The 44,088-nt window shown below is 40.2% G+C and carries 35 protein-coding genes (1 of these 35 cut by a window edge); 9 read left to right on the top strand and 26 right to left on the bottom strand.

The features are described from left to right. Positions 1-304: 304 nt before the first annotated feature. From B3E00_RS03000 to spt, 5 genes are read right to left on the bottom strand one after another with little or no spacing between them, the layout of a single operon-like run. Complete coding sequence (locus tag B3E00_RS03000) at positions 305-703, bottom strand: GtrA family protein (RefSeq protein WP_209580620.1); 399 nt, start codon at positions 701-703, stop codon at positions 305-307. Positions 704-705: 2 nt separating this feature from the next. Then, positions 706-1,398 carry a CDP-alcohol phosphatidyltransferase family protein gene (locus tag B3E00_RS02995; protein WP_209580619.1) on the bottom strand — a complete coding sequence of 231 codons (693 nt, stop codon included), beginning with the start codon at positions 1,396-1,398 and terminating at the stop codon, positions 706-708. A 9-nt stretch (positions 1,399-1,407) separates the two neighbouring features. Next, entirely contained in the window at positions 1,408-2,400 is a 993-nt protein-coding gene (locus B3E00_RS02990) for an NAD-dependent epimerase/dehydratase family protein (RefSeq protein ID WP_293883861.1), read from the bottom strand. Next, positions 2,397-3,518, bottom strand: coding sequence for a hypothetical protein (locus B3E00_RS02985; RefSeq protein ID WP_293883859.1), 1,122 nt, complete (start codon positions 3,516-3,518; stop codon positions 2,397-2,399). The genes B3E00_RS02990 and B3E00_RS02985 overlap by 4 nt, the downstream gene beginning before the upstream one ends. A gap of 13 nt (positions 3,519-3,531) precedes the next feature. Then, entirely contained in the window at positions 3,532-4,731 is a 1,200-nt protein-coding gene (gene spt / locus B3E00_RS02980) for a serine palmitoyltransferase (RefSeq protein ID WP_293883857.1), read from the bottom strand. Between the two features lie 411 nt (positions 4,732-5,142). On the opposite strand from spt, the gene smpB reads away from it, so the two are divergent. Next, positions 5,143-5,598 carry an SsrA-binding protein SmpB gene (gene smpB, locus B3E00_RS02975; protein ID WP_209580610.1) on the top strand — a complete coding sequence of 152 codons (456 nt, stop codon included), beginning with the start codon at positions 5,143-5,145 and terminating at the stop codon, positions 5,596-5,598. 1 nt (position 5,599) lies between these two features. On the opposite strand, the gene B3E00_RS02970 is transcribed toward smpB, so the two are convergent. After that, positions 5,600-6,502 carry an AraC family transcriptional regulator gene (locus B3E00_RS02970; RefSeq protein ID WP_293883852.1) on the bottom strand — a complete coding sequence of 301 codons (903 nt, stop codon included), beginning with the start codon at positions 6,500-6,502 and terminating at the stop codon, positions 5,600-5,602. A 174-nt stretch (positions 6,503-6,676) separates the two neighbouring features. Here B3E00_RS02970 and B3E00_RS02965 point away from each other — a divergent pair, with 174 nt between their 5' ends. After that, on the top strand, positions 6,677-8,179 hold the full coding sequence (locus B3E00_RS02965; RefSeq protein WP_293883850.1) for an aldehyde dehydrogenase family protein: 1,503 nt from the start codon (positions 6,677-6,679) through the stop codon (positions 8,177-8,179). Positions 8,180-8,317: 138 nt separating this feature from the next. Then, on the top strand, positions 8,318-8,695 hold the full coding sequence (locus B3E00_RS02960) for a DUF779 domain-containing protein (RefSeq protein WP_293883848.1): 378 nt from the start codon (positions 8,318-8,320) through the stop codon (positions 8,693-8,695). Positions 8,696-8,854: 159 nt separating this feature from the next. Here B3E00_RS02960 and B3E00_RS02955 read toward each other — a convergent pair whose 3' ends face one another. The 5 genes from B3E00_RS02955 to B3E00_RS02935 all read right to left on the bottom strand — a co-directional run bounded on the left by B3E00_RS02955 (position 8,855) and on the right by B3E00_RS02935 (position 15,277). Further along, the gene (locus B3E00_RS02955; protein ID WP_209580604.1) at positions 8,855-9,256 is read right to left on the bottom strand and encodes an acyl-CoA thioesterase; all 402 of its coding nucleotides are present in this window, start codon (positions 9,254-9,256) and stop codon (positions 8,855-8,857) included. Positions 9,257-9,324: 68 nt separating this feature from the next. Then, the gene (locus tag B3E00_RS02950) at positions 9,325-11,148 is read right to left on the bottom strand and encodes a MutS-related protein (protein ID WP_293883846.1); all 1,824 of its coding nucleotides are present in this window, start codon (positions 11,146-11,148) and stop codon (positions 9,325-9,327) included. A 125-nt stretch (positions 11,149-11,273) separates the two neighbouring features. Beyond that, positions 11,274-11,930, bottom strand: a complete 657-nt coding sequence (locus B3E00_RS02945; RefSeq protein WP_293936790.1) for a protein-L-isoaspartate(D-aspartate) O-methyltransferase — start codon at positions 11,928-11,930, stop codon at positions 11,274-11,276. Between the two features lie 232 nt (positions 11,931-12,162). After that, positions 12,163-14,646 (bottom strand): replication restart helicase PriA, encoded by a 2,484-nt coding sequence (gene priA, locus B3E00_RS02940; protein WP_293889623.1) that lies wholly within the window; start codon positions 14,644-14,646, stop codon positions 12,163-12,165. 241 nt (positions 14,647-14,887) lie between these two features. Then, entirely contained in the window at positions 14,888-15,277 is a 390-nt protein-coding gene (locus tag B3E00_RS02935) for a DUF423 domain-containing protein (RefSeq protein WP_293883841.1), read from the bottom strand. A 407-nt stretch (positions 15,278-15,684) separates the two neighbouring features. Between B3E00_RS02935 and B3E00_RS02930 the strand changes: the two genes are divergently transcribed. The 3 genes from B3E00_RS02930 (at position 15,685) to B3E00_RS02920 (ending at position 20,484) form a co-directional block, all read left to right on the top strand. Then, positions 15,685-18,324 carry a hypothetical protein gene (locus B3E00_RS02930; RefSeq protein WP_293936788.1) on the top strand — a complete coding sequence of 880 codons (2,640 nt, stop codon included), beginning with the start codon at positions 15,685-15,687 and terminating at the stop codon, positions 18,322-18,324. Positions 18,325-18,442: 118 nt separating this feature from the next. Further along, entirely contained in the window at positions 18,443-19,453 is a 1,011-nt protein-coding gene (locus B3E00_RS02925) for a DHH family phosphoesterase (RefSeq protein WP_293889621.1), read from the top strand. Positions 19,454-19,476: 23 nt separating this feature from the next. After that, positions 19,477-20,484 carry an FKBP-type peptidyl-prolyl cis-trans isomerase gene (locus B3E00_RS02920; RefSeq protein ID WP_293883835.1) on the top strand — a complete coding sequence of 336 codons (1,008 nt, stop codon included), beginning with the start codon at positions 19,477-19,479 and terminating at the stop codon, positions 20,482-20,484. Positions 20,485-20,560: 76 nt separating this feature from the next. Here B3E00_RS02920 and B3E00_RS02915 read toward each other — a convergent pair whose 3' ends face one another. From B3E00_RS02915 to B3E00_RS02900, 4 genes are all read right to left on the bottom strand, one after another. Next, positions 20,561-21,724 carry an ABC transporter permease gene (locus B3E00_RS02915; protein WP_293883833.1) on the bottom strand — a complete coding sequence of 388 codons (1,164 nt, stop codon included), beginning with the start codon at positions 21,722-21,724 and terminating at the stop codon, positions 20,561-20,563. Positions 21,725-21,735: 11 nt separating this feature from the next. After that, positions 21,736-22,692 (bottom strand): HlyD family secretion protein, encoded by a 957-nt coding sequence (locus B3E00_RS02910; protein WP_293936786.1) that lies wholly within the window; start codon positions 22,690-22,692, stop codon positions 21,736-21,738. Between the two features lies 1 nt (position 22,693). Next, a complete protein-coding gene (locus B3E00_RS02905) occupies positions 22,694-24,088 on the bottom strand; it encodes a TolC family protein (protein WP_293936784.1) in 1,395 nt (464 codons plus the stop codon). Between the two features lie 109 nt (positions 24,089-24,197). Next, entirely contained in the window at positions 24,198-24,323 is a 126-nt protein-coding gene (locus B3E00_RS02900; RefSeq protein WP_293883827.1) for a hypothetical protein, read from the bottom strand. Between the two features lie 123 nt (positions 24,324-24,446). Between B3E00_RS02900 and B3E00_RS02895 the strand changes: the two genes are divergently transcribed. Both B3E00_RS02895 and B3E00_RS02890 read left to right on the top strand, forming a co-directional pair. After that, the gene (locus B3E00_RS02895; protein ID WP_293883825.1) at positions 24,447-25,214 is read left to right on the top strand and encodes a TatD family hydrolase; all 768 of its coding nucleotides are present in this window, start codon (positions 24,447-24,449) and stop codon (positions 25,212-25,214) included. Positions 25,215-25,226: 12 nt separating this feature from the next. Next, complete coding sequence (locus B3E00_RS02890) at positions 25,227-26,246, top strand: asparaginase (protein ID WP_209580582.1); 1,020 nt, start codon at positions 25,227-25,229, stop codon at positions 26,244-26,246. Positions 26,247-26,340: 94 nt separating this feature from the next. Here B3E00_RS02890 and B3E00_RS02885 read toward each other — a convergent pair whose 3' ends face one another. The 11 genes from B3E00_RS02885 to B3E00_RS02835 form a co-directional block, all read right to left on the bottom strand. Further along, complete coding sequence (locus B3E00_RS02885) at positions 26,341-27,648, bottom strand: bifunctional folylpolyglutamate synthase/dihydrofolate synthase (protein ID WP_293936782.1); 1,308 nt, start codon at positions 27,646-27,648, stop codon at positions 26,341-26,343. Between the two features lie 11 nt (positions 27,649-27,659). After that, entirely contained in the window at positions 27,660-28,487 is an 828-nt protein-coding gene (locus tag B3E00_RS02880; RefSeq protein WP_209580580.1) for an energy transducer TonB, read from the bottom strand. A 58-nt stretch (positions 28,488-28,545) separates the two neighbouring features. Next, entirely contained in the window at positions 28,546-28,956 is a 411-nt protein-coding gene (locus tag B3E00_RS02875; RefSeq protein ID WP_209580579.1) for an ExbD/TolR family protein, read from the bottom strand. Further along, positions 28,956-29,663 (bottom strand): MotA/TolQ/ExbB proton channel family protein, encoded by a 708-nt coding sequence (locus B3E00_RS02870; protein WP_209580578.1) that lies wholly within the window; start codon positions 29,661-29,663, stop codon positions 28,956-28,958. Before B3E00_RS02870 ends, B3E00_RS02875 begins: the two co-directional genes overlap by 1 nt. A gap of 25 nt (positions 29,664-29,688) precedes the next feature. Further along, positions 29,689-31,116 (bottom strand): SPOR domain-containing protein, encoded by a 1,428-nt coding sequence (locus B3E00_RS02865; RefSeq protein ID WP_293936780.1) that lies wholly within the window; start codon positions 31,114-31,116, stop codon positions 29,689-29,691. Positions 31,117-31,156: 40 nt separating this feature from the next. Next, a complete protein-coding gene (locus B3E00_RS02860) occupies positions 31,157-32,899 on the bottom strand; it encodes a TonB-dependent receptor (RefSeq protein ID WP_209580576.1) in 1,743 nt (580 codons plus the stop codon). A 6-nt stretch (positions 32,900-32,905) separates the two neighbouring features. Further along, positions 32,906-35,944 (bottom strand): tetratricopeptide repeat protein, encoded by a 3,039-nt coding sequence (locus tag B3E00_RS02855; RefSeq protein ID WP_293936778.1) that lies wholly within the window; start codon positions 35,942-35,944, stop codon positions 32,906-32,908. A 332-nt stretch (positions 35,945-36,276) separates the two neighbouring features. Continuing rightward, positions 36,277-37,215 carry an aspartate carbamoyltransferase catalytic subunit gene (locus tag B3E00_RS02850; protein WP_293883811.1) on the bottom strand — a complete coding sequence of 313 codons (939 nt, stop codon included), beginning with the start codon at positions 37,213-37,215 and terminating at the stop codon, positions 36,277-36,279. A 93-nt stretch (positions 37,216-37,308) separates the two neighbouring features. Beyond that, positions 37,309-37,872 (bottom strand): bifunctional pyr operon transcriptional regulator/uracil phosphoribosyltransferase PyrR, encoded by a 564-nt coding sequence (gene pyrR, locus B3E00_RS02845; protein WP_209580570.1) that lies wholly within the window; start codon positions 37,870-37,872, stop codon positions 37,309-37,311. 247 nt (positions 37,873-38,119) lie between these two features. Then, positions 38,120-39,517, bottom strand: a complete 1,398-nt coding sequence (locus B3E00_RS02840) for an APC family permease (protein ID WP_293883809.1) — start codon at positions 39,515-39,517, stop codon at positions 38,120-38,122. A gap of 307 nt (positions 39,518-39,824) precedes the next feature. Further along, positions 39,825-42,839 carry a DUF2723 domain-containing protein gene (locus tag B3E00_RS02835; RefSeq protein ID WP_293883807.1) on the bottom strand — a complete coding sequence of 1,005 codons (3,015 nt, stop codon included), beginning with the start codon at positions 42,837-42,839 and terminating at the stop codon, positions 39,825-39,827. A gap of 801 nt (positions 42,840-43,640) precedes the next feature. On the opposite strand from B3E00_RS02835, the gene B3E00_RS02830 reads away from it, so the two are divergent. Further along, positions 43,641-44,088: the start of a ribose-phosphate pyrophosphokinase gene (locus B3E00_RS02830; RefSeq protein WP_293883805.1), read on the top strand. 509 nt of this gene lie beyond the right edge of the window; only the first 448 of its 957 coding nucleotides appear in the window; the start codon lies at positions 43,641-43,643; its stop codon lies beyond the right edge, outside the window.

The following is a 44,088-nucleotide window of genomic DNA, read 5'->3' as shown; positions in this document are numbered from 1 at the left end:
TTAGGGTTTAGTTAGGGTTAGTTTAGGTTTAGTATAGGTAAAAGCTATACTAAACCTAACTTAAGGCTAAACTATAGGTAAACAAAAACTACACTAAGGGATAAGAAAGTAGTAAATGTGTTATCTCCGTATTAGCTCCGCAGTGAATCCGATTCAGGCATGCAATGGGGAAGCGCCCCAGATAGCCACCGCCAGCTTGCAGGGTGAGGCTACCCCCTAGCCTATCAGCGATAGAAAAAATAAGAGAAATAGAAAAGAGATTAAAAGCAGCTAGAACTGCTGCATTAGGAAACAGAGAAATAAATTAGTGCTTTTCATCCGTTTTAAAAACCCAAAAACGTTGAAGTGTATAGTTGAAACCCAAAGAAACGAGCAACTCTACAACAAGTTTTGAGAAAAGGAAATTCATATGATATACATTCACTAAAAAATGAATCCCTGTAGACTTCAGTGCAATGCTACCACAAACAACAATTACAAATTTCCATAGCTGGCTTCCCACAGACTTTTGTGTACTTCCAAACGACCAGTAACGATTGATCAAAAAATTAACAATAGCTCCAAGGCTACCGCTAATAGCATTAGAAAAAGGAGCGCTGATATGAAGTAACTTATAACAAGCTGAGTATACCCCAAAATCAAACAATCCGCCTAAAAAGGCGGAAAGCTGTGCTTTTAAAAAAGTAACAAACTTGGAAGACATCGTTAAATATCCCCCTCCTGCTGTTTCTTCAATTTATCCTCTTTATCTTTTTCATCCCCTAATTTGAGAAGTAGGCGCGTATCATTCGCATTAATTACAAATAGTGCAATACAAATTACAAGTACGCACCAATCGATGGATCCAGGCATTAACACCTCCAAGAGCATGACTAATGAAATAATCACTCGAATTTCAGTGGGACCCAAAATTCCAGCGTCTATTGTATATTTATCCGTAATTCTATACCTAAGTTGAGAAATAATCATTGCCCAACCATACAAAGCCACCAACGTAAATCCCAGATATTTGTAATCTCCTACAGTGTAAAGCACATATCCCAATCCAATGAAAACCGTACTGATCCAATCCATTACAATATCCAACGCAAAACCGTACCAGCGACGGGATTTATTCCGATAAAATGCGATCCGTCCATCCAATGAATCACCAAACCACTGCACAAAAAAACCGGGAATTCCTAGAAGTAGATAACGGATATCAACGTATTCGGCCAGTATAAAACTCCCCAATATCATTAAAGAACCTAAAAATCCGATTGCTGTAAGTCCATCAGAAGTAATCCAATTTGGGATCCGGGGAACGAGATACGAAATAAGCTTTTGTTCGGGTTCACTTAAGATATTTGTTCGCTTTCTATCCTGAAAAAGCTTTTTATTTATTTTTAACTCACTCATTATCTGCTATTATAGCCATTTATTTTCTTTATACCAAGCCAATGCCTCCATTAAGCCTTTCTTCAAATCATATTTAGGTTGGTATTTTATGTGACGCTGGGCAGCAGCGATATCACAGCCCCAGTTTTCTGCCGTAAGTTCATTTAGCCTTTCCGGATATAATAAAGGTATTGCTTTAGATTTCCTATACAGAAGCTCAAAAATAACGGCTATAGTTTTCACAAGCCCCAAAGGGATATGCATACGGAACATTCTCTTTTGGCTAAACTCTTTAAAAATTTTCGCCATCTCATAACGGCTATATACCTGTCCGTCACTGAGGTTATACACCTGTTTCCCACCCTGGTCAAAACGACAGGCATCAATAATGGCCTGTACCAAGTCCGCGACATAAATAAAGCTAAGCTTCTGTGGCGAGCGGCCAACATATGCATCCATACCTCCATTCATGGTTTTAAAAAGAATAAAAATATCCTTTTCACGCGGGCCATATACTGCAGTAGGCCGCAAAATTGTTATTGGATGATCTTTAAAGTCATTCAATACGAGTTCCGCTTTCTGCTTACTACGTCCATATGCTGTAACTGGATGATAGGGATTACTTTCATCGATTAGAATTGCATCATAGCGAACGGGACCAATAGCGGCCAAACTACTAACAAAAACAAATCTTTTGATGGGATTTTTTAATGAAAAACAAGCCGATGCCAAATTTTTTGTATACCCAACATTGACCTTTTCAAGATCTTCTTCACGTTTGGCGCGGGTCATTGCAGCAGCATGAACTACATAGGTATAGCTTTCTGCTTCCAACAATTCTCTGATAGATCCTTCATCAGAGAAATCCGGGTAAACAAATTTATCTACAACGGAGCGAATTTCTGAAACATCACTTGACTTTCTCACCGCAGCATGAACTTCCATCCCTGCCGCCTTCGCTGCTCTTGTCAAATGATAGCCTACAAAACCACTCGCTCCGGTGATTAATATTTTTTCTATCATAATGATTTTTTATACAAACGATAACGTTTGTACAATTCTCCATTCATTTGCTCAATTGCGTGGTTCATCATATAATTGTGCTCCAACATCCATGAACATTCGGCCCCTTTAATATTGGAATCTTTTGATTCTTTTATAATTCGACCATACAAACATGCCTCAATACCTAGTTTACGGTAGTCTTCCAACACCCCTAACATGAGTACGCGAAGCAAATTTATTTTTTTCTTTCCAAATAACAATTTGAAAATTCCCGTAGGAAGTAAACGTCCGCGCTTCACCTTGATCAGGATCTGGTTAATATCCGGTATGCCCAGACCAAAACCAACAAGCTCACCATCTTTCTCAGCTACGATAGCAAATCGTGGATCGAGGATCATTTTTAGATCCTTGGCTGTATAATTAAACTCGTCTTCGGTCATGGGAACAAATCCCGAATTTTTATCCCATGCTCTATTGTAAATATCCCGAACTCTCGCCGCCTCATTTTTAAAATCTTTCACATTGAACTGACGCAAGGTGATACCAGATCTTTTCAGACGCTCCTCCAACCTATCCAAAAGCAATACAGAACGTTTATCAGCAGATTTCTCCATCACCAAATATGCGCGTAAGTCCACTTTATGACCATAGCCTGAATTGGTAATTAAATCGATGTAATAGGGAGAATTATAGGGCATCATAGCTACCGGTGGCATATCAAAGCCTTCAACCAATAAACCTACCGTGTCATTGGTCGACAAATTAATCGGCCCCACAATCGTATCACCACCTTTTGCTTTAACCCATTTCTCTGCTGTTTCAAACAATGCGTTTGCGACCTCCTGATCATTTATACAATCGAAAAACCCCCATTGCCCCTCATTTACATGATTAAAGGCGTTATGGTTGTTATTCCAGATTGCACAAATGCGGCCAACAATTTTATCGTTACGATAAGCTAGAAAAGGTTGTGCTTGAGAATGTTTATAAAAAGGATGCTTGTCAGGGGAAAGCAAATCGTTTTGTTCAAGAAATAAGGCGGGCACATAATTAGGATTTCCCTCATAGAGACTATGAGGGAAATCTATAAACAGCCGTCTTTGTTTCTTCGTTTCAACGGGTATAATCTGAATCATATACGATTAGATTTTATATTAATGTTTCAACTTCAGCTTGTTTGAATACTTTAACCATCTTTTCAATAGCCTCGTCGATTTGGTCATAAGTATGCGTCGCCATCAATGAAAAACGGATCAAAGACTCTTCAGCAGGAACTGCCGGAGAAACAACTGGATTGACAAACACGCCATCATCTTGAAGCATTTTTGTTACCCAGAACGTTTTTTCATTGCTACGAATAAAGATTGGTAAAATTGGACTTTCCGTCGCACCTAGATCAAATCCATGATCCAGTAACTGTGCTTTGGCATAATCTGTATTTTTCCATAATTTTTCAATGTGCTCAGGCTCATTCTGAATAATTTCCAATGCTTTCAATGTTGAAGCTACAGAAGCTGGAGTCATTGAAGCACTGAACATCACCGAGCGTGCATTATGTTTTAAGAAATCAATTACATCGGCATCACCAGCTACAAATCCACCTAAAGACGCTAAAGATTTACTAAAGGTACCCATGATCAAGTCTACATCGTCATTAAGCCCAAAATGCGAAGCTGTACCAGCGCCTTTGTGACCAATAACACCTAAACTATGTGCGTCATCAACCATTACTGCCGCATCAAACTCATTGGCAATAGCGGTAAGTTCAGGCAAATTAACAATATCACCCTCCATACTAAAGATACCATCCGTACAAATTAACTTCGCGCTATCCTCAGGTAGACGAGATAACTTTGCACGCAAGTCCTCCATATTGTTGTGACCGTATTTAATTACCTTAGAAAAAGATAAACGGCTACCATCAATAATGGATGCATGGTCGCGTTCATCTAATAAGATATAATCATTACGCCCCATTAGACATGACAAAGGGCCAAGATTTGATTGAAATCCTGTACTAAAAAGAATAGCAGCTTCTTTACCCACATAAGCAGATAATTTTTCTTCCAGTTCTACGTGAATATCCAACGTACCGTTTAGGAAACGAGATCCAGCACATCCAGTACCATACTTTTCCAAAGCGTCTTGCGCTGCTTTTATAATACGTGCATCAGTCGTTAACCCTAAATAAGAGTTAGAACCAAACATCAATACACGTCTACCATCGATTTTTACCTCGGTATCTTGTTTTGATTGAATAGGTCTAAAATAGGCATATAAGCCTTTAGCTTTCAACTCCTCAACAATCTTAAATTGCGATATTTTTTCGCCTAACTTTCCTTTACTCATGCGATAAAAAGGTATTTCTAAAACTATTTCTAACTTTTAGATGTTATTGTAACAAACAAAATTATCGAATTGGACTTTTATATAAAAAACTCGGTCTCCGATGAAAAATCTGCTATATCCACAATGTAAGCTGAAATTCTACGTTGCATATATTCACAATAATTCCAAAAAAACGTTGCAAACATACGAAAACATAATCTGACTTTCACTTAAATTTAGTCATATTTTTAACACATCGTCCAAAACAGTTAATTTTATTTTAATACTCCGCTAACATCACTCCACATAATTCTACTTTAAAATAAGACAATTTTAATAATTATATTTGCGAACTTTAAATTATCCTATAATTAGTTACATTTAGGTTCATTGCAATAGCAATGGTGTAGACTTACTAATATACAACAATATATGGCTTTATCTTCAGATATCAATATAAAAAATAAAAAAGCTTCTTTTGAATATCACTTACTAGACAAGTACATAGCAGGAATTCGGCTATTGGGAACAGAAATAAAATCCATCCGCGAGGGCAAGGCAAATATTAACGATAGTTTCTGCAGTTTTTTTGAAGACGGACTCTATATTCGTAACATGCACATTGCCGAATACTCCATGGGTTCTTTCTATAATCATGAGGCAAAACGGGACCGTCAGCTGCTATTGACAAAAAGAGAATTAAAAAAATTGAAAGAGAAGGGGGAAGAACGTGGTTTTACCATTGTCCCTTTACGCATTTTTATCAGTCCGCGTGGTTTTGCTAAAGTCGAAATTGCGTTGGCACAAGGTAAAAAGGATTTTGACAAACGGGAAAACATTAAAGAAAGAGATGTCAAGCGTGAACTTGACCGTGTAATGAAATTTTAGGTTAACGCGCCAGGATATATGCACCTGGCGTAATGCCTACTCTGCTTTTAAAAAGCCGAACAAAGTAGTTAACATCATTAAACCCGGCACCATAGCAAGACTCCTTAACATTGCGGGTTTGCAAAAGCATCTTTTTCGCTACCTCAATACGCTGTTGGATCACATACTCCATAGGACTAAGTCCTAACTCACGGTTAAACATCCGCGTAAGGCTTGCCTTACTCATGTGAGCAGTCCGTTCGAGCAGTGCCATTGTGATTTTCTCCGTAATATGCTTCTGAATAAACTCTTGCAAATGTAGCAGAATCTTGTTGGGCGATTTACCAATTTTCAATGCAATCGATGACTGAGACTGCAATAACCGAATTGTAAGCTCTTTAAAAGCGAGATCGGCGAGCACATCTTTTAACGGATTTTCGCTGATAATGATCTGAAATAACTTGTTCACCAAGTCCGCGAGCTCCGTAGAATTATAGAGATGAAAAAGGTCGGGATCAATACGCCACTGATTGACCTGCTCTTTGGGATAAAATTCATTTAAATAGTCCAAAACTGCTGCTATCTTCTCTTTATGAATTGTCAAAGCAGTACACTGCGTAGGCTTTTCCAAAGTTGCTTCAGGAAAATCGATGTGCATGCCAACAAGGGCGGGCAATACCATCATCTGCCCCGGCAGATAATCAAAAGACTTTATATTATCCAAATGCATGATCTTCTTCCCTTGGATCATATTAATCATAACGAGATCATCGAAACACAAGGGTACATGTTGCGAAACACGATACGTTTCGTAGATATTAAGCTCCAGGCTATCTAACGTGAATGCACGTCGGTTTTCCACTAATGTACTCAACTCCCGAGCCTGAGAAAATGGCAATGTATGAATTAACGTCCTGTCTCCCATGATGTACCAATTAAGTAAAATGGCTTTATATCAAATATAACAAAAAAAATGGAACGTCGGTTTTCATCCATTTGAAACAATCGTGCTATGTTTTGGATCGATACTGCTACGGGATTGAATAATTGCTGGCTAACTTTGATAAGAAGGGAATAAAAATAATTAAAAATAAACCATATGAGCGCAATTAAAAGGCCATCGTTCAAAGAACGATATGACAACTACATTGGTGGTAAATTCGTCGCACCAGTACAAGGAAAATATTTTGATAACATCTCACCAGTAGACGGAAAGGTATTTACACAAGTTGCCCATTCCACAAAAGAAGATCTGGATCTAGCTGTTGATACTGCTGCTAAAGCCTTTGAAACTTGGGGAAAGACTTCAGCTACTGAACGGAGCATCATCCTAAATAAAATCGCCGACCGCATTGAAGCGAATCTAGAATATATCGCCGCCGTTGAAACCATAGACAACGGTAAGGCGGTACGCGAAACGCTAAATGCTGACATCCCATTAGCAATTGATCATTTTCGATATTTTGCGGGTGTAATCCGTGCTGAGGAAGGTTCCATAAGTGAACTGGACAGTAACACCGTATCCTTGATTGTACACGAGCCAATCGGGGTAGTTGCACAGATTATTCCATGGAATTTTCCGATTCTAATGGCGGTATGGAAACTAGCTCCAGCGCTTGCAGCAGGGAATACCGTTGTACTAAAACCCGCTGAAAGTACACCGGCATCTATTCTTATCCTGATGGAAATAATTGGTGATTTGATTCCCGCCGGAGTGGTTAATATCATCAATGGTTTCGGTGCGGAACTTGGTCGGTCCTTAGTCACCAATCCAAAAGTTTCCAAAGCAGCATTCACGGGATCCACAGCAACAGGCCGTTTGGTGATGCAGTATGCCACTGAAAATATCATTCCAGTAACACTCGAACTCGGCGGAAAATCGCCCAATATTTTCTTCAGTTCGGTGATGGATGCCGATGATGCATTTTTGGACAAAGCGATAGAGGGCGCGGTGCTATTTGCACTCAACCAAGGAGAGATTTGTACGTGTCCTTCACGTTTATTGGTACAGGAAGATATCTACGATAGATTTATAGCGAAAGTCGTTGATCGGGTCAATAAGATCAAAGTCGGAGACCCATTAGATCCATCAACCATGATGGGCGCTCAGGCATCAAAAATCCAAAAAGACAAGATCATGTCCTATATCAAACTAGGCAAAGAAGAAGGAGCAGAAGTCTTGACCGGTGGCGATGAAAACAATGTTGGCGAGGGCTTTGAAGACGGCTACTACATTAAGCCTACCCTATTCAAAGGCAATAATAAAATGCGGATTTTCCAGGAAGAAATCTTTGGACCAGTACTGGCGGTCACTACTTTCAAAGATGAGGAGGAAGCAATTGCCATCGCCAACGATACGATGTATGGACTAGGAGCTGGTGTATGGACCCGAGATGCGCATCAGCTTTATCAGGTTCCACGTGCTATTCAGGCGGGCCGTGTTTGGGTAAATCAGTATCATTCCTACCCTGCTGGAGCTCCATTCGGTGGATACAAACAGTCTGGTATCGGACGGGAAAATCATAAAATGATGCTCGCACACTATAGACAGGCTAAAAACATGCTGATTTCCTACAGCAAAGAAAAACTTGGTTTCTTCTAACAGAAGTTTAAGAGTAAGCTAACGCCGTACCAGGTGGTATCGTCAAACGCCATGCTGCCTGGTACGCTTTAAACACGCAATCGATCTTTCGCGCTAAATTTGATGGGGGCTAATTTTAAAAAAACATGATCCAATTTTATGATGATAAATAGACTAGACGTTACGGATAAAGCAAAAGATCTTATTCATGAACTTGAAGCAAAACATGGTAAATTAATGTTCTACCAAGCAGGAGGCTGCTGTGAGGGGACTCAACCGCAGTGCTTTGAAGAAGGAGGCTACTTCCCCCGTACAAATGACGCCATGATTGGACTAGCGGAAGGCTATGAATTCTGGGTTGATCGCGATCTCTTTGAATACTGGAAACATGCACATTTTACATTAGATGTACTGGATGGCTTTGGCCCGGGGGGCTTCTCGCTGGAAACGCCATTGGGTAAAACCTTCAAAGTTCACTACAGACTGTTTACATCAGAAGAGCTCAATAATTTAAGCCCCGTCAAGAGAAACGAATAGAAAAAAACGTAAATCCATAGAATCACAACCCTATCGGAGACGACGATCAAAATTCTTAGATCGATCTCTCCACAAAAAAAGGACCTTAATTACGGTCCTTTTTCCATGTTATAAATTTTCAGAATTTTCGTCTCGTACCCTAAAAAGAGACATCGAATTCTATTCAATATCCAAACCTTCAAGCACAGGAATCGGCTGCTTGCTTTCATCCAGAGCAACAAATGTAAAAACACCTTCTATTGCCAGCTCTCTGCCCTCCTTGTACATATGTTCCAAAAATATCTCGACCTTCACCTTTAAGCTGGTCCGGCCTACATGTTGAACTCTTGCGATAGCTTCTATAATACTTCCAGAGGGAATAGCTTTATTAAAGTCTATACGATCTGTTGATACAGTGACCAACGTTTTGCGACAAAATCGTGTTGCAGCCATAAACGACACTTCATCCATAATGGACATGGCCTTGCCGCCGAATAAAGTATCGTGATGATTTGTCAAAAACGGAAAAACAGTTGTACAAACATGTGTTTCAGACAAATCAATACGTTCTTGTAAAGTCATTTATTGTTTTATTTAGTGGATTTAAGAGGGGACAAATGTAAATTAATCTCATTTCAGTTGAGTCATTTCTATTCCATATTTTCATTGATATCCACACCGATACCCTTCAATAAGAGCGACGCATTGAATATCTTGCACTCGCCAATCTTCAGCTTATAATCAAACAGCATCTGACCTTCATCAACACGAATATCAAAATGATAATTTTTGATATCTCGAGGAAATTCCTCCTGTAAACTAGACAGCTGTAAGTCGTGTGTTGCCACCATACCTTTACCATTTAACCGCACCAATTTCTTTATGATCGCCCGCGAACCGAGGTATTTATCCACCGAATTTGTACCCCTTAACATCTCATCAATCAGAAAAAAGCTATCGCTGTGTAGAGACACCGTATCTAATATGAATTTCATCCGATTCAGTTCCGCCTTAAAGGTCGACGTACTTTCATTCAGATTATCTTTGATCCGCATATAGGATATCAGTTTGTAAATCGGCAGCTGAAAAGATGTTGCTGCAACAGCCGCCCCAGCATAGGCCAAAATGGCATTTATGCCCACAGTACGCAGAAAGGTACTTTTACCAGCCATGTTGGATCCAGTTACCAAAGCAATACGATGATCCATACTGTTATAATCATTGGCAACTACCTGATCGATCGGGATCAAGGGATGATATAATCCTTGCGCATTAATCTTATCTTGCAATGGGTTATCCAAAATTATCGGATCAATATAGGTCGGATGATTTCGCTTCCAAATAGCCAGACTCGTTACCGCCTCTACCTTTGCCAAAGTATCGAATGAATTTAAAATTTCATGCTCATATTTATTCTTCCAGTCAACAATTGCCAATACCTGCCTAAAATCCCAAAGAAGAAATAAATTTAAAAAAATACCAACAAAGACATTATTGCGGGCATCCAGATTGTTAATTAGACCTGCAAGCTTTTTAAATGCAAGGGAAATGGAATCAGCACCTTGATGCTGTTTAAGTTCCCCGGCGATCCCCAGCATGGAAGAGGACTTCCACTCCTTGCTTTCAATCGATTGAATCGCTTCGGCATAAGAGCCTAGGACAGCACCAATCTTGTCTATTCGAGAGGAAAACAGCCCCACACTTCCCGCTTTGGCTAATGCCCAAAGGATATGGAACAAGCCCAATAATGTTGCAATTCCAGCCAACTTTGGAACAAAAAAACTTCCGGCTAAAGCAAGTAAAAAGAGAATGGGACCTGCTTTGATATAGAAACGCATAAAACCGTTGCCGAATTGAAAATTACGATTCTGAAAGTAATTTGTCAGGAAAGCCTTGATGTCCAGCTTATGGTTCAGGTTCGCCAACAGTTTAGCCTGAAAATCCCAAATCCATTCCGATTCGTTTTCCAGTTCCTGAGTCGCTTCCTGATTATGCAGAATCTGATATTTTTGAAGCGGTTTATCAAGCCATGAAGCCAAAAGATCGATTCCCTGCTTTGTAGTTGCACGATTTATCTGGGCAAATAAAGCATAGGTTCCAAAGACATCCATATCAGCGCTATACGGATGAGCCCCATCCTCAAAATGCTGGCCATGATCATACATATTTAATTTTCCTTCTGCCATCGCCTGCTCATTTGCCAAAACCTTAAGATAAGCTTCAAAATAATTTTTCTGAAGCTCCAGCTTGCTCTGCTTCCGCACGAGATAAGCGAACAAAAATAACAATGAAAAAAAACAGAAAAAGACCAAAGGCAGACTTTCGAGCTGAAAGGTATAAAATAATAACGCTCCCCCTCCCAGGATTACAAATAGACGCGACAAACTCAATGTGTTGACTTGCTTATTTAACTTGAGCACGGTTGAAGCTATTTCTTGATGCTTCTGATCATATAATATTGATGTTGGAGTCATAACGTGAATATTTAGTCTTTCACTTCATTTTAATTTAATTGAGGATCTTATCAGTTTTTTTATAAAAGGAGGGGCCATAGGCGCTTGAGACCTTGGAGATGCACATCGAAGCCGCTTAAATGGCTTTACCAAGCTTGGTCTCCCACCAAAGGAACAAAACGAAAAGTATCCAGTTCGATACGGTCAAAATCATTTTCACCTACCCGGATAATGGTGACCATTTTTTGCGACTTTTCATCTCCGACAGGGATCACAAAAATTCCGCCCATTTTCAATTGCTTTAACATCACCTCTGGCACAAATGGTGCGCCCGCAGTCACGATAATCTTGTCATAAGGAGCGTGCTTTTCCATTCCCTTAGAGCCATCACCCAAAAAGAAATTAGGTTTATAGCCCATGTAGGGCAGCACCTGAATGGTGCGATGATACAGATTTTCTTGGCGCTCGATGGTATACACTTCAGCACCAAGTTCCATTAGAATGCAGGTTTGGTATCCAGATCCGGTCCCGATTTCCAAGACTTTATCCCCTTTTTTCACGTGGAGTAATTCGGACTGATAAGCCACCGTATAAGGCTGTGAAATTGTCTGCCCATCACCAATTGGAAATGCAATATCCCGATAAGCCTGATTCCAGAAAGTTTCATCAAAGAAAAAATGACGTGGTACTTTTCCAATGGCATCTAAAACTTTTTGGTCTGCAATACCTCGGCTTTTTAGATGTTCCACCAATTTCTTACGGGCACCTTTCTCCCGATAATTATCAATAAACTTGTAGGCCATGATGATTCAAATTTACCTTTTAAAAGGCATATTCAGCAGAACTAATCACAATTGACTCAATACCAATACAGTACACATTTATAATTCAATTTACTTTATTTTGCAAATCACCAGACCTTATAACCAGTGTACGTTGACCGTTCGAATTGGACATCAAACAAAACGATAGGCGCATGTGGTTTAACTTAGCCCATAACGCAAGTCTTTAATCCTATAGGGGTAATAGCTGGCGCTAATAGGGATCCACATCGACCTGAACGCGCACGCCTGTATTGCTTTTATCTATTTCAAAATCCAGAAGAACCGAACGGATCAGTTCCTTAACCTTTGCAATACTGATATTTGTACGTTCTATCTTCAAGGTGATAGTCTGAATAAAATTATTGCGCACGCGGGAAACCAAAGGCGGCTCTGGCCCCAACACCCTTGCCCCCAGCTGTTGGCGCAATGCTACGGCAAAACGATTGGCCGAATCATAGCATTTCTGAAAATCAGCATGCTTAATATCAATTCGGATGAGGCGGTAAAAAGGGGGATAAAGGTAATTTTTTCGTTCTGTAATTTCAGTCATAAACATATCCTCATAATCGTTGTTGACTACCTGTTCAAGCACTCTGTGCTTGGTTGTATAACTTTGGATAATCACCCTTCCGCCAGCTTCACGACGACCAGCCCGGCCTGCAACTTGTGAAAACAGTGAAAAAGCACGTTCATAGGAACGAAAATCAGGAAAGTTGATAATGGTATCCGCGTTAATAACACCAATCAGACTTACCCTTCCAAAATCGAGCCCTTTAGCTACCATTTGCGTTCCAATAAGCACGTCGAATTCATGCTCATCAAATGCTGTGATAATTTTATCAAATCCATATTTGCCTTTTGTAGAATCCAAATCCAACCGGCCGATGCGAATTTCCGGCATCAGAAGCTCCAGCTCCTCCTCTACCCGTTCTGTACCGAATCCTTTACTTTCGATATGCGGCATCCCGCAGGCTGGACAAACCCGCAACGGAGGTTCGACATGACCGCAATAATGACAGTGCATCATATTGGAGCTCTTATGATAGGTCAAGCTCACATCGCAGTTGACACATTTTGCGACAAATCCACAGGTATTACATTGGATCATGGTCGTATGTCCACGTCTATTTTGAAATAAAATAACCTGCTCCTTATTTTTTACAGCTTCTTCAATGGCCTTTAGCAAGGTACCTGAAAAATAGGAAAACATATTTTCCTTTCTTCCCTCTTCGGCAATATTCACCAGCTCAATACTTGGCAACTGCGCATTCCCGTATCGTTCTAGCAGTTGTACAAAACCGTACTTCTTGGCTTTGGCATTATAATAACTTTCCAAAGAAGGTGTGGCTGATCCTAAAAGTACCTTAGTCTGATGGAGAAAGCCGAGATAAATGGCGGTATCCCGAGCATGGTAGCGGGGAGCCGGATCGAATTGCTTATAGGAATTTTCGTGTTCCTCATCAACAATGATAATGCCCAGGTCCTGAAAGGGCAAAAAGACGGATGAACGCGCGCCAATCACCACCTTGAACTCATTTTTCATTACTTTATGCCATACCTCGGCACGTTCATTATCATTAAATTTGGAGTGATAAACGCCAAGCTTATCTCCAAAATGCAACTTTAAGCGAGCGGTAATCTGCGCTGTAAGCGCAATTTCGGGCAATAGATACAAGGCTGATTTTCCGGCAGCTATCGCCTGTTCTATCAGCCGGATATAAAGCTGTGTTTTCCCTGAGGCGGTGACACCATGCAATAAAGTAACTTCCTTATCCTCAAAGGACTTCTTGATTTCATCATAGGCGCGTTGCTGATTTTCATTAAATTGGAAATTAGCATCCAATTCGATATCTTCTCCCTGAAACCGAGAGACAACCTTCTCTTTGATTTCAAAAACACCTTTGTCAATCAAAGCTGTAATAGCGCCGTTACCGCAGCCCGAGGCCTCGGTTAACATCGGCCGTGTAATCTCCTCCGTTTTTTTAACAAGTTGCATAAACGCCAATACGGCATCTTGCTGCTTTGGCGCTCGGTTTAAACTATCCAACAGCTCTCTTTTAGCATCTTCATTTTTAAAATCAGGAGCAAAACGTAAAAATGCTTTGGTCTTAGGTTTATAGCGCTCGGTAATCTCTTCAGAAATCAATACTATTCCCTTGTCAAATAATTGCTTTAAAATAGGGAAAACAGTTTTTTGCCCCAGCAACTTCACAATATCATTCACCTTAAGTTCGCCAGCCACCTCCAGTGCTTCAATGATAAGATACTCTTTATCGGAGAGTGTAGAACGATCAAACTCATCAGCAATCGAAGGAACCACTTTGGTCTCACTGGCCAGCTTCAATGCTGCGGGGAGCGCCGCCTGCATCACCTCACCCAAGCTACACATATAATAATCGGCAAGCCAATCCCAAAGTTTAAACTGCGCCAAATTGACGATCGGATTTTCATCGATAATGTCCAAAATATATTTTGCTTCATAGTGCTTTGGTGCTTCCCGGCTAATTGACTTAACAAGCGCTGAGTAGATCTTATTCCTTCCAAATTGCACAATGACCCGTACTCCTAGCTGCACACGATCGTTCCAGTCGGCCGGAATACGATAGGTATATGTTCTTGCTAACGCTAGTGGTAAGACCACATCAACAAACAGCGTATCTCTTTCACTAAAAATCGTAGATTGTGGATTGGACATAAATTCAAATTATGGTATAAAAGTACAAAAAAACCTTCACGAAAAGAGATCAAACGACTCTAGCGATTATCAAAACCTACATCTCTTGACACTGTTGTATAAGCGAAATCACAACCAAAAAACAATACATTCACCGTGTAACTATAACCTAAAAGAGCCTTCCCGAAATCTATCAGGGAAGGCTCCTATATTTTAGATACACGTATCGATCTGTATCGAGTGATGCAATTAGCAAATGAAATTACGACTTGTTCTTCAGTGCCGCAATAAATAACGCTACCCAACCGATGATAAACGAAAGACCGCCTAAAGGTGTAATTGGGCCCAAAATCGATGGATTACCAAAACCTGTTATTTCTCGTACGCTTAAAATATACAAGGATCCCGAAAAAAATAGAATACCAATGAGAAATGCAATAAAGGATACTTTAATCGAATACGTCTTGGCTCGGGAAAAAGTAGATAAAAATAACAAAGCAAAGGTATGATAGAAATGATACTGATTGGCCGTTTTCCAAGTTTCAATATGATATGTACTTACCTTTCCTTCTAGACCATGAGCACCAAAGGCACCTAATATTACAGCTAATGCTCCCAACAAAGAAGCGGCTAAAATGATTTTCTTATTCATTATGTTGATTGAATGCTGAAAATGAGTTTCTAGCGATAAATGTATTAAAAACCGATCAAAATAAGGAATTTTTTGTTAAATTTATGTGATAAAGAGGTATTATTGGAACGATTATCTGTCTCTTCCCATATATTTTTATTAGGTTTGTTTCTACGTATGGGTCTTCATGAGCATCATGCTGCTCACCGAGTTATTGAAAGACGTACAATGATTTTATCTCCATGAGAAACATTGGCTTCATGAATACTTCATCGCCATCAAAAATTCGAATTTAATGTACTCTCTTGTTTGAGAAAATAGAGTACTTCAAACATATTTGTTCTGATGAAATTTGCATTAATCGTATCAACGGGCAAGTTAGTAACGATATAAGTCAAATTTATCAGCCATTGAAAAAAATAAAAAGGATGAAAAAAACAATCATCATCACTGTGATATTATTCATCGCGGTCATCGCGGCCACGGTCTACCTTTTCGGAGATTTTAATAAAAATAACAAACAAGATTCTAAAGCCTTACAATACCTTCCCGAAAATACATTAGCGATTGCTTCCTTTACAAATGATCAAACGGTGGATACGATCTTTAACGACTATGAACTCTTTAAAGCAATTATTGGCCAGCAAAATTTCAGCCACCTCAAGCGTCTGAAAGAAGATTTATTACAAAACGATCAGCTTGCACCACTAGTAGATGGACAGCAGATACTGCTCTCTTTTCACCAGGAAAAAGAGCAGATTACACCTTTGTATAGTGTCCAGGTGGGGCAGAGTCTAGATAACAAGGCCTTGGCAACATTACTTGGCAACGTCGGGAAAAATTATAAAATACAGCCCTTTGATACCTTAGGGCACCGATTTTATGGACTTAACCAAGGCACTAAAGACAGCACACTTTATTGCTCCTATTTTCACGAAATTATTTTTGCCAGCTATTCCAAAAAAGTACTCGCTCAGATTTTTGACAAAAATGTAAAGAAAATAAATACAAAACAGATTGAGTTCTTTGTCAACCACAACAATAAAAACACTCCCCTAAGTCTCTATTTTTTCAATGAACAGCTATCTCAGTTTGCCCGAATATTGATGAAATCCAAGTTCGGCAATTATCTAGGCCTAATAGATTCGCTGAAAGGACAAACCTCCTGGAACATGAATTTTAAAAAGGATGCATTTATCTTTAAAGGTGAAACTGCGCTTACGGACAGCAAAAACAGCTACCTACAGTTATTTGCTACACAGACAGCTCAGGTGCAAGCCTTGGGTAATTATCTTCCTAAAAATGCAGCATCTTATATCGACTTTAGTATTTCAGATCCTCATAGTTTTCGTAGTGGTTTGAAAGCTTTGTTCGTACAACAGAAAGAAAATGGCCGATTGGCAAAGAGCATAAAAAACTTTGAAGAGGACAGTCAAGTATCCTTTGACAGTATCATCGCACCAATATTCAACGATGAATTTGCTCTTGCAGAGCTGGACAACCAGGATGCTATCGGTTTGATCAGCATTTCAGATTCGACACAATTTGCAGATAACCTCAAAAAATTCAGTACTGCTGTTGGCGATTCAATCTATCAATTTAAATATTCGAATCTTTTATATGCACTCTTTGGCGAACCGTTCAAGAATTTTAACCGCCCCTATTTTACCGTTGTCGACAATATTATGGTGATAGCCAGCCGAACCGGGATCTTGAGCGACTATCGGGAATCTTTCCGGGAAAAGCAATTTCTGTCGGGAACGGCGATTTTCAAAAATCATGCAGCATTACAGAACAGTCGTAGTAATGTGACATTTTATTTAGAACCTAAAGCCAGTAAGAGCACTATTTTGAATAACTTAAAAGTGGAGTTTGCAAAGAATTTTAGAGATGAGGATGAATATGGCTTTCAGAATTTTTATTCGTGGTCCTATCAGCTCAGCGGCAATCAAGGCTCATTTTCCTCCAGTTTATACGCCCTCTATAAAAGCGATACGCGATTGGGGGGCAAACCTGAGTGGACGGTGCAGCTCGAAAGCCGGATTATTAATAAGCCTTGGATCTTCGACCAAGATGGAAAGAACAAGTTTATCCTGATTCAAGAACAAGATCATACCGTACACGCCTTCTCTCCGGATGGAAAAGAACTTTGGCAAAACCTCTTTCAAGGTGAAATTTTGGGCGAGCCTATACAGTTACAGGATCTCAGTATTATCGCCGTAACAAAAAACCGATTGTACCGCTTTATGCCCGACGGGAAAAATATGACCGGTTTTTCGGTTGAACTACCGTCGAAGGCAACCTACGGAGCGACACTCGCTAACTTCAATAAAGAACAACGTATTTACATTCCAGCGACAGATCGAATCTTGGCTTATACCTTAGCTGGCAAAAAAGTAGATGGCTTTGAAAATAATTCTGTGGATGGTCGAATTATATTTGATTTAAAAACCACCACCTTGGGGCAAACAAATTACATTATTGCAGGTACAAGCACAGCTTCGGTTTATTTCTTTGATCAGAACGGTAAAATTATCCATAAAAAGACATTGGATACGGATGGGGAAAGTGTTAAAAATCCAATTGGTTTAATGGCTGCATCTGACGAAAAAAATTCTTTCATTTATTTGGCAGACAATAAAGGCAGCATTTACAAAGTACCATTTGAGGGTGATGCAAAAAAAATCAAATTAGGCGATTGGAGCAGAGATGCTTTCTTTAATTTCGAAGATATTAGCGGTGGTGCTGACAGAGACTTTGTCATACTGTCCAAAAACAAACTGAATGCATATAGCGCAAGAGACTCTTCTTCCTACTTTGAATATAAATTTATCGAAGATGCCAGCAACAGACCCTTGTTTTTTAAACGAATAGGAAAATCTGATATCATAGGGGTTGGTACTGACAACCGCATGATTTATGTTTTTGGGTCCGATGGTTTGGTCCAGGAGGGATTCCCGGTAGAAGGCTTCTCGAAGTTCTATTATGGACCAATTAACTATGGCGACAATGCCAATTATTTAATCTGTATGAAGCGCGATTTCAAAGTCTATGTATATAAGTTTTAAAACGCTGTAAATCAATTTTTTAAAATAACCCTCAAATGCAATAAGGTGTGAAAAGATCTTTATAAAAAATTTGTCTAATCTAATTTTTTTATAGTAGGTTTGCAGACTTAATATGACTATGCTGAAATCAGAAGAATTAAAAGAATTATTGGCCAAACCAAAACGCATTGTAATTACAACGCACTACAAACCAGATGGAGACGCATTAGGCTCATCGTTAGGTCTATATTTTTGGTTGGTCGCAAAAGGACACCACGTAAATCTGATTGTGCCTTCAGACTTTCCTGCCTTTTTGGATTGGTTGCCAGGCTTAGAAAATGTACAAATTTATACGCAGAATATGAATCTGCACAATCAACAGATTGATGCGGCTGAATTCATTTTCTGCTTAGATTTTAATGGCCTTGCGCGGATTCACGACATGGCCGAACCCATTCGCCAAGCGAAAGGAATCAAATGCATGATTGATCATCATTTAGATCCGGAAGGATTTGAAGACTACGCCTTTTGGGATCCATCTGCAGCAGCGACAGCACAATTGATCTACCGCTTCTTAACGTATGAGATGCAAGATTCGGAACATATCAGTGCAGACATGGCGACCTGTCTTTATACGGGTATCATGACCGACACCGGTTCATTCCGCTTTCGTTCTACAACAGCCGAAATCCACCGTATTATAGCAACCCTCATCGATTGTGGTGCGCAAAACTGGGCGATCCACGAAGAGATTTACAATAGTTCCTCTGAAGGCCGTCTTAAATTCTTAGGGTTTTGCTTACTTAATCGATTGGAAGTCATTCATGAATATAATACGGCTATTATCCATGTGACAAAAGCGGATCTCACGCAGTTTGAAGTTATCACCGGTGATACGGAAGGATTGGTCAACTATGCACTCTCTATTAAAGGAATTCGATTGGCAGCGTTAATTATTGATAGAAATGAACAAATTAAACTATCTTTGCGTTCGATTGGAGAAGTTCCTTGCAATGAGATCTGTAAATTGTATTTCAATGGGGGTGGGCATCTTAATGCTTCAGGGGGCAATTCGAAAGAAAGCTTAGAAGCGGTAGTGTCCAAATTCAGATCGGTTTTACCAAATTATAAAGAAATATTAACAAAATAAGATATAGTAACATACATTAGAAAATGAAGAAAGCAATTCTATTTTTCGCGGCTGCCGGTCTTTTGATGACGTCATGCCAAAAATTCAAAAAGGCTGAAGGTGGTCTTGAGTATAAAATCGTGGATGATAATGCAAAAGAAAAAGCGGTATCTGGCGATTTATTAGCACTTGACATGGTTGTGAAAACGGACAGAGATTCTACAATGCAAAGTACGTATGACATGGGAGTCCCTCAGATCGTTCAATTATATCCAGATAGTATTATTGCAAAAAACCCAGGTGACCCTACAGGTTTATTCAAATACGTAGGTGAAGGCGATAGCTTGGTATTCAAAATCAATTTGGATTCTATGGCGGCTAAAACTCATCAACCAAAACCAGAATTCGCGGATAAATTCATCATTTACTCCATAAAGGTCAAAAAACATTTCAAAAAAGGAAAGTTGACTGATCAACAATTGGGTGAACAAGTTCAGAAATACTTTGAAGAAGAATTGAACAAGCATAAAGCTGCTGAACCTGCAAAATTGGAGAAATACATCAAGGATAAAAACTTGAAAACAACAAAAACAGCTTCAGGTCTTCAATATGTAATTACGAAACCCGGAACAGGACCAAATGCTAAAGTAGGTGATTCTGTCCACGTAAACTACGTAGGTTCATTGACCACTGGAAAAGTATTTGATACAAACCTTCCTGATGTAGCTAAAAAAGAGAAAATATTCAATGCACAACGTCCTTACGAAGCATTAAAATTCCAATTAGGTGTTGACGGCGTGATCCCAGGTTGGACTGAAGCTTTTCAATTGTTTAACAAAGGAACGAAAGCAACTTTAGTTATCCCTTCATCTTTGGCTTACGGCGATCGCCCTTCTGGTATAATTCCTCCATACGCTCCTTTAGTATTTGAAGTAGAAGTATTGGATATCAAACCTGGAAAAGTTCCAGCACCTACAGCGACAACTCCTGGTATGGTAGCACCTACAGGAACGACTGCTCCAGTGACAACAGCTCCAGCAACGAAAAAGTAATTTAACGGTATATTTTAGTAGAACAGAAAAGCGGTTTCATTAAGTTGAAACCGCTTTTTTGTTGTACCAGTATTTTTTATGATTTAATCGTCTTTTTAATCTTCCTTATTTTCATCCACAGGATAACTACAGCCAACGTAAAGCTAACGACCATAATGATGGTCAATGAAACAAGTGCTTTATTGGTGTGGTAATTTTCAGCATGCTGAATAAATAGCAACCTAAAAATCCGGAGATAATGCGTAGATGGAATAACATTGGCAATCGCCTGCACCCATTCTGGCATCAGGCTGGATGGCCAGGTAAATCCGCTCAGGATAAAAGCGGGTGTTGCAATCACCATAAGGACTTCTGTCGATTTTAGCTGCGAAGGCAGTAGTATACTAACCAGTACACCAATAAAACAGACAGCAAGCAAAAATACACATGTACACAGTACAAATCGGCCGAAATCAGCTTGCAAAGGCATACGGTAGTACTGACCAAAACCCCAATATAAAATCAAAATGCCTACAGACATCAAGATATAAGGTAAAATCTTTACAAGGATAAGTCCGATAGGATTACCGATTTTACGCACAAGATCCGGAAACGTGTTACCTTCAAACTCTGACGAAAAAGACAACGCCAAGCCAAGGAGCAATACCTGTTGCAAGACCGTAATTAAAACCCCCGGCAGCATAAAATAAAGGTAGTTGCCGCTTCGAATATTTTGCTTCACAAAGGTTGTTTTAAAAGGTTCATATTGTTGAGCAGCGATCTTCGCGGGAACACCTCGTTTCATCTGCGCCTGAATTTGGATTCCAGCTTTAAGTGTTGACGCACAAACATTCACCGCCATCATTGCAGTATTGGAGGTCAATGTATTGGCTCCATCAACAAAAACAGTCATTTCGGGCAACCTGCCTTGTTGTACTCCAGAAGCAAAGCCTTTGGGAATATGTACAATCGTTGTTGCTTCGTATTGCATGGCAATATCTTTGGAATCAAAAAGGGAAGGCAATACACGGGCAACGTCAATACTCTCATTATCTGAAAGCATATCTATGAAGGAACTGCTTAAGGGACTATTATCTTCATCGACAACAATGATCGGCATCTCCGTCACTTTGCCCTGTTGATAGACATGCCCCACCAAGATGCCGTACAAAACAGGCGCACCGAGAAAAAGCATCAGCAAGACTTTGTTATTGAAGAAAAGTTTAAACTCCCGTTGGATTAATTCTATAAATTTTTTCACATTCAAACCCTTTAATTCGCATGGAGAACCACAAGCGTTTTGGTTAATAAATCTTTAGCGCCAGCACTATCCTCAGGAACAACCTTCAGCTCAAACACAGCCTGTTGCGGATCAAAATCGGGATAGGCAGAGGCTATGCTCGCATAAGAATTTAACGCCTTAATACTGATCACTTTCGCTTTAACTTTTTTGTGGTTCAAATAAGGAATGTCCACTTCTACAGCAGCACCTTTTTGAAATCTTCCAATTTGGTTTTCAGGCAATGTGAACCTAAAATAGGTTGATCGATCAAGAAAGCCATTAATAATCGGATAACCCGCCATCGCCAGTTCACCAACTTTCAGATTAATGGTCTCCACGCTCATATCTTGTGGGGCAATGATATATTTTTCCCCTGCAGCAACCTTCACTTCAGACACCGCTCCGAGCGCACGTTCCTTCTGTCCCAAAGCCATAAGCTGCTGTTCTTGTCTAGCTCCCCCTTTAGCTTCGGCTAATTCAGCCTGAGCAGCGAGATACTGATTTTTAGCCCCTTGATATTTTGCATAGGTTTCGTCATATTTTTGTTGTGAAATCAGGCTATCCTGCAAAAGTGCATCTAATCGACCTATCGACTTCCTTGCAAACTCATATTGTTCCCTCAAACCATCTACTTTTGCCTGAAGTTGTGTCAATTGCCCTTTTGTAGCCCCTTTGAGTGCCATGTTATATTGCGCATCGGCAGATTGCAGTGCACCTTTTGCCTGTTCCTCTTTCGCATCTACCTCGGGGATACTCAAAATGGCCAACGTATCCCCTGTATGGACAAAATCCCCCTCTTCAACCAGTAGCTTTGCAATTTTTCCTGGAACCTTAGTCACAACTGTTACCTGCTCACGCTCCACTTTCCCTTCAATAGGCTTCGTTTTTTCTTGGTTTGCACAAGAAACTAGGATAAACAGCAATAATATTCCATATAAATTCTTCATCTTACTCATGTATGGTTTGTAATAATTTTCCTGATGTATGTAATAACTCCACCGCTGCAGTACGTTGCTGCAACACATTATTAAAATAGCCTAAATTGACCTTATACCAATCGTTTTCGGCAGCCAATAATGCTGTAACATCTATCAATCCAGCTTGATATTGCTTCACAGCCATAGAAAGGTTATTTTCAGCTACTTTTAATTGCTGTTCGCCAACCTTCAGCTTTTGATTACCCGTTGTGTAGTTGACGGTACTCTTACTCAATAATAAATTTAACTTTTCCTGTGTATCTTCCCGTTTGGTCGTATTGATATGTTGATCGAGTTTAACTTGTCTAATCTTATTCAGATGCTCGCCACCCGTGTAGAGATCCCATTTAACGCCCACTCCAACTATTAAGTTGGGACTACCCTTAATGGAATTGAGCGGCAAATTGACAGTACCCAATAGGGGCTGGTCTTTAACAGTTAGCTTGGAATTGAATACATTCAGATAGTTTGCAGAGCCAAAGGCAAAGACCGCCGGAAGCGCCCCCCCTTTTTCTTTTTTGTACAAGTACTCATAGGCTTTGGACGAAGCATCCAGTGCTTTGAGCTCAGATCGCTGCTCAACATCACCAGGGAGCTCCGACAAAAATATAGGTTTGAGTCCATAATGAATCGCACCAACTTTCTGAAAAGAGATCCCGGTTTCTTGTTCAAGCTTTTGACACAACAGGTCGCGGTTGCCCGAAAGCTCCACTTTTTTTTCTTCCAGCTCCAGCAATGCCAATTTCAGCTTATCGCGATCGTAAGGTATTGCAAGTCCATTTTGAATGGCTTTAGTCACCTTCTGTTGCTCTTTCTTTAATCGCTTTTCGGAATCCACGATCAATTTATCAACTTCATCCAACAACATCAGCTGATCGAAAGAAGCAATAATATCTTTTGAAAGTGTTTCCCGGCTCGCTGATTCCAGGTACTGCTGGGCAACAGCTTTCTCCTGCAATGCTTTTATTCCATTCGGAATCTGCAGCCCCGAGAAAATAATCTGCTTGACAGACACGCCTGCATAAGCAGCTTGGCCATGTAGGCTAAATCCCGTTGCTCCTTCAAATAAGCCTAAGTTTAGTAACGGAATATTAACGGTCGGAATATCAACGCTCCCATTGCTATGAACATAACCGTATAATCCGAGTGCAGAGACATGGAGCAGCCGATTTGCTTTTACACCCTCGGCTTCCAAACGTGCTTTATCAACTTCGTAGGCCTTCAATTTCAATTCTTTATTGGTCTGAAAAGCTTTTTGAATAATATCTTTTACCGACGGATCAATCAATGATTGCGCATGTAGTTTGTTTAAAAACAGAACCGATGCCAAAGTCAATAAACCCAGGCTTAACTTCTTATTCATCATATGACTCATTAATTCTTATAAAAATAGGACAATAACCGCCTCGCTTATCTGTTTAACAGTAAATCTTACGGTATGTTTGACTGCTAACTCTTTTTATTCAACATTCTTTTCAACGCGAATAACATGCAACAATAGGACATTCATGCAGCAGTAACTGCCCATCAACAAATCGCTTTTTCGAAGAAGCAAAAAATGGAATCCAGTCCTTCAGCAGTAATCCGCTATTATTTTTCATTTTTGCTAATTAATAAGTTATCTTTGGAGATCGAATTGAAATTTTGGTAATTAAGCACACCACTTTATTCGATAATAATAAAAACAACTTTTTACCCTAACCGCTGCGTCCACGCAGAAAACTATGTTGCTTACAGATACACATACACACATTTATTACCATGCAGGAACGACAAAACTGCAAGAAAATCTTCAGCGTTGCTTTGATAATGATATCCAACGGCTTTTTTTGCCAAATGTAAATAGCGCTTCCATAAAACCCGTATTTGACACCGTAGCAGCTTATCCAGATCACTGTTTTCCCATGCTTGGATTACATCCCTGCGATGTCAAGGAAAACTATCTAGAAGAGTTAAAAATCATCCGAAAAAGCTTGGAAACTTACAAAGTCTATGCCATAGGTGAGATCGGACTGGATCTTTACTGGGATAAAAGCACGCTTGAAATTCAAAAAAATGCTTTTAGGACGCAGGTTCAATGGGCTAAGGAATTAAATCTGCCGATCGATATCCACTGCCGTGAAGCCTTTACAGAATTGTTCGAATTACTGGAAGAACTCCACGACGACAAATTGTTTGGCGTCCTGCACTGCTTTACAGGATCCCTTGAACAGGCCAATCGGGCCATCGAGTTAGGTTTCGCTCTGGGTATTGGCGGAGTCGTCACCTTTAAAAAAGCAGGCTTAGATCAGGTGGTCAAAGAAATCGATTTAAAACACCTTGTCTTAGAGACAGATGCGCCCTATTTGGCTCCCGTACCGTTCCGAGGTAAAGAAAATGAAAGCAGCTATTTGATCTACATTGCACAGAAAGTAGCTGACCTTCACCAGATTTCCATCGAAAAGGTAGCCGAAATCACAACAGAAAATTCAAAACGTATATTTGGTATATAATTTCAACACTCAATGCATAATATCTTTATTATCTACACAGGTGGGACCATTGGCATGGTTAAAGATGAGACAGGAACATTCGTTCCTTTCGACTTTGAATTGATCAAACGTAATCTCCCTGATTTAAGTCGCTTAGACTATAAACTCACCGTGCACTCTTTCGAACCCATTATCGATTCATCCAACATGAAGCCCGAAATATGGATTGAAATGGCACAAATTATTAAGGATAACTATGCAGATTACGATGGTTTTGTGATCTTACATGGTTCCGATACCATGGCGTTTACGGCATCGGTATTGAGCTTTATGCTGGAAGGACTCCAAAAACCGGTTATATTATCAGGCTCCCAGCTGCCTATTGGCGAAATTCGAACGGATGCCCGAGAAAATATGATGACCGCCCTTGAAATAGCATCGGCAAAACAAGATGGTGTGTCTATTATACAGGAAGTTTGTATTCTTTTCGACAATAAATTATTCCGCGGTAATCGTTCTTTTAAATATAACTCCGCCAAGTTTGAGGCTTTTAGATCTCCAAATTATCCCGTATTGGTAGAAGCTGGCATTCACCTCAAATACAATACAGATGCTTTATTGAACAATATTAATAAAGAATTTATCTTGCATACAAAATTGGATAATCGGGTGGCAGTATTGAAACTATTCCCCGGAATCTCTGCGCAAACAATCAAAGCGGTATTAAACTCCGATGTCCGTTCAATTGTGATGGAAACATTCGGTTCAGGAAATACCACCACTGACACGTGGTTTCTGGATTTACTAAAGGAAGCGATTGAGCAGGGTAAAAACATCCTCAATATTTCTCAATGTAAAGTTGGATCGGTCGAATTGGGGCGCTATGAAACCTCACAAGGTCTTAAATCCATCGGCGTGCTCAATGGCTATGACCTCACATTTGAGGCTGCAGTAACCAAATTAATGTATCTTCAGGGCGAACTAGAAGATCAAAGAGAAGTTGCTTATTGGATTGAAAAGGATATCCGCGGTGAATTGACTGTAAATGACTAAGTATAAATGACTAGATCACAAAAGACTTATCAATAGATAAGTCTTTTGTGATCAATGTATTTCCAAGGCATAGATCTCGCTACAATGTCAATTCTTATTGTTCAGTGGACAGGCCAGCAAGCACTTCCGCAACAACAAAATTACTTCCACCAACAAAAATAAGATTGCCCTGCTGATAAGCATTTTTTGCTGCATCAAATGCGGCCGCGACACTCGGAAAGTCCAACCCTTTTAATCCAAATCCAAGAGCTTCTTTACGCAATTCACTGGCTGGCAGCGCACGCGGCATATCCGGAGCAGAGAAATAATAAATTGCGTCTTTGGGCAAATGGGGGAGCATATGTGTTAAGTCCTTATCGCGCATCGCCCCGATGACAAAGTGAAGCTGATCATAGTTTGTAGTCGCCAGGTTTTTCAACACTTCATGAATTCCGTCTTCGTTGTGTCCCGTATCACAGATAACAAAAGGTTCTTTAGACAACTGTTGCCAACGGCCTTGGATCCCTGTGGTCGTTTGTACTTTCATCAAGGCTTCATGAACGTGATGATCACTGATCTCAAAGCCCTGCTTACGCAATTCATCAACAGCAGACAAAACACCAGCAAGATTCTTCACCTGGTAAGAACCTTTCAGATCCAGCTGATATGATGATGAATGGCCAGAAGAATCGATAGTTTGCACTGTCAGATAGTCTTGATCTACCCCCAACATTTTTGTCCGATATGTGTCGGAAGCAAATTGTATGGGAGCCTCCTCAAGTGCTGCTTTTTTCAAAAATACAGCAGCTGTCTCTTCGGCATACTCCGAAATGATCACGGGCGTATCTCTTTTGATAATACCTGCTTTTTCGCCTGCAATTTCCGCCAGCGTATTACCGAGGAGATTCATGTGATCAAACCCAATATTGGTAATCACCGACAATAACGGGTGAATAATATTGGTGCTATCCAAACGTCCGCCAAGGCCAACTTCAATAACGGCGATATCAACTTTCTTTTTCTCAAAATAATCGAAAGCCATCGCTACAGTAATTTCAAAAAAAGAAGGCGCTACTTGTTCGATCAGCTTGCGATGCGCATGAACAAAATCAACAACAAATTCTTTGTCACATAACTGGCCATTGACGCGGATACGTTCACGAAAATCCAGTAAATGAGGAGAAGTATAGAGGCCCGTCTTATAACCTGCTTCTGCTAAGATAGCGGCTAGCATATGGGAGGTAGATCCCTTTCCATTTGTTCCGGCAATATGCAATGTTTTGAATTTTTGCTGTGGATTAGCTAACGCAGCGCAAAGTTTGATGGTATTGTCAAGGTCTTTTTTGAAGGCTGAGGCGCCATCCCTTGTAAACATAGGCAATCTAGTATACAGATACTCGATTGCCTCATTATAAGCATTCATGTGAATGATTTTTATCTTAATCTAAAATTGAATACAATCCGTCCTGTCTGCGAGTCTGGGGCATTCGGCAATTGATTCAACCGAGCACCTCTAACAGCACGCTCACATTTTTCCAATAGGGAAGGATCAGTAATTGTAGTTCCCTTCACACCAGCACGCGCATAGGTTATAATTCCCTGCTTGTTGACTCTGAACTCTACAGCGACCTTTCCCGCCTGCTGTCCATTGTCGTCGATACTTGGTCTTTGGGTGAAGCTGCGGTTTTCAATGGATAACATCATATTACCGTTTCCAGATCCCCCTTCGCCATAATTACTTGCCAAGGGATCTCCTAATTTGGAACCTTGATTACCCGGTGTTGTTCCTGTGCCGTCACCTGCTCCAGTACCGTTGTTTTTATTGCCTTTAAAAAGTGCTTTAGCATTCGCCTGTGGTGCTACCTCTTTGACTTCTTTGGTTGTTTCTGGTGCTTTTGACACCACTTTCTTCTCTGTCTTTGTAACCGCAGGAGCATCTTCCAGATCTTGAGTGACGACAGCCTTCTCAGCAACCTGTTGCGTTGGGGTCGGTGTCGGCGTTTCCACAGGATCGATACGGTCAGGACGCTCATTATTGGCATTCGGATCTACAGAAGGCTCTTCGACACTCATATAGTCATCCCCCATACCTTCTGGAGAAGTACCATAGTTGACAATAAGTCCTCCCATACCTATCATAGGAGGTTCTTCCGCCTTAAACACCACAAAAAAACCAATCAAGAGCAACGATGCCATGACCAGAGTCGATATCCCCAATGCCTTGGGGAAATTATTTTCTTCATGTTGAAGATGATATCTCATCGCATTAATCTCCTATATTAATAGCTGACCATTAAACTCAAAAAAAGTTTAATGGTGGTTACTTATCTTTTTTTGGCTCAGTTGCCAACACGACCTTCACTTTTAAGCGATTGGCTACATCCATCACTGAAATAACATTTTGGATAGGAACCGTATTATCGACGTAAAGCATAATTGTCAACTCCTCGCCGGCAGCCATTTGTGATTGAATTGCAGCTTCCAACCCTTCGATAGGAACTGGAGTTTTGTCAATAAAATAACCTAAATCTTTGGTAATCGAAACCGTAACGGTCTTTTTAGCAACAGATTGCTCTCCTGCGCTGGACTTTGGCAACAAGAGCTTAACGACCTGAGGATTAGACACTGCTGAGGCCAACAGGAAGAACAACATCAAGAAAAACATGATATCATTCAACGCTGAAGTATGAACCTCTGCAGATGGTTTATTTTTTCTACTTCGTAAATTCATTATCTTCCTGGTTCATCCAATAAATCAATAAATTCAACTGCATCAGTTTCCATACGCAAAATTAAACGCTCGACCATCATATTTAAAATATGGTAACCCAAGTAAGCTAAGATACCAACGGCAAGACCGGATGCAGATGACACCATTTTCACATATAAACCTCCTGACACAGAGGCGATATCAATACCACCTGCTAATTCAACCTCATGGAAAATCTTAATTACCCCAAAAATCGTACCCACGAAGCCCAGCATTGGAGCAATACCGGCAATGATACCCAGGATATTAATATTTTTCTCTAATTTGGCAACTTCCAGCTTACCTACATTTTCGATGGCACCTTCAATATCTTTGATAGGTCTACCTACACGCAATAAACCTTTTTGCAACATACGTCCCAATGCAGAGTTACTTGAGCGACACACCGCTAAGGCAGAATCCAGATTTCCCGACAGTACATTCGCTTTCACCTGCGACATTAAGCTATTATCGTATTTTGCGGCACGACGGATGGTTAGATAACGTTCAAAAAAGATTACCAATCCAATAAAAAACAACAATAGGATCGGAATCATAATCCATCCCCCTTTGATCATCATATCGATCAAACTCATGTTTTCTGTACTTGCAGCGGCAGGTAACGGTTGTTGCGCAGCTTGATTAAATGAATCCACAGCAGCTGTTGCTGTATCCTGTACTAATGACATAATTATTAATAGTTTTATATAGTTTCTATAATGTTTCTACCCAAGCCCCCTCAATCTTTTTCTCTACAGATTTCTTCGCGAGGTCTGCCTCGGATTTAGTCATGTAGGTATTTAAGATGATTTTCTTTCTATTTCTTTTAAATTTTCCCTCTACAGCGCGTGCTGTTTTGTAGCCCATTGCTCGCAGACGCTTGGCCTCCTGCTCCGCTTGCGCCATTGTCTTTGCGGAACCTATAACCAATTGATATCTCGGCTGCGCCACGGGGATAGATTCTTTGATCACCGGGTTCGCGTCCAAAGCCGTCGGTTTGGCCGCTCCATTACTCGATGGTACAGTTGCTGTATTTTTAACAGAATCTTTCAAAGCGGTTGTAGCCAATGAATCGACTTTCTCTAAACTATCGGCTTGCAACGTATTGGACACTGTATCGGCAGGTATGATCGGCTTCGGTTGAATAAGCGTATCTGCCGTTTTTACAACAGGCTTGGTCGACCCGAATAACGAATCCTTCAACGCAGGATTGGTATAAACCACCGCAACAGCAACCATTGCCAGTACGATAATTCCAGTCATCCAATACCAGATCGCATTTGAATTACGTGGCTCCTCTTCATAGATATTTGGTGCATATGTTGAGCTGGCATTAGCGGTCGCTATAGCACCGATTTCCTTGTTTGAATCTGTTTCTGCTTTTGGAGTAATAGATTGACTGTTATCAGCCACCATAGGTGCATCCACAAGTTCAGACTGCTGATCTTTGTCCTCCGTTACCGGAGATCCTTCAGTTTCGACATCGGTGCGATTGCTTGTTAATCCAGTCTCCTGCGCAGGCTCATCAACAACCGTACTCTTTACCGCTTCCAGTTCATCTGCCGCTTCAGCTTCCTCTTCGCTAACTTCTTCAACCACCACCGTTTCAGCTTCATCAGGCCTGTCTGGAATAGACTCCTCAACAAGCTCCTCTTGATGAGTGACTTCTACAATAGGCTCGTCTTCCAAAGCTGGTTCCGCAGGCTCGTCTTCACCTTCCAAAGGAGAAACAACTGTTTCAATCTCCGGTGCAACAAGGTTCGTTACCGGTTGGAAGTCGAACCCCGATAGATCCAACGGTTTGAATACTAAACTTGAACCGTAACTAATCAATAGGCCAAGATCATCCAGTTTAGCCTGTCCAAACTGACCCAAATCAGCTCGCAGACTATCAACAGCATCCGATAAAATCTGCTGCGCCTGACTTAGTCCCAAATTCTCCTGTTGCTGGATATAATGAACGATATTAAATCCATGCTGCGCAGAATAGTCAAGTTCGACATAGGAGATTGGCGGCAAAAATACATTATGCTGTTTATCGAACTGAGCCGGAGAATGAATTCGTTTGAACACACCTATTCCCGGCACGTATACTTCCGCATAACGTTTTAATAAACTATTGATGTTTTTGCCTAGATTCATTGCGCACTATTTTAAGATGCAAATTTATAATCTTAATTCGTTAAAACGAATAATTAAGACCACCAATTACATTAAAGCCCAATCGTGGGTAATACATATAACGTTCGTATTCTTTTCCAAAGATATTATTTGCTTTGACGAAAATACCAAATTGCTTTTTAACCCGATATTCTGCGCCTGCATTAAGATCAGCGAACGAAGCTATTGTTGCCTTATGACCACTGTCGGTAATACGGCTGCCATCTGTATTATAATCATAGATATATGCATAAGTGTTACCCTGAGTAGAAAGTTCAGCATCTACGAAAAGCTTATCAGAGATATTGAAACGCGCATTGGCCTGCATCCGGAATTTTGGCAATCCCCAAGCTTCCTCTTGATCGCTCAAATTATAATCGTCTATATACACCCTACCTCCTAGATTAACCAGTTGTGAAAGGCGCACATTAATTTCACCTTCAAATCCCATATGCTTCGCCTTATTGATCACGCCATCATAAACGACATCAAATGCCCAAGGAACATAACCATTTTGGGTATCGCCAAATGCACTATTTTTAAATAAAGGCAGGCCCTCAATCTGTTTGTAGAATACCTTTACTTTATAACCAAAAGTTGCTCCGGCATTCCCTTTTAATCCCGCATAAATGTTCATTTTCTCGATCGAGTTAATCATTTTAGCGTTCGGGGCCAAATAAGGATTTTCTTTCGCAAAGCTGCGGAAAGAAGCTTGCTTTACTCCCCCATTAATTCCGGCAAACAAAGAGATATATTCAGGTGCCAAAGCAAAATCAGCTTCTACTGAAGGAAAAATATTGAACCGTGAGCTATCACCAAATTCGGAAGTTAAATTTGCCCCCAAGGTAACGTTATAATTATCGCCTTTAAAACGAATATACGGATTAACTACGGCCAAATGATTCTTTACTTCAGCGCTATCTTTCACGTTGTTCATCGTCACGCTCACATTAGCACCGACATTAAATGCACTTAAACGCTTGTTCAGATAACCGGATAATGCAATTGAGTTTTCTTTGGCTTTGTAGGCATCTTTAAATAAATAGCCATCAACTTTCGCCGAGTAGCTGATCGCCTGTTCATTTTTGGGATCTACATTACTCGATAGTTCACCATTTAAATAGATATCAGTAAATGTCTGTTTATCTGGACTTGTATTTAACAATGTTGTTCCCGATTGATCAAAGGTCTGACCATAGAAATTTGTACCATAACGATTGTAACCAAGCGTCCCCTTTACTGTTACCGCATCCAACACCCGGCGGCCAAAAATACCAATATCTTGTGTACTGAATTTCTGTCCGTCAATATTACCCTTTTGGCTCAGATGCTTTGCAAATAAGCCGAATCGTGTATTTTCATACTGTTCAGAAGCTAAATAAGCCTCGCCCAATATACTGTTATAGTTACCGATACCCAACTTGACATAGTTGCTACTATGCTCAAAAGGTTGTGCAAAAGGAATCTCCTGCACATTTAACTGTTTCAACCCAGTATTGATATCCAATTTCTTATCCAAAATATTGTTGTAGGACAACTTGGGCTGGTATTCCCTTTTATTGGTCATATCCGGACTGCGGCGAATTTTCACAGCATCCGCAAGAATGGGTTTATAATCACGAACAACATCAAAAGAATCGATAGTGACCGGTTTCTCAGGATCATTCTTCTTGCCTGTTTCCTGTGCAAAAGAATTCAATCCCACGCCCATCAAAAGCGCTGCTAAAGTATATTTCTTCACGTTTCTATTTTGCAACTTCTTCATTATATCCTATTTCTTTTTGTTGTTCAATTTATTTAGACGTTCTTTTGCTGCAGGCAAAATATCGTCTTTCGCATCATAGTTATCCACAATTGATTCAAGCGTAGCTTTGGCCTGGAAGGTATCTCCTTTACCCGCATAAGCATCAGCCATCGTAATAAAGCTTTTCGCAACCCAATATTCGTACGAAGAGAAATTATCAGATAGATCCATTGCCGTTTTAATACAAGCATCATATTGTTTATTTTCCAATTGCAGCAGAGCAACATTGTATTTTGCTTCTGCCCCATAAACCGTACGGCTCTTCAATGCAGCTAAACTAAATTCTTTCATTGCTTCAGCTTTCTTATTTTGCTTCACGTAACATTTACCGGCATATAAGTAGGCGTTTGCGATCTCCTCTTCCGAAGACTTTTCGTAATTTTTAACCGCGTTGGTATAATTTAATGCTTCTTTATAATCTCCAATTTGATAATAAGAAACCATCAAGTTGTTGATTGCAAAACCATAATTGGATTTGTATTCAGAAGTAAGCTCGAGCTTTTTCAATAGCTGCGTAGCCTCATTGTATTTCTTTTGTTTCAAATACAAATTAGACACAGAAATCAGCGTGCGCTCTGTATAAGGGGAAGTCCAGTCATTCAAAATAATATTGTAATCATGTAACGCATCCTCGGTATTTCCGAGGGCCGCATTACTTTCGGCACGGATAAAACGCGCATATTTCTCTTGATTTGGTTTAGGGAATTTATCAAAGTACGCATTTACAGCTTCTACAGCGCCTTTGTAATTTCCTCTTGAAAATAAAGTTGTCGCGGTGGAGAATGAACGGGAATCTTGCTCTGATTTCGAAACATCACCAAGGTTGGTACCTGTTGCATATTTGATATAACCAGTCGCGTCGCCCTTGTCCAAATAGATATTTTCAATGGAGCGCATAGCCTGTCTGGCTTCGTCCGTCGAAGCATACTGATCGACCACACGTTGAAATGTTGCCAGCGCAGCATCATTGTTATCTTGATTATACTGAACCAAACCAATCGTCACCAAAGCACGTGGTACATAACTGCTGCGCGGATATTTTTCCACCATAGTTTGGAGTCCGGCGATGGCCTGATCACTTTCTCCCATTAAGAAACGTGTATAAGGAATCTCAAAGGCAATATCGTCGGCATAATTAGAATTCGGAAATTGCGCAATAACAGCATTCAACGTAGCAATTTTACCGTTATTATCCCCTTGCAATCCTTGGATAATACCTCTTTGGAACAATGCGTAATCCTGACTAGGTGCTTTAGAAGAGATTAATTTATTATATTCTGTTAAAGCTCGACCGTAATTTTTGGAAGAGAAGTACGAGTCACCCAAACGTGCGATGGCATCGTTACGTGTATTCATCTCTATACCCTTTGAGCCACCGGAGGCGAGAAAACGCTCGAAATAATTAGCCGCAGTATTATAATTACCATTACGGAAAGCAGCGTAGGCTAAAGCATAATTGGCATAACCATACACATCGGTTTTACTAGCTCCAGGCAAACGTAGAAATTTATTGAAATTGGTTACGGCTTCACCGTATTTACGAACTTCATACATCGCTTCTGCCTTCCAATACGTTGCTAAAGCATAAATTTCTTCATCATAACGAAACTGCTCAGAACGCATGAATAAGGAGATTGCATTTTCAAAAGCACGTTCGTTATAATATTCCAAACCCCTATAATAGGTTACTTTTTGATAGGCGGCGTTAGCCTCTTTCCCACGCTTAGGAATAGACTCCAAAATATCTACTGCCTCGCGGTAATTCTTTGTACTCAACAACACTTCAGCAAGCAGGGTTTTCGCTTCCTCCAAGCGTTTCGATTTTGGATACGTTTTCAGATATTCCTGTGTCGAAGCCAATGCGACCTGGTGAAATTCTAATTCATATGAAAGCTTCGCATAGTTGAACAAGCCCTCTTCTTGCATCGCTGGATCAAAATCCAGTTTCGAAGCACGGAAAAATGCGTTACGCGCAGATTGCTTATTGCCTTTCTTCAAAAAGGCATCCCCCAGGGTAATCATCGCAGACTGATAATAAGCATCTGGATCAGTCATCTTTTCCAATTCAGTGATCGCCTTATCATAATCTTTCAATTTATAAGCGATATAACCGATTTGGTAGCTATCCTGATTATTCTGTGTTTTACCTTGGTCTTGTGCCTGGAATTTATCGTAATACGCTTTGGACGTTTTTAAGTCGCCTTTGATAAAGTAGGTCGCCGCAACAATACGGAACATCTCTGTTTCATTTTCTTGCTTTGTACGCGACAAAATCGGCAATGCGTAATCCAGCACATCGTTGTAGCGTTTATCCAAGAAATATAAAGCAGTGATATAATAAGGGTAGCTATTTTCGAACTGCTTAGATCCATTGAGACGTTCAAATTCATTCAACGCCGTTTTATATTCGGCATCTAGGTAGGAAAGATAAGCGTAATAATAAATAGATGCCTCCTGAAATTCAGTTTTCTGATCTTTTAAACTTTCAAACAAAGGTTTTGCGGCCTTATAATCTTTCGTCATAAAGGAAGCATAACCATATTTAAAGCGGTATTCTACATTCTCTTTACCCGCAAGATTTTTGCTGTCAATCTTGTTAAACCACTCTAGCGCTTTAACGTAGTCTTTTTTAGCATAGTAAGATTTACCGATCTGAAAGTAAGCTGCTTTGGCATTTGCACTCACAGGGAAATCTTTAATGTATTTCAAAAAACGATTTTCGGCATCAGACTCTCCCAATTCCAAGGCGCAAACAGCTTGATAATACCGGACATTTTCTTTCAATAAAGAAAGTTCTTCTGTTTCATCCAATTGCAAATTGGATTTTGTCCGCAAAGCTTCAACACGATCAAATTGCACTGAAGCGGCACTAAATTTTCCGCGTTCAAACAACTCCATCCCCGTTTTATACGCCTTGTTGATTTGTTGCCATTCTGTCTGTTGCGCTAATGCTGGCGTCGCCATAACGGTTAATGCAACTCCCACCTGGTAAATCTTCTTATACATAATATGTGAAACCTTAATATGTTATTTATCTGCAAATGTAAATGAATCTCCTCCTAAGCCCTGATAAAATTGCCCTGAAACGCGAGTATAATGAATGATCCTTACCTATTATAGGTTCTTAAGATCGCTTCAAATTTATCGAAATTCAATTCAAATCTCCACTGCTAAAGAGATAGTTTTATTCATTTTACTAAATTATACTTTAATTGAGCTATTTTACACAAAAGTTATTAACATCTGTGAATAATACTGTATTATAACGGAAATTTTGCACAAAAAATATGCCCGACAAAAAATAAAGTCAGGCATAATATTGTTAAAGCCGATTCCGACTATCCGCGTTGTCCTGCCAATAAGTACAACACAGCCATACGTACAGCAACACCATTTTCAACCTGATCCAAAATAATGGAATGTTCACTATCCGCAACGTCCGATGTGATTTCGACCCCACGGTTGATCGGTCCGGGGTGCATAATCGTGATAGGCTTGTCCAAAGAATCCAAAATCTCTTTATTCAGCCCATAAAGCATGGAGTATTCTCTTAATGAAGGGAAATAAGCGATATCTTGGCGTTCAAGCTGAATTCTTAACATATTTGCAACATCACACCAATTCAGCGCCTTCCTCAAGTCGTGCTCCACCTTTACACCCAGTGAAGCGATATGCTTCGGAATTAATGTCGTAGGTCCACAGACCATCACTTCCGCACCCTGCTTTTGAAGACATAAGATATTAGACAGCGCAACCCGTGAGTGGGTGATATCACCTACTATAGCAACTTTACGACCAGCCACATCGCCATAACGCTCGCGGATTGAAAAAGAGTCAAGTAGAGCTTGAGTAGGATGTTCATGAGCTCCGTCACCTGCATTGACAATCTGCGCATCAACATGCTTACTTAGAAATACCCCTGCTCCAGCATAAGGATGTCGCATCACAATCATATCAACCTTCATCGCAAGAATATTGTTGACGGTATCTATAAGCGTCTCTCCTTTACTTACTGAGGACGAAGATGCTGCAAAATTAACGATATCGGCAGAGAGTCTCTTTTCAGCAAGTTCAAAAGATAGGCGTGTTCGCGTAGAGTTTTCAAAAAAAACGTTGGCGATTGTAATATCCCGTAAGGAAGGAACCTTTTTAATCGGCCTGTTTAATACTTCTTTAAAATTACTTGCTGTATCCAGGATCAATTGGATGTCGTTTTCATTTAGATCTTTGATCCCCAATAAATGGCGGGTACTTAGTTGTTCTGCTGCAGATGACATTTTAGAGTATTCAAATATTTACTAATCATTTTCTATTGAAAGTGCTCGTTTCCGAAGGGCAAAAATAGCCCTTAGGACTTTGATACACTTCTATTAATCGCCAGCTGACGTCTTTTTTTCTGTAATCAGAATAATGCTATCCTGATCATCCGACTCTTTCCAGTTAACAATTACTTTTTGCGAATCAATTGAGTCGACCTGTATGCCGATATAATCAGGTTGAATAGGGATCTGTCTCGAGAATCTACGATCGACCAAAACAAGCAATTCTATTCTTTTTGCACGGCCAAAGGCCTGTACAGCATCCATTGCGGCACGAATAGTACGTCCTGTCCATAAGACGTCATCTATAAAAATGACCTCCTTACCTTCTACAATAAAATTGATATTTGTGCTATTTGCTAAGAGTGGACCAGCATTTCCTTTTGTGCGGAAGTCATCGCGGTAAAAGGTAATGTCCAAATCGCCAACTAAAATCTCTTTCCCGATCATTTGTTCGAGCTCTTTAACAATACGTCTCGCTAAGAAAGTTCCTCGGGGTTGAATACCTATGACGACAGCATTTGAAAAATCACCGTGATTCTCAATCAATTGACGACATAGTCTTTGAATTGTGATTTGAAATTTTGGTCCGTCTAATAAAATCGACTGTTTCATTATGGGAATGTTTGAGCAAAGCTACACTTTTTTTATAAAAATAACGCCATGAACGGCAATTAATTTCACTATTTGCATCCAACTGGGACACTACTAAAAAAGTGATTTAAACAAAGAATATCTTTCTTTCAGGAAAATATACAAGCCTATTACTCCAGCCTATCAACAGATTTTAGCGATCGAACATAACACTCACTAGCAACTATTTATGGAAAACCCCATAGCATAGACAGGTTATCTACGAAGATTATTCCTCTCGCTCGACAGGTTTATTGTTCCGTGCAAAAAAATACACAGGCAAACCGATCAATACAAGTATAAATCCAGGCCAGGTATATTGCGGTTTATAAATAATCAGTAACACACAAAAAACCGTACCTATCAAAAGATACAAGACTGGTGTAACCGGGAATAGGAAAGTCTTATAGGAGCGCTCTAAATCGGGTCTTCTAACACGCTGAATAATGACACCGAGTACCGTGATCATATAGAATATGACAATTACAAAGGATATCATATCCAGCAAATTCCCATACTGGCCACTTAAACAGAGTAATGAAGCCCAAATTCCCTGTAGCCACAATGATCTTGCCGGCACATCGTACTTGTTGTTGGGAATTGCCTGTTTCAAAAACAAACCATCTCTGGCCATGGTCTGAAAAACACGCGCTCCTGACAATGCAAGTCCGTTGACACAACCAAAGGTCGAGATCATAACTAAAATCGCCATCGCTATTGTACCACTATGGCCTAATATTTTCTCAGCGGCCGCAATCGCTACCCGATCATTAGCGGCAAAAGCGATCTCCTCTCTACTCAAAGCCGCCAGGTAGATGTAATTACAACTGATGTAGAGCAGCATGACCAAGCTTGTACCGATCACCAAGGCGCGTACGACATTACGCTGTGGGTTGACAATTTCGCCCGAAACAAAGGTTACATTTTCCCAGGCTACACTACTGAATACCGAACCGACCATCGCAGCAGCCAATGCTCCCATCAAAGCGCCGCCAGAGATCTGCGACCAGCCTGCGCCCTTTAAATTCTGGAAAGAATGCCAGCCGTAAGACATGTTTTCCGAAAAATGATTTTCTTTAATCAAAAACAAACCACCTAAAATCAACAAAATCAAAGCAATGATTTTTGCAGAAGTAAAAAAAGATTGAACAGTTTTTCCACTCTTAATTCCCCTCGTATTGATAAAGGTAAGCAGCATAATCACGCCCATTGCGAGAATCTGGATCCAGGTAATCCTAAATTCCCCACGCTGGAACAGTGGTGGAGCGTCATTCAACTGCGGGATAAGATAGGCTGTAAACTTACCAAAGGCCACAGCTACCGCTGCTATCGTCCCCGTCTGAATGACTGTAAATAAGCTCCAACCGTATAAAAAGCCGATAGGCTTCCCAAATATTGCTGTCAGATAGGTGTATTGCCCACCAGCCTTTGGATACATCGATGACAATTCGCCATAGCAGATTGCCGCTGCGACCGTTGCCAATGCCGTCAACAGCCACACGACCGCCAACCAATACCCAGATCCCAGCTGCCGCATCATATCGCTCGATACAATGAAAATACCACTCCCGATCATCGACCCCATGACCAGCATCACTGCATCCCACAATTTTAATTGACGTTTCATATACTATTTGTTAAGTATGATTTTCATTGGCAAAAGAACACCTTACATCCGGCATTCCGAATTACTTGCTTCATCATCGAGCACTCGACACCTTCTTAGATGACTATAAAGACAAGGCAATAGCTCCCAGGCTAGCCACATCTGTATGAGATGCTCTTCAAAGGGGGATATCCCCCTCATTCGGGCTGGTTTATGAGCCCTTAAGCTATGAAAAAATAATCAAAAAAAGCTGCCCTTTGCGACAATTTTCTATTTTGAATATCTGTAGCAAAGGGCAGCCCTTATCTTAAAATGGTATCGCTAACAATTACTCAACACCATATTGTTGTTTATATGATTTCTCCAAATCGGTCACCTGCTGTAGCAACTGTTTTTCCGATGTGGTAGCCAAAATGCTCTTATAGGCACCCAAGGCGCGTAAAGCTGTACCAATATTAGAATATTCCAGCTCAGGCTTTGTCTGCGCAATATCCTGATACCACCGCATATTTTGTGTCATAAATTTCAGGTTACGGTTTACGATCTCATTTGCACGTTTCGTTTCACCTGTTTCATACAACACATTGATAATTGGAATATACCCCAAAATATCACGCATCAGATAAACACGCTTCGGCATCTTTTCATAAGTTTCGACGGCAACTTTACGCGCCTCATCCTTATGTCCCTCCATCAATAACTGTGTTGCTGTACCCCCCATTACTGTATTTGTAATCATGGTAATCATACGGTAAGACTCTGGATCCAAGTAAGAAGCATGTGCCATATTACCCCATTGATATTTTGTGGTAATGTCTCTATAAGCAGACTGAGTATCGACCAATGTACCTTCTGCTCCTGCAGGAGTTGCAATCGGCATTAAGCGCAATGCAAAGCCCTCTTGCACCAAATACTTATCTAAACCAAGGTAATTATCATTTGGAACTGTCGCCGCAAAATAAATTGGACGTTTCCAATCGTTATTTAACAATACGTTTAAGATTGACAGCTCCGCTCTAGAAATATAATTTCTATTGTAAGTCCAGCTCATGGTATCCACAATCGATTCTTGCCATGCTTTAGGAACTACGTTATTTTTCAGAACGGATTCTTTGTTTACCGGAAGGCTAAAGTTTTTGGTCGGCAGGAAGTTTTCAAACTTACCACCTCTCAATTCCAATTTGTTCTTTTGATCGTCCGATAATAAAATTTGCATAATCAAATCCAGATCAACATGTCCCGGTACTTTCATATCCTGATAGTAAAGTACCTCACGCACGCCTTTTTTGAACTTTTCATCATCAATATTGATTGGCAAACCGTCGGCCTGATTCACTTTTTGCTTCATCTGACGCATGTACCAGTCCGAACTCAATAAACTTAAGTTCACCACGCGTACATCCGGACGATAATTTTCAACTTCCTGAACATACCACAACGGATAAGTATCGTTGTCACCATAGGTAAACAAGATTGCATTTGGCGCGCAAGAAGCCAGGTAGTTTTTCGCTAAATCGCGGGCAGTCGTCTTCTCCGAGCGGTCGTGATCATCCCAGTTCTGGAAGCCCAACAATACCGGAGCACCCAACAAACAAGCAACTGTAGCTGCACCAGCAGCAATTTTACCATCCATTTTTTTGCTTAAATAATCGGCAATAGCGAAAACCCCTAGCCCGATCCAGATGGCAAAAGCATAGAATGAACCTGCATAGGCATAGTCACGCTCACGAGGCTGAAGTGGGCTCTGATTTAAATACAATACAATGGCTAGCCCAGTAAAGAAAAACAATAAACCGACGATCCCCGCATCACGTTGCCGCTTCCCAAAATGCCAGAATGCGCCAATTAAACCAATAATCAAAGGCAAGAAGTAATATTTATTATTCGATGGATCAGTCTTTAATGAATCCGGAATAGCATTTTGTCCACCATTATGCATTTGATCAATCGGCTTGATACCCGCCTGCCAATTACCCTCTGTAAATGACCCTTGACCTTGTTGGTCATTTTGCCGGCCGGCAAAATTCCACAAGAAATAACGGCCATACATATGTCCGATCTGATAACTGAAAAAGAACTTGAGGTTATCGGCGAAAGTCGGAGACTGACCATCTGGAATTTTCAAATAATCACGGTAATATTCAATATGTCCTTGATCGCGTGAGCTGTAGACACGTGGGAAAAACATGGTCTTATCGTATTTATAGTCCATACCGTTTTCCACCTTCGTATACTTGTCTTTATCTTTTCTGTAGGTATAGGTCGGCTCAGCATCAACGACCTGCGCATCAAATGTAGGTCCATTTAAAAGCGGTTCACTAGCATATTGCTCGCGTCCCAAATAGCTTACAAAAGAAAATGCATTATCTGGATCACTGTTATTTAAGGTAGGATTCGCCTTGGCACGCACCATGATCATGGCAAAGGAGCTATAACCAAAAATGATAAATGCAGTACTGATCAAAATCAGATTCAACATGGGTTTAACCTTCTTGATCGAATACCAAATACCATAGACAAATAAAGCGACAGCTAAAATCATGAACAGATTAAATCCAGTCCCAAAGCCCATTCCCAAGCTATTTACAAAAAATAGATCAAAATAAGCCGCAGCTTTGACCGTATATTGGATAATTCCCCATAAAATCAGCCCCAAAACAACCACACCTGTTAAAAATGCTTTTATAGCTCCCGAGGAGGTTATTGTTTTTGAACGCTTAAAATAAATCACCAAAGCAATTGCAGGAATTACCAATAAGTTGAGCAAGTGTACCCCGATAGAAAGTCCCATCACATAAGCGATAAAGATCAACCAGCGGTCTGCACCAGCCTCATCGGCATGATTTTCCCATTTTAAAATCCCCCAAAATACTACTGCAGTACATAAAGAAGACATCGCATACACCTCAGACTCTACGGCCGAAAACCAAAATGTATCTGTAAAAGCATAGGCTAATGCACCTACTGCCCCCGAACCAAATATTTTAATTAAATCGGTCGACGTATACGATCCATCAACACCCTTTACAACGATTTTCTTTGCTAAGGCTGTAATTGTCCAAAACAAAAACAAAATGGTCAGACCACTACATACCGCCGATCCGACATTCATCCAGAACGCAATTCGTGTAACATCTCCACCAGCAAGGTTGGAGAATATATTCTGAATCATTAAGAATAGAGGTGCTCCCGGCTGGTGCACAATTTGGAGCTTGAAGGCTGAAGCGATAAACTCACCACAATCCCACCAACTCGTCGATCGTTCGGCAGTCATGACATATGCTACTGTTGCAATTAGCGCACATATCCATCCTAAAAGATTGTTGATTTTAGTATAGTTCATAAAATGATAACTGTAAAAAGTATTATTAATACGGCTCGAAAATAAGGATAAGTTAATAAGAAATGAACTTTATTCTGATTTTTTAACACATATTGATTGAAACAATTTCATTATGTGAACCAATATTGGCTGTAAAGAAAGGATATAAAACTGTACGCATATACTTTTATAGACCGACAGCACCACTGAAAAATGGTCGATGTAAAGATTTTTCGGCATCAAAGAAAAATTATTTATTTGAAAATCAGCCGAAATGCACTTTACAGGACATTTTTATTTGCAGAAATAAGAATAGTCCGTATATTTGCATCATCAAATGTGAACGACATCATCACGATCGAAAGCACTTTTGAATTGTTTGTCCGATAGTATAAGGGTAGTACGACAGTTTTTGGTTCTGTTTGTCTTGGTTCGAATCCAGGTCGGACAACAAACAATAGAAAAGGCTTGCATTTGCAAGCCTTTTCTGCGTTATATGCAAGGCTTATATTTATAAAAGGGTTCAGATTTTTTTAAATTGCATTTTGATTTTTAAAACAAATCTCTATCTTTGCGTCGTCAAAAAGAAAAAGACGGAAACGTTGACTTTTTAGAGACATTGTCCGATAGTATAAGGGTAGTACGACAGTTTTTGGTTCTGTTTGTCTTGGTTCGAATCCAGGTCGGACAACTTTTAAAGTTAAGCATATATGGATTGTGAAAACAATCCATTTTTTTTAATGTTTAACTTTAAAAAATAGTCAGGGAATAAAAATATTGAATAAACGACAATACAACAACCCAACATAAATATACAAAACCATGCCTTTGCAATTCAACACGGTTAAACTATTTGCAGGTTCTGGCACTACAGAACTAGCCGAAAAAATCGCACAATCTTACGGGAAACCACTAGGAGACAAAACATTATCACGTTTTAGCGACGGTGAGATTCAACCATTCTACAATGAATCTGTTCGCGGAAGCGATGTTTTCATTATCCAGTCAACCAACCAACCTACCGACAATCTTTTTGAATTATTATTGATGACAGATGCAGCGAAGAGAGCTTCAGCGCATTACATCACAGCGGTAGTCCCTTACTTTGGTTTCGCAAGACAAGATCGAAAAGACAAACCAAGAGTTGCTATCGGCGCTAAAATGATTGCTAATCTGTTGACAGCTGCTGGTATCCACCGCATCATGACGATGGACCTTCACGCAGCTCAAATCCAAGGGTTTTTCGATATCCCTGTTGATCATTTGGATG

Source organism: Sphingobacterium sp. UBA5996, assembly GCF_002429765.1.
In the GTDB taxonomy this organism is placed as follows: domain Bacteria; phylum Bacteroidota; class Bacteroidia; order Sphingobacteriales; family Sphingobacteriaceae; genus Sphingobacterium.
The sequence above is the reverse complement of the archived record's forward strand: the minus strand, read 5'-3'. Positions and strand labels throughout refer to the sequence as shown.

Excerpts from the sequence above, each read along its gene's own strand:
- B3E00_RS02895 (WP_293883825.1), top strand. The coding sequence starts at position 24,447 with ATGTTGCTTACAGATACACATACACACATTTATTACCATGCAGGAACG.
- B3E00_RS02860 (WP_209580576.1), bottom strand. The coding sequence starts at position 32,899 with ATGAAGAAGTTGCAAAATAGAAACGTGAAGAAATATACTTTAGCAGCG.
- B3E00_RS02880 (WP_209580580.1), bottom strand. The coding sequence starts at position 28,487 with ATGAGATATCATCTTCAACATGAAGAAAATAATTTCCCCAAGGCATTG.
- B3E00_RS02935 (WP_293883841.1), bottom strand. The coding sequence starts at position 15,277 with ATGAATAAGAAAATCATTTTAGCCGCTTCTTTGTTGGGAGCATTAGCT.
- spt (WP_293883857.1), bottom strand. The coding sequence starts at position 4,731 with ATGAGTAAAGGAAAGTTAGGCGAAAAAATATCGCAATTTAAGATTGTT.
- B3E00_RS02990 (WP_293883861.1), bottom strand. The coding sequence starts at position 2,400 with ATGATAGAAAAAATATTAATCACCGGAGCGAGTGGTTTTGTAGGCTAT.
- B3E00_RS02920 (WP_293883835.1), top strand. The coding sequence starts at position 19,477 with ATGAAGAAAGCAATTCTATTTTTCGCGGCTGCCGGTCTTTTGATGACG.
- B3E00_RS02950 (WP_293883846.1), bottom strand. The coding sequence starts at position 11,148 with ATGACTCCAACATCAATATTATATGATCAGAAGCATCAAGAAATAGCT.
- B3E00_RS02870 (WP_209580578.1), bottom strand. The coding sequence starts at position 29,663 with ATGTCATTAGTACAGGATACAGCAACAGCTGCTGTGGATTCATTTAAT.
- B3E00_RS02985 (WP_293883859.1), bottom strand. The coding sequence starts at position 3,518 with ATGATTCAGATTATACCCGTTGAAACGAAGAAACAAAGACGGCTGTTT.
- B3E00_RS02840 (WP_293883809.1), bottom strand. The coding sequence starts at position 39,517 with ATGAAACGTCAATTAAAATTGTGGGATGCAGTGATGCTGGTCATGGGG.
- B3E00_RS02875 (WP_209580579.1), bottom strand. The coding sequence starts at position 28,956 with ATGAATTTACGAAGTAGAAAAAATAAACCATCTGCAGAGGTTCATACT.
- B3E00_RS02900 (WP_293883827.1), bottom strand. The coding sequence starts at position 24,323 with ATGAAAAATAATAGCGGATTACTGCTGAAGGACTGGATTCCATTTTTT.
- B3E00_RS02970 (WP_293883852.1), bottom strand. The coding sequence starts at position 6,502 with ATGGGAGACAGGACGTTAATTCATACATTGCCATTTTCTCAGGCTCGG.
- B3E00_RS02945 (WP_293936790.1), bottom strand. The coding sequence starts at position 11,930 with ATGGCCTACAAGTTTATTGATAATTATCGGGAGAAAGGTGCCCGTAAG.
- B3E00_RS02855 (WP_293936778.1), bottom strand. The coding sequence starts at position 35,944 with ATGTATAAGAAGATTTACCAGGTGGGAGTTGCATTAACCGTTATGGCG.
- B3E00_RS02995 (WP_209580619.1), bottom strand. The coding sequence starts at position 1,398 with ATGAGTGAGTTAAAAATAAATAAAAAGCTTTTTCAGGATAGAAAGCGA.
- smpB (WP_209580610.1), top strand. The coding sequence starts at position 5,143 with ATGGCTTTATCTTCAGATATCAATATAAAAAATAAAAAAGCTTCTTTT.
- B3E00_RS02835 (WP_293883807.1), bottom strand. The coding sequence starts at position 42,839 with ATGAACTATACTAAAATCAACAATCTTTTAGGATGGATATGTGCGCTA.
- B3E00_RS02960 (WP_293883848.1), top strand. The coding sequence starts at position 8,318 with ATGATGATAAATAGACTAGACGTTACGGATAAAGCAAAAGATCTTATT.
- pyrR (WP_209580570.1), bottom strand. The coding sequence starts at position 37,872 with ATGAAACAGTCGATTTTATTAGACGGACCAAAATTTCAAATCACAATT.
- B3E00_RS02955 (WP_209580604.1), bottom strand. The coding sequence starts at position 9,256 with ATGACTTTACAAGAACGTATTGATTTGTCTGAAACACATGTTTGTACA.
- B3E00_RS02905 (WP_293936784.1), bottom strand. The coding sequence starts at position 24,088 with ATGATGAATAAGAAGTTAAGCCTGGGTTTATTGACTTTGGCATCGGTT.
- B3E00_RS02885 (WP_293936782.1), bottom strand. The coding sequence starts at position 27,648 with ATGAATGCTTATAATGAGGCAATCGAGTATCTGTATACTAGATTGCCT.
- B3E00_RS02850 (WP_293883811.1), bottom strand. The coding sequence starts at position 37,215 with ATGTCATCTGCAGCAGAACAACTAAGTACCCGCCATTTATTGGGGATC.
- B3E00_RS02890 (WP_209580582.1), top strand. The coding sequence starts at position 25,227 with ATGCATAATATCTTTATTATCTACACAGGTGGGACCATTGGCATGGTT.
- priA (WP_293889623.1), bottom strand. The coding sequence starts at position 14,646 with ATGTCCAATCCACAATCTACGATTTTTAGTGAAAGAGATACGCTGTTT.
- B3E00_RS02930 (WP_293936788.1), top strand. The coding sequence starts at position 15,685 with ATGAAAAAAACAATCATCATCACTGTGATATTATTCATCGCGGTCATC.
- B3E00_RS02965 (WP_293883850.1), top strand. The coding sequence starts at position 6,677 with ATGAGCGCAATTAAAAGGCCATCGTTCAAAGAACGATATGACAACTAC.
- B3E00_RS03000 (WP_209580620.1), bottom strand. The coding sequence starts at position 703 with ATGTCTTCCAAGTTTGTTACTTTTTTAAAAGCACAGCTTTCCGCCTTT.
- B3E00_RS02865 (WP_293936780.1), bottom strand. The coding sequence starts at position 31,116 with ATGAATCTAGGCAAAAACATCAATAGTTTATTAAAACGTTATGCGGAA.
- B3E00_RS02910 (WP_293936786.1), bottom strand. The coding sequence starts at position 22,692 with ATGAAGAATTTATATGGAATATTATTGCTGTTTATCCTAGTTTCTTGT.
- B3E00_RS02925 (WP_293889621.1), top strand. The coding sequence starts at position 18,443 with ATGCTGAAATCAGAAGAATTAAAAGAATTATTGGCCAAACCAAAACGC.